Below are 52,592 nucleotides of genomic sequence, written 5' to 3' on the forward strand. Positions count from 1 at the left end.
ACTACCAGCCGACCGGCCGCCCACCCGGCCCACAACGACGATGACCCCGAACCCAATCGTGGGTTCGGGGTCATTCCGATGTCCTGCGACATCACATGGTGCCCCCGGCAGGATTCGAACCTGCGACACCCGCTTTAGGAGAGCGGTGCTCTATCCCCTGAGCTACGGAGGCGGGCCTTGCGTGAAACGTGGATGAATACTCTGAGTGATCATTCGTCCGGTCTCAGCAAGAGGGGCCGCCGCCAGCGGCGGCCCCAGACAGAGTAGCGGATGAGGCCAGGGTGTGGTTGGTGCCCCGGCTCAGTTCGTGATCGCGTGGGCTTTCGATGGGCGCTGATGGGGCCTGCCGTCTCGGTGTGGGCGTCGGAGTAGGTGGGGTCTGCTTGGTGGCGGGCCGCGCTGGTGGCGTTCTGGGTGAGGAGGAAGCCGAGGACGACGAGGCTTTGGGATCCGGTCGCGGCGCCGACGGGGGCGGGCGGCTCCCGGAACTGCTCAGTGGCGCAGGCGCCAGGTGTGGACGTGTTCCCAGGTGAGCGTCTGCCACCAGCGGCCCGTCCAGTCGTCGCTGCGGGTGCGGTAGAGGGTGATGGTGTCGCCCCGGAAGCTTTCCGAGAAGGGTACGGGCAGTCCGGTGACGTACTCCTCGACCTCGGCGGACAGGTCCGGGCGTACGTACATGTCGTGCGAGACCAGTGACAGGTGGGCCCGGAAGGCGTCGGCGTCGAAGGGATTTCCCGCCGGGTTGGGTGCCGGTGCCTCCAGGGGAGCGATGGCCGTGTCGATCCGGGCGGCGAGGTCCACGAACGCCGTGTTCGGGGTGGTGCCGTCGGCGAGGTGGTGGACGTCGTAGACCATCCCCACACCCTGACGGCGGATGCCCGCGTTGTGGACGGTGAAGGCTGGGACGTCGGCCACCGCCCGGGTCACGGCGTCGATGATGTCCTCGACCGGGCCCGGGAGGTGCCGGCTGCCGACCAGGGTCGCGTGCGGGGGGAAGGCGCCCGCCGAGACGAGGCCGTACTGTGCCCGCAGCTGGCTGGTCACGGCGGTGACCGCGGCGCAGGTGACGGGGTCGGGGCGCAGGTAGACGCCGTAACGGTACGGGTCTCCGGGGGCCTGCGCGAAGCGCTCGTTCGAGGCCGTGGTCGTGGTTGTCGTCGTGATGGTGTCGTCGGTCACTGCCCCGCCTGCTCCCGGTAGTCCTTGATCTTCGCCGTCGCCGCGCCCTGCGCCGCCCTCAGGGCGCTGTCCAGCGGCTTCTTGCCGCTGAACGCCTGCTGCATCTCCGGTACGACCGCGTCGCGCACGCCCTGCATGGCGCCGGTGAGGCAGCCGGAGGTGGCCGTCGTGGCCGGGGTGTCGGCGAACTGCTTGTCGAGCACGGCGTAGGGCTCGTTCCGGGCGAGGAATGCCTTCCAGGTGGGCGAGTTGTTGACGTCGGTGTTGATGGGGGCGTATCCCGATGCCTTGGCGAATCGTTCCTGTGCTTCGGGGGAGGCGAGGTGGCTGATCAGCTTCCAGGCCGCCACCTGCTCGGCCGCGCTGTGTCCGGGCCGGTTCACCCACATCGCGGCGCCACCGATCGCGGCGCCCGCAGTGGACGGCGGGCCCGACAGCGGGTAGGGGAGGGCACTGTAGCCCTTCATACCGGCCTCGGAGAGGCCGCCGATCGCGCCGCTGGAGTTGAACATCATGCCGGTCCTGCCCGCGGCGAACGCGGACAGGGCGGCGTTGCCGTCGTCGCCGGTGTCGAGGCCGACGCCGCCGGTGTAGAGCTTGGCCATGGTGCCGAACGCGGTGCGCTGCGGTCCGCTGGTCAGGGACAGCGCGGTGGCTCCGCCGGACGTGCGGCCGTTGTCCGGGGTGCAGTAGGGGACCCCGGCCGCAGCGGTGAGCTGCTCGAACCACCAGCCGTCGAGGGGCTGGTCGATGCCCTTCACGCCCGGCAGCGCGGCGTGGATCTTCCGCGCCGCCGCGGCCACGCCTGCGAGCGTGCCGAGCGTCGAACGGTCGACCTTGGCCCGGTCCAGCAGTTTGTCGTTGACGTACAGCAGGGGCATGGAGGTGTTCAGCGGGACGGCGAGGAGCTTGCCGTCGGCCGTGTAGTAGTTGCGCGCCGCCGGGCGCAGCTTGTCGAGGTCGAGGTCCTTCGGATTGGCGGCGGCCATGTCCTGGGCGGAGACCGTCTGCCCGGCGTCGCGCAGATAACCGCTGGTGATGTCGTTGGAGATCATGACGCTCGGTGTGCCGCCGCTGCGGATCGCGGAGGTGTACTTGGCGATGGCATCGGCATAGCTGCCCTGGAAGGATGCCTTCACCACGATCTTTCCGGTGTTGGCCTTGTTGAACCTGTCGATCTCGTTCTGCAGCGCCTGACCGGCCGGGTTGCCGAGACCGTGCCACAGCGTCACGGTCACCGGCTTCTTCGCATCGGCCAGCGCTGACGGTCCGGGTGCCGCGTCGGCGGCCTTCCCGCCGCCGTCGGGGCCTCCGCAGGCGGTGAGGGTCAGGAGGGCGAGGGCCGTCGTCAGGCAGCCGGCCGTGACGCGTGCTCGCTGTCTGGTTCCCGAGGTGAGGGGTGAAGGGATCGGGGACATGGCGGATCGTCCTTTCGCGGTGGTGTATGAGCGGGCTGTGGGGGCGTCTAGTGCCGCGTCAGTCAGGGTTTGCCCGGTAGCGAGGCGTCCTGGTGCGGTCAGATGCAAGGCGCCGGATCGGCCTCGTAGTGGGCCTACTCGGTCGATTCGGCAACGCCGCAGATGGCCTTGGCTGACGCGGCACTAGGTGGTGACCCGCGCCGCCAGGCCCCGGACCAGGAATCGCTGGCCGAACAGGACGAGCAGCAGGGTCGGCAGGAGGACCAGGAGGGTGCCGGCGTAGATCACGGCGGGTGAGGTCACCCGGTCCACGACGAGTTGGGCGAGACCGACCTGGATGGTCCGTCGCTGGGGGGAGTCGGTGATGAGCAGCGGCCAGAAGTAGCCGTTCCAGGCCGACAGGGCGCACCACATCGCCGCCGTGACCAGCTGAGGCCGCGCCATGGGCAGGACCACGTGGAACAGCGCACGCAGGTCGCCACAGCCGTCCATGCGGGCGGCCTCCCAGGTCTCGCGCGGCAGCGTGAGGAACGCCTGGCGGAGCAGGAAGACCGCGTAGCCGGAGGCCAGATAGGGGATGACGATCCCGAGCACGGTGTCGCGCAGTCCGAGCCCGCTGACGAACTCGAAGTTGGGGATGACCAGGCTCTCCCCGGGAAACGCGAGGGTGGCCAGCGCCAGGGCGAAGGCGGCGCCCCGCCCTCGCCAGCGGGGGAAGACGAGCGCGTAGGCGGCGAGCGCGGCCGTGGTCAGTTGGGCGGCGGACTGGAGGGCGGTGACGGCCACACTGACTAGGTACTGCTGAGCGAGCGGCGCGGAGCCCAGGGCGGAGCGCACATTGTCCAGGGTGAGCCGGTCCAGTATGGGGACGAGTCGGCCGGCGGCCACATCGGTCGGGGGCAGCAGGGCGGTGACGACGGTGACGTAGACGGGGAACGCGACGACCACGACCACCACTCCCAGCCACAGCCAGCGCAGCAGGGAGGCCGCCTGAGCGCGTTTCATGCCCACCTCCTCATCACCCCGAACTGGATCGCGGTGACCAGCAGGACGAGGAGCAGCAGGACCACCGCCAGGGCGGAGGCCGAGCCGACATGGGGGAGGGCCTCGCCGAACGCGCGCTGGTACAGCTCGAACACCAGCGTCGAGGTGGAGCCCGCCGGGCCGCCCCGGGTGAGGACCTGGACCTGGGTGAACACCTGCAGTCCGCTGATGGTCTGGGTGACCAGGAGGAATATCAGGCTCGGCCGGAGCATCGGGATGATCACCGACCGGGCCATCCGCAGCCCCGACGCGCCGTCCAGGGCCGCCGCCTCGATGACCTGTTGGTCGAGTTGGCTCAGCGCGGCCAGCAGGACGAGGAAGGCGAACCCGAACTCGTACCAGGCAGTGGCGAGGGACACGGCGAGGACGGCCCACCCCGGGGAGCGCAGCCACTCCGGTCCGGTGACGCCGACGTGCTGCAGCACCTCATTGAGAGTGCCGACCGCCGGGGCGAACAGGCCCGCGAACACGGCCGCCGAGGCCGCCGCCGAGTACGCGAACGGTAGGGACAGCAGCACCGACACCACCGCCCGCGGCCGACGCGCGGCGCGGCGCAGCGGGAGCACCGCGGTGAGCGCGCCACCCACGGAGAGCAGCACGCTGAGCCCGGCGATGGCCACGGTGGTGAGCAGCGCCCGGCGCGGGTCCGGATCGGTGAACAGTTCGACGTACTGGTCGAGGCCGACGAACCGGGTCGGCTCGCCCAGCAGATCATTGCCGTACAGGCTCAGTACGACACCGCGGACGACCGGCCAGTACGCGAAGGCGAGCAACAGGCCGACGCACGGCAGGACCATCAGCGGACCGGCGAGGCCGCGCGGGGGCCAGACCGGGCGGTGCACTGCGCTCCGGCGGAGTGGAACGTTCCCAATCATGTGTGGAACGTTCCCACTCCGAGACCGGCGAGCACAGTGGTCGTAGGGTGAACGATCTGTGAAGAGTCGGTCAGTGCGTCGGCGGGGCGGTCGTGCGGCCCACCACCAGCGTGCCGTGCAGCGCCTGGTGATGGTCGGGCGGCTGCTCGCCGTCGAGCAACCGCACCAGGGCGTCCACGGCCCGGCCGCCGATCAGGTCGATCGGTTGACGCCAGTGCGTCAGCCCGATCAGGGATGTCGCCAAGTCCCCGATGCCGTCGTAGCCGGTCACCGACAGCTCCCCGGGTACCGCCACATCGCGCAGGCGGAGCTGTTCCAGCAGGGCGAGCGCGTGCCGGTCGCTGGGGGTCATCACGGCGGTGATCCCGGGATGCCGCAGCACTTCGGTCGCCCACGCGCCGGCCGTCTCCCGGTGCGGCCCCGAGATCTCCAGCACGCGCGCTCCACGCTCCCGCAGATAGCGGGTCATGGCCGCGGTCCGCGGCCCCAGCGTCACGGAGCTGCTGGTCGGTACGGTGACCACCGCGATCTCGCGATGCCCCAGACCGAGCAGATGGTCCGCCAGCGCGGCGCCCCCCTCGTCCTCGTCGCAGTAGACGCTGGTGATGCTCGGATGGGTCTCGGGGCGCCCCGCCACGACGGTCGGCAGCCGGGCCGCGAACGGGAGGATCTGCTCGCTCGGCAGCAGCCCGCTGCACACGATCAGCGCCTCCACCCGCAGCATCGTGAGGGTCTCCAGCGCCCGGTACTCATCGCTCACCTCGAACCTGCCGGAGCCCGTCGCGGTGACGACCCGATAGCCGTGGAACGCCGCGCGCTCCTGCATCGCGGTGAGGAGGTGGCCGTAGAAGGGTGTCGCCGCGTCCCGGACGAACGCCCCGACGGTGTAGGTGCGGTGGGCGGCCATGGCCCGGGCCACGGCGTTGACGACGTAGCCCAGTTCCTGCGCGGCCAGCAGCACCCGCTGCCGGGTCTCTTCCCCCACGCTGCCGCGTCCCGAGACGACGCGGGACACCACCGACTTGGACACCCCGGCCCGCTGGGCCACATCGATGATCGTCGGATTGCGCGGCCGGTCAGCCATCGAGCACCCCCTCCTGCGCGAGCACCGCCACGGCCGTCTCGACGCCCGTCCACACGTGGGCGCGCCAGCCGTGGGCGCGGGCCGCCTCGACGTTCTCCAGCCGGTCGTCGAAGAACACGATGTCCGAGGACGCGCGGCCGAGCCGTTCGCCGGCGCCCCGGTAGACGAGTGGGTCGGGTTTCATCAGCCCGAGATCGGACGAGAAGACCAGCGTTTCGAAGAGGCCGCTCCATGGCGCCCGACGGACCGCCTTCGCCAGCGAGCCCGGCGCGTTGGACAGGATCCCCAGAGGTATCCCGTGGTTCGTCAACCGCGCGAGCAGTCCGGCGGCTTCGGATCCCAGGCCCGACCAGCACTCGGTGTCGATGCGGTCGAGCCGGTCGACCCATGCCTCGCTCAGTGGGCGCCCCAGATCCTTTGCGATCCGGTGCCAGTACTCACCGGGAGAAGAGCCCAGGTCGTAGGCGTTGCGGTGGGCCCAGTACGGGCCGGCGAGGTCGGACTCGGGTACGTCGAGGGCAGCGGCCAGCGCGCCCAGCGCACGGCCCGACGGAGCCAGGACGCCGCCGAGATCCCATACGACCATGATCGACGAATTGATTTGGGAACGTTCCACGTGCGGGATGATAGCGCTCCGTGCCTCCCGCGCTCGATCGCGTCCTCGCAGCCTGTTAGCGGCGTGTTAGTGGATCACCAGCGGTGACGAGCAGGCTTGTTCCAGGGACATGGCGGGCTTGAAGCCCATGTGGTTCCCCATGCGCTTGATCCCCGCAACGTCAGGAAGGCCCATGCCAACAAGCACCATTCTCCGTTCACGTCTGCGCGGCGGCCCATCGGTTCTCATCGCGTTCGTTGCCGGATTACTCGCGCTCTCCCTCACGTCGTGCAGCGGCGGCTCTCCGCAGGAGGGCGAGGACGGCGAGACCGGAAAGGGCGTGGCGAACAACGCGGCGCCCGGGGAGATGACGGCGGCCAAGCCGCTGGGTGAGGGCGGGGCGCTGTATCCGCGGGCGATCCGGTTGCAGCACAGCGGGGAGGCGAACGGGCGCGTGCTCGCCTCGTCCGTCGCGCACGAGGGCGGCAACGGGGTCGGGGAGATCCAGGAGAGCACCGACGGTGGCGGGAGCTTCCGCCAGGTGGGGACCGTCTCGGCGCCGCAGGCCGCGGACGGCAAGGGGCTGTGCTGCGCCACGCTCTACGAGCTGCCGCGGCAGGTCGGCGGCATGCCCGCCGGGACGCTGCTGTGGGCGGCGTCGTTCGGGCAGGACGAGAAGCCGGAGCCCCGGATGTCGATCCGGGTGTTCAAGAGCACCGATCACGGGCGGAACTGGAGCCCTCTGTCGACGGTCGCCACCGCGTCGAACGCCAGGGGGCTGTGGGAGCCGGAGTTCTCCATCGACGCTCAGGGGAACCTGGTCTGCCACTACTCCGACGAGACCGATCCGCGCCACAGCCAGAAGCTCGTCGCCGTACGGTCGAAGGACGGTGTCTCGTGGAGCGGGGCCCGTGACACCGTGACCAGCAAGCTGGAGTCCGACCGGCCCGGGATGGCGGTCGTGCGGAAGCTGCCGAACGGGACGTACGTCATGTCGTACGAGATCTGCGCGGCCGGGGGCAAGTACGCGTGCGTGGCGCATCTGCGGACGTCTCGCGACGGGTGGGACTGGGGCGATCCGGCCGACCTGGGCACGCGGGCGGAGACGGAGGACGGGAAGTACTTCCTGCACGCGCCGAATCTGGCCTGGGCGCCGGAGGAGGGGAATCCGCAGGGCAAGCTGCTGCTGGTCGGTCAGGCGATGTACACCAAGGACGGCGAGCGGGCCGAGGGCAGCGGGCGCACGATCTGGACCAACAGCAAGGGCGGGGAAGGGGCGTGGCGCGAGATCCCGGCGCCCGTCGCCGTGAAGTCCGACAAGCTGGACTCCTGCCCCAACTACAGCTCCAGCCTCCTGCCATCGGAGGACGGCAGCAAGGTGTTGGAGATCGCCACGGACTATGAGGGCGGGGTCTGCCGGGCTTACTTCGGCACCGGGGGGTCGTAAAGCGCATCGGGCACCGCCACACCACGTGGCGGTGCCCACAGCGCGCTCAGCCCTCCGGGCGGAACTTCGCGATCGGGTTCCGCAGGGTGCCGATCAGCTGAAGCGCCCCCGCCGGGTCCTGGAGGTCGACCATCTCGCGGTTGTTGCGCAGCTGGAGCCGGTTGAGGCAGGACAGCGCGAAGTCCTCGGCGAACATGTCGTACTGCTTGAACTTGTCCGCGAGATGCGGCATCGCGTCCTGGTAGCCCTGGACGGAGGCGGCGACCGTCTGCCAGAAGGTGTCCTCCTCGAGCAGCCCGTCCGACACCAGGATGCCGTTGAGGAAGCGCAGGAAGCAGTCGAAGACGTCGGTGAAGACGGACAGCAGCTTCTTGTCCTCGGGGACGTCCGCGCGGATGCGCTCGACGGCCGGGGGCAGGACCGCGTCGGGGTCCATGACCGCGATCTCCTCGGCGATGTCCTTGAAGATGACGCGCTGGACGGCGCCGTCCTCGATGACCAGGATGACGTTCTCGCCGTGCGGCATGAACACCAGGTCGTACGCGTAGAAGCTGTGCAGGACCGGGGTGAGGTAGGCGTCCAGGTAGCCGCGGAGCCAGGCCGCCGGGGTGAGGCCGGATTCCTCGATGAGGGCGCTGACGAACGAGCCGCCGCCCGAGTCGGTGTGGAGGAGGGAGGCCATGGTGGCGAGGCGCTGGCCGGGTTCCAGGGACGGTACGGGGCTCTCGCGCCACAGGGCGGCGAGCATCTTCCGGTACGGGGAGTACCGGTTGGTGGCGGCCTCGTACTGGCGGTGGTGGTAGCCGATGGCGGCCCGCTCGCGGATGATCGAGAAGCGGGCGGCCCGGAAGACGTCGTCGGCGGCGATGACGCCCGCCAGCCAGTCGTTGATGGCCGGGGTGGCCTCCATGTAGGCGGCCGAGAGGCCCCGCATGAAGCCCATGTTGAGGACCGACAGGGCGGTCTTCACATAGTGCTTGGACGGATCGCTGGTGTTGTAGAAGGTACGGATCGACTGCTGCGCGAGGTATTCGTCCTCGCCGGGGCCGAGCCAGACCAGCCGCTGCTGGGCGACCTCGGCGGCGAAGCTGACGGACAGCTTGTTCCACCACTGCCAGGGGTGCACCGGCAGCAGGTGGTAGTCGGCGATGTCGAGGCCCTGGCCGCTGAGGGTGTCCGCGAAGCGGGCCCGGGTCTCCTCGCTCAGCTCGGCGCGCACCAGCGCGTCGTAGTCGAGGTCGGTGGAGGCGGTGAAGGTGGAGTGGTCGCGGTGCGCGGCCAGCCAGACCAGCTGGACGGGGCTCGCGGTCTCCGGGGCGTACGAGAGGTACTCGTGGATGCCGAAGCCGAGCCGCCCGTTGTTGGCGACGAAGCAGGGGTGGCCCTCGGTCATCCCCGTCTCGATGTCCTGGAAGCCGGACTTGGCGAGCTGGGCCGCGCCGACCGGCTCGGCGGCCAGTTTGTAGGCCGTCCCGGAGAGGGTGGAGCTGATCTCCTCCAGGTAGACGGGGAGGATGTCGTCGCTGAGGCCGAGGGTGCCGCGCAGCTCGATGAAGAAGTCGAGGGCGTCCAGCGGGCGCTGCGCGCCGTCCGGGCCGTGGCGGGTGATGCTGTCCGCGTCGACCAGCCAGTGGTCCAGGGTGAGGACGCGGGCGGCGAAGCGGTAGGTCACCGCGCCGTCGTCGCTGGGGACGGCGTACCGGCCGTCGTCGGCGAGTTCGGGCTTCAGCAGGCGCTCGTGCGTGAACTCGGCGAGTGCCTTGCGTATGAGGAGGCGGCCCGCCCGCTCCCACAGGTCGGGGGTGAGGTGGGCGACGGCATCGCGGGGGCTCATCGGAATACTCCTTGGGCGGCGCGCGCGGCGGCGAAGCGCTCGCGCGTGCAGGTACTGAGGTAGGCGTCCTTCTCCGGTTTGACGATCTTCTCGACGACGTCGAAGCCGACAGCCGCGTTCAGCGCGTGCACCGCGTCGTTGCGGACGTCGGGCTCGACGACGACGCGCCGGACGGCGGGATCGCCGAAGCAGAACTCCATGACGGTGGTGATCACGGCGAGGGTGAAGCCGTGCACCGGGGTGTCGGTCGGCGCACACAGGAAGTGCATGCCGACGTCGCCCTTGCGGGGCTCGTACAGCCCCACCAGCTCGACCTCGGCCGGGTTGTAGCGCTCGGCGAGGAAGGCGGGTTCGCCCTCGTGCAGGCCGATGAAGGCTTCGTGGTGCGGGTGGTCGGCGATCCTGCGGTACTCGGCCTCGGTGTCGGCGAGGCTCGCGTCCTGCATCATCCAGTAGGACGCCTTGGGGTGGGTCACCCAGCGGTGCAGCAGCGCGGCGTCGGCGGCCGGGTCGAGGGTGCGCAGGGCGAAGCCGCCGAGGCGGTCGTCGTGGCGTTCGAAGACGGTTTCGGAGGCGGTCATGTCAGGGGTCCCTCCGGCGCGCCGAACTCCTGGAAGGCGATCGACTTCTCGACCGGGTAGTGCTCGCGGCCCAGCAGCTCGCGGATGATCCAGGAGTTGCGGTACGGGCCCATGCCCAGGTCGGGGGAGGTGAGGCTGTGCGCCTGGGTGGCACCGTTCTGGAGGAAGATGGAGCGGCCTGTGGTGTCGATGCTGTAGTTGCGGGCGACGTCGAACCGGCCGTGGTCGTCCCAGCGGATGCGGTCGCGCACCGGCTCCAGGAAGGCGGGCACCCGGTAGCGGTAGCCGGTGGCGAGCACGAGGCCCTGGGTGGTGAGGGAGAAGTCGCGCTCCTGCTCCTCGTGGCGCAGCCCGAGGGTGTACGTACCGGTGGACTCGTCGTACGAGGCGTCGGTGAGCGCGGTGTTGGTGAGCAGCCGGGTCGGGACCGGGCCGTCCAGGCTCTGCTGGTACAGCAGGTCGTAGATGGAGTTGATCAGATCCGCGTCGATGCCCTTGAACAGGCCCTTCTGCTCGGACTCCAGCCGGTAGCGGGTGTCCTCGGGGAGGGCGTGGAAGTAGTCCACGTACTCCGGCGAGGTCATCTCCAGCGTGAGCTTGGTGTATTCGAGCGGGAAGAAGCGCGGGGAGCGGGTCACCCAGTTGAGGCGGTAGCCGTGGCTGCCGATGTCGGCCAGCAGGTCCTGGTAGATCTCGGCCGCGCTCTGCCCGCTGCCGACGATCGTGATGGACTCCTTGGCCTGGAGCGCCTCCTTGTGCTCCAGGTAGCGGCCGTTGTGCAGCAGGTCGCCGCCGAGGCCCTGGCAGGTCTCCGGGATGAAGGGCGGGGTGCCGGTGCCGAGTACCAGGTGGCGGGCGCGGTGCTCGGTGGTCTCGCCGGTGGGGCGCCGGGAGCGCACGGTGTAGAGGCCGTCGGCCTCGTCGTACGTGACGCTCGTGACCTCGTGGCCGAAGCGGACGCTGTCGAGCTTCCCGGCCGCCCAGCGGCAGTACTTGTTGTACTCGGCGCGCAGCGGATAGAAGATCTCGCGGATGTAGAACGAGTACAGCCGGCCGGATTCCTTCAGGTAGTTGAGGAAGGAGTACGGGGAGGTGGGGTCGGCCAGGGTGACGAGGTCGGCCATGAAGGGGGTCTGGAGGGTGACGCCGTCCAGCAGCATGCCCGGATGCCAGTCGAAGTCGGGCTTGCTCTCCAGGAACAGGCCGTCGAGGTCCTCGATCGGCTCGGTGAGGCAGGCGAGGCCCAGGTTATAGGGGCCGAGCCCGACGGCGACGAAGTCGTATATGTGCGGGGATGACACGGTGGTTCTCCGAGGGGACGTGCGGTCAGCGGCTCAGTCGGGCCAGCGGCTCAGCTGGCGCGGGAGTGGCTGAGTTCGGGCTCGATGTGCAGGGCCAGGTACTGACCGGCGTGCTCGGCGAGGAGGTCGAGGACGAACGCGATGTCGCGCAGCGACGTCTCCGGGTTGAGCAGCGTGAACTTCAGGTAGTGACGGCCGTCCACGACGGTCCCGGCCACCACCGCCTCGCCCGAGGCGGCCAGCGCCTCGCGGGCGTGCAGATTGGCGCGGTCGACGAGGTCCGCGTCGGAGTCGTCGCCGGGCACGTAGCGGAAGACGAGCGTGGACAGCTGCGGCTCGGTGACGACCTCGAACCGCGGGTCGGTGTCCAGCAGGTTCCAGCCCTCGGCGGCCCGGTCCACGACCTCGTCGAAGAGCGCCCCGACCGCGTCCGCGCCCATGATGCGCAGGGTCAGCCACAGTTTGAGCGCGTCGAAGCGGCGGGTGGTCTGGAGGGACTTGTCGACCTGGTTGGGGATGAGCTTCTCGACGCTGCGCTCGGGGTTGAGGTAGTCCGCATGGTACGTGGCGTGGCTGAGCGTGACGCGGTCGCGGACCAGGACGGCGCTGGAGCTGACCGGCTGGAAGAACGACTTGTGGTAGTCCACGGTGACCGAGTCGGCGCGCTCGATGCCGTCCAGCAGATGGCGCCGGGTGGGGGAGGCCAGCAGCCCGCAGCCGTACGCGGCGTCCACGTGCATCCAGGAGCCGTGCCGCGAGCACAGCTCGGCGATCTCGGGCAGCGGGTCGATGGAGCCGAAGTCGGTGGTCCCGGCGGTCGCGACGACGGCCATGACCACCTGGTTCTCACTGAGGCAGCGGTCGAGTTCGCGGGCCAGGGCGACGGTGCGCATGCGCCGGTCGTGGTCGCAGGGGATCGCGATGACGGCCTCGTAGCCGAGCCCCAGGATGGCGGCGGACTTCTTCACGGAGAAGTGGCTGGCCTGGGAGGTGAGGATGCGCAGCCGCGGCAGGATCTCGGATTTCGGGGGGACGGGCTCCCCGGCCGCGGCGGCCTCCTTCTCCACCAGCTTGCAGGCCTCGTCGCGGGCCAGCAGCAGCGCGTGGAGGTTGGACTGGCTGCCGCCGCTGGTGAAGATGCCGTCGGCGGCCTCGCCGAGGCCGATGCGCTCGGCGGTCCAGTCGATCAGCCGCCGCTCGATCAGGGTGCCGCCCGCGCTCTGGTCCCAGGTGTCGAGGGAGGAGTTGACGGCCGACAGGACCGCCTCGCCGAGCAGCGCCGGGATGAGCACGGGGCAGTTGAGGTGGGCGAGGTAGCGCGGGTGGTGGAAGTAGACGGCGTCCTTGAGGTAGACGCGCTCCAGTTCCTTCAGCGCGGCGCGTGGGTCGCCCAGCGGCCGGTCCAGGTCGATGCCGGAGATCTCGGGGGCCAGTTCACCGGGGGTGACGCCGGTGAACGGGCGGTCGGTGCGGGCGACGGTGGAGGCCACCAGGCCGACGCCGTCGGTCACGGAGCGCCGGTAGCTCTCCGCCGTACGGTCGTTGAAGAGGTGGGCCCTGCCATCCGCCGCCCCGCGTATCGACTCCGGCGACGGGTCCTCAGCGGTCTGCGCGAGGAAACTCACGGTCTGTCCTTCCTGGAGCATGCGGACGCGCGGGTGTGGGCGCGCCTGCGGGCGTGCTGTGGGGGTGTAAGGGGCGCTGTGGGGTGAGAGCGGGCATGCCGGGGCGCCGACCGGGGGAGCCGGGCGCGCGGTGGCGCGCCCCGGCGTTCGTCGATCCCGTCGGCCAGATGAGGGAGTGGGCAGGGGGAGGGGAGCGGTCAGGGAGAGGGGGCGCGGGTCAGTCGTCGGACTTCGGGCCGGTGCCGCTCACGGCCTCCTCGACGAGCTGTTCCTCGCAGGTGCCGAGCCGCCAGTAGCCGGTGAAGGTCACCGCTTTGCGCTCGAAGCCGCGTTCGCGTACCAGATGGCGGCGCATCTCCTTGACGGTTCCGGCCTCGCCCGCGATCCAGGCGTACGGGGTGCCGGAGGGCAGCTGGGTGGCGCGTACGTCGTCCAGCAGCAGGGCGGAGCGCGGGGAGCCGGGGGTGGCGCCGTCCCGGACCAGCCAGGTGATGTCGGCGTCGGCCTCGGTGCGCAGCTCCTGCATGTCCTCGGCGTGCTGCACCTCGATCCAGACCTTCGCCGGGGTGCCGGCGGGCAGCCAGTCGAGGATGCCGGCGACGGCGGGCAGCGCGGTCTCGTCGCCGGAGATCAGCACCCAGTCGGTGCCGGACGGCGGCCGGAAGTCGACACCGCCGTTGTCCTCGACGACCGGGCCCAGCAGGGTGACGCGGTCGCCGCGCTCGGCGCGCGCGGCCCAGCGGGCGGCCGGGCCGCCGTCGTGGTGCAGCGCGAAGTCGACGTCGATCTCGTCGGGTTCGCGGCGCTGCTCGCGCACGGTGTACGAGCGCATGATGCCGCGGACGGCCGGGTCCATCTTCCGCCAGCTGGCGAACCAGCCGTCGCCGTCCTCGACCGGCACGACCGGCGCGGGCTGCCCCGGGTGCGGCAGGAACAGTTTGAAGCGCTGGTCGCGGCCGCCGGCGGTGAAGTCCCCGAGGCCGGCGCCGCTGAAGGTGATCCGGGACATGGACGGCCCGAGCGCCCGGGTCCGTACGACGTGCGCGTCGAAGAAGCGGAACGGTACGGCGGTGGAGGGGCGGGTGGTGGTGGCTGCGGTGGTCATGGGAGCGACGTCTTCCCTTCGCTTGCCGTGGTCAGCTTGCCGTGGTCAGCGTGCCGTGGTCAGCGCCGGTGGCCGGTCGGCCGCGTCAGCTGACCTTCTTCGCGTCCTGAATGGCCTTGGTGAGGGACTCGATGAGCGGGGCCGCACCGGCGTAGGAGAAGCGCGGCTCACTGCTCCAGGGCGTGATCTGGTCCGCCTTGACGGCGGGCAGTTTCGACCACGTCGGCTTGGACTTCAGTGCGCCCGGCTGGAGGGTCGCGGTGCGGTTGTCCAGGAACAGCACATCCGCGTCGTACTTGTCGGCGTTCTCCCAGCTCAGGCTCTCGAAGTAGCCGCCCTTGTCGGGCTTCCGAGGCTGTACGAGGTCGACGCCCAGCTCCTTGAAATACATCAGGTCGGCGTTGATCTCCGGGTTGGAGACGTAGAAGAGATCGGCGCTGGCGGAGCAGGCCATGACCCGGATCTTGTGCGATTTGGCGGCCTTGCGCAGTTCCTCGGACGCCTTCTCGAAGCGCGCCTTGGCGTCGGTGACCTTCTTGGCCTTGAGGTCGGCGCCCAGCGCCTCGGCCAGCGCGGCGTAGCGCTTGATGGGCTCCAGCATGGAGACCCGGCCGGTGGTGATGGCGCAGCTGGGGGCCAGTTCGAGGATCTTCTTCTTGCTGTCGTCCGGGATGTAGAAGAGCGCGCCCGGGTCGAACATGTTGGTGATCAGCAGATCGGGGCTGAGCGAGGCGTACTTCTCGACGTTGAACTGGCCCCAGGTCTGGCCGAGGCTGGTCAGCCGGTCGACGTCGATGTCCCCGGCCTGCGGGTCCGGCTTGCCGCTCTTGAGCTTGGTCGGGCCGAAGACGCCGGTGATCTGCTTGTCGATGCCGAAGTCGTAGAGCGCGGCGGCCGAGGCGACGTACGCGACGATGTGCTGGGGAGGGCCATCGTTGGTGATCTTCTTCTTGCGGTCGTCGGTGAACGACCAGGAACCGCCGCCCTTTTCGCCGCCGGATCCCGAACCGCCCTTGCCGCCGCAGGCGGTGACGAGGGCTCCGAGTCCGGTGGCGCCGCCCGCGGCGAGCAGACCGCGGCGGGAGAGGGGGAGTTCTCTGGCGTGGCGCGTGGACCGCATGGTGGTGCCTTTTCTCACGACGTACGGGGACCGTGCCCAGGGGGCGTCACCCCGAAGGCGTACTTAGGTTAGCCTAACCAACCCGTTTGTCCAGTGGGCGGGGGTGCCCGGTCCCATTATTTGAGAGGCGTAAGCGGTCGCTCAGCGCTGTTTCACAGGGGGTCACAGGTCCAGCACCAGTTTCGGGCCCCGGCAGCGAGAGACGCAGATCATCATCGTCTCGCCCGACGAGCGCTCCTCGTCGGTGAGTACGGAGTCGCGGTGGTCCACCTCTCCCTCGATGACATCCGTCTCGCACGTACCACACGTGCCCTCTTCGCAGGAGTACAAAACCGGCACCCCCGCCGCCTCCAGCGTACGCAGCACGCTCTGTCCGGGTTCGACGGTGAGGGAGCGTCCGGATCGGTCGAGGACCACTTCAAAACTGCCGGAATCCGCCTGCTCCGCCTCGCCGTTGGCGCCGATCCCGTCGCTCTCCTCCGCCGGACGGGGCTGGAACCGCTCGGTGCGCAGCGCGCCCGCGGGCCAGGCGCGGCACCGCTCCTCGGCGACCCGCAGCAGCGGTTCCGGGCCGCAGCAGTAGACCAGGGTGCCGGGGTCGGGCTCGGCGAGATACGCGGCGAGGTCGAGCAGCCCCGCCTCGTCCTGCGGCACCAGCCGCACCTTCCCGCCGTAGGCGTCGGCCAGTTGGTCCGCGAAGGCCATGGAGGCGCGGGTGCGCCCGCCGTACAGCAGCGTCCAGTCGGCGCCCGCGGCCTCGGCGGCGGCCGTCATCGGGAGGATCGGAGTGATGCCGATGCCGCCCGCGATGAACAGATAACGGGCGGCCGGGCGCAGCGCGAAGTGGTTGCGGGGCCCGCGCACCCGTACCCGCGCGCCCTCGGTGAGCGTGTCGTGGACCCGGGCGGAACCGCCGCGTCCGTCGGGTGCGCGCAGCACCGCGATCCGCCAGGACGTACGGTCCGCCGGGTCCCCGCACAGCGAGTACTGGCGGACCAGCCCGTCGTCGAGGACGAGGTCGACATGGGCGCCGGGCTCCCAGCCGGGCAGCTCGTGCCCCGCCGGATGGCGGAGCGTGAGCGTCACCACGTCCGGCGTCGCGTCGGCCCTGGCGGCCACCAGCAGGGCGTCGTCGTACGGGTGGCCTTCGGTGGCGCTGCTCACTCGATGGTGCCTTTCTGCAGGGGAGCGGGGCTGTGCCCGTCGGGGTGCGCGAGCATCCACTGCCACAGCTCGACCGGGTCCTCGGCGGTGCGCTCCGCGCCGCAGTGGCAGACGCCGTGCAGCACGTCGGTGCCGGGCAGCCAGTCGATCCGGTAGACCTCGGCGGTGTTCACGGGGCGGCCACCGCCGTGGGCGGTGCGGCGGTGCCCTTCTCGCCGGTGCCCTTCTCGCCGGTGCGCTGCTCGCCCTCGGCGGCGAGGCGGGCGAGGATGCGGCGCGCGGCCAGGCCGCCGGTGTCGATGTTGATGCTCAGCTCCTGGTAGCCCTCACGCTCGGTGTCCAGCGCCTTCTGGAGCACGTTCAGCGCGTCCACGTCCTGCCGCACCACGGTGCGGTTCAAGTCGCGGAGGACGGTGGTGACTTCGTCGTCGTCCTGGGCGAAGTCCCGCGAGACGGCCCAGAAGTCGTAGACGGTCCGGTCGGTTGAGGGCGTGATGGCGTACGTGATCTCCACGTGGAAGGCGTTCGGATCCGAGCCGTCGGCCTCCGGCAGCACTCCGACCGGGGCGATGCGGCTGTGCAGCAGATACAGACAGGGCGCGTGGTACTCGATGTCCTGCCAGCGGGTGATGCGGCCCTCGATGCCGGTGGAGCGGGCGTAGAAGGGGGGACAGGCGGCGTCGTCCATGTGGCGGCTGACCCGCACGATGCCCGCGCCCTCGTCCACCTCGGTGGTGATGGGGGTTTCGGCGACCTCGGGGGTGCCGATGTAGCCGCCGTGCAGATACGTCTCGTGGGAGAGGTCCATCAGGTTGTCCACGAGCAGCCCGTAGCCCGCGTCGATCGGCTCCATGTCGCCGACCGTCGTCCAGCCCGGATCGGCGAGCCAGGGGGCGCGGGGGATCGTGGCCGGATCGGCGAGCGCCGGATCGCCGATCCACACCCAGACCAGCGAGTCCTGCTCGACGACGGGGTACGAGGCGACCCGGGCGGTGCGCGGGACGCGCTTCTGGCCGGGCACGAACACGCAGGTGCCGGTGGTGTCGTAGGTGAAGCCGTGGTAGCCGCAGACGACCTTGTCGCCGTCGAGGCGGCTGGCCGAGAGCGGATAGCGGCGGTGCACACAGCGGTCGGCGAGGGCGACGACGGTGCCGTTCGACTCGCCGTCCGGCTCGGTGCGGTAGAAGGCGATGGGCTCGTTGAGGATGGTGCGCGCCAGCAGCTCGCGGCCGACTTCCCGGCCGTAGGCGGCGACGTACCACTGGTTCCGTGCGAATGCGGTCATGCACAGCAGCGTGGTGACGCGGGTCACGCACGGGCAACGGCCCTTCCACTCAGTGGAAGGGCCGTCGGGGACTCCCCGATCAGCTGCCGAACTGCCAGAAGACCGAGTGGTCCAGCGTCATCAGGACGACCAGCAGGATCACGTCCGCGATGCCGAGCGCGATGCCGAGCAGCGCGCGGCCGCGGCGCTTGGTCTCCCGGGCGATCGCCAGCGTTCCGAGGACGATGGCGCAGGGCCCGAAGACCGCGTTGAAGAGGAGGGTGCCGATCAGGCCGAGCACGAAGGAGGCGACGGCCATGCCGTCGGCGTCCTGGCGCGCGCGGACCGGCGAGGTGCGGGTGGGTGCGGTGAGTGCCATGGGTCAGCTCCCCTTGTGTCCGGTGCGTTCACGGATGAAGAAGATGAGCAGCCATGCGCCGATGACGCCGGAAGCGGCGAGGAAGACCGGGAGCGGGGTATGTGCCGCCGCGCCCAGCAGAACCCCCATCAGGGCGAGAGCCGCGACGATGAAGAGCATGTGAGCCTCTCTCATGGTGGTGGATCCGGAGCGGGATGCTCATTAAGTGAACAATTGGATTCACAACTGTTCACTGATATCTAGGCTACCCCCGCGTACGGCTGGCCAAGGTCGGCGAACACCTGTTTACTGGAATGATATGAGTCACACATGCGGGATCCGCGAGGCCCGTAAGCGCAAATCGCGCCGCGCGCTGCTCGACGCGGCGCTGGGGCTGCTGGAGGACCAGAGCCTCAGCAGCCTGGGTCTGCGGGAACTGACCCGGGTGGTGGGCATGGCCCCCGCCGCCTTCTACCGGCACTTCCGGGACATGGCCGACCTGGGCGTCGCCCTGGTCGAGGAGTCCCTGGGCAGTCTTCAGGGCATGATCCGCGCGATCCTCGCCGATCGGGACGGGGACGAGGAACGGATCGACGCCGTGATGGAGGCGGTCGCCGAGCATGTGCGCCACCACCCCACCCACATCCGCTTCATCGCGCGCGAACGGCACGGCGGGGTGCGGTCGGTGCGGGAGGCGATCGGCGCCGAACTGGGCCTGCTGGTCGACGAGGTCGCCGCGGCCTTCGCGCCCCGGCTCACCCCGGCGGGCTGGCCGCCGGAGGACGTACGGATGCTGGCCGAGCTGTACGTCGACCGCATGGTGACGACGGCCACCGCGTTCATGGAGGCCCAGGAGGACGAGCGGGAGCATGCGCGGATCGCCGAAACCGCCCGTAAGCAGCTGCTGCTGATCAGCCTCGGGCGCCGGCACTGGCGCGACGCGTGACCTCGACGCGGTAGGCGCCGTCCGCGTCCCGGCCGGTGACGCGGACGCGTACGCGCACGCCGTCCGCCTCCCCCTGGTACGTCTCGCCGGGTCCGAAGGCCGCGTCGCTGAGCCCGGGGTGGACGTTGCGCTCCTGGGTGCAGCCGTGGCCGCCGGGGGAGCTGTCCAGGACGGTGACCGGGCCGCCGCCCGAGTCGACCCGGGTGTCCAGCCAGGTCACCAGGACGCCGGGCTTGCACACCGCCTCGTCGTTGCCGCCTTCGGTACGCGCCTCCAAGGCGTATCCGGTGGAATCCGAGACCGGGACGAAGACCAGCTTGGTGCCCTCCGGCCGGTGCAGCGGGGACAGCGCGTGCACCGTGGTGCCGGGGCGGGCGGCGCAGTGGACCTGGCGGGTGCCGAGCCAGCCGAGCTTCCACTTGTGCCAGGCCAGCAGGTCGTTGCCGGCGCCCCAGTCCTCGGACATCACGTCCCAGTGGCCGACGTTGTCGCCGCCGCCGCGGGTGTAGAGGTCGGGCAGGCCGAAGACGTGGCCGTTCTCGTGCGGAAGGACTCGGAAGCCGGTCTTCCGCAGCGAACCGGAACCGTCGTCCTGACGGCTGTAGACAAAGGAGACATTGGCCAGCGGAACCCCGTCCGCGGTCGGGGCGCGCTGGTTGTCGGCGTACGTCACGGAGAGCACCGCATGCGCGGCGGGCGGCCCGGCGTTGGGCGTGACCAGGACGTTCACCAGGTCGTAGCGGCGGAAGTCCACCTGGCCGTCGGCCGTCCTCGCTATGTCCGCGACCAGCTTGCGGTAGCCGGGCTCGAAGGGGCTGCCGCGCTTTATGCCGTACGAGCGGAACGAGTGCGGCATCCGCAGCCAGTGATCGATCGGCATCGCGGGCCGGTAGTCGAGCCGCCCGTACGAACTGCGGGCGAACCACTGCGAGGTCTGCGGGAAGAACTCCTCGAAGCGCTCGCGGGCCGTGCCCTTGCCGCGCACATCCGGGAAGTCGATCATCAGATTGAGGGCGTTGACCGTCCCCGTACTGCGGCTGTAGCCGCGGCTGGTGGGGATGCCCTCGGACATCTGGAGCCCGGGCCCGGGGGTGAGGGAGCAGGGTTCCAGCGATCCGGCCGCCGCCGTGGTCACCGGCGCGGGGGCCCGCTTGGCGGCCGCCGGTCTGCCCGGACGCGGCATTGCCGCCGGGGCGACCACCGCGACCGTGAGCACGGCTGCGATGACGAACGCGCTGCCTCGGCGGATCCTGCGTATTCGAGGGCGGAGGGCCTCGCGGGTCTGCTTCATTGCCGCCCACGGTGTGCCGGTGCGCTCCGGGGCGCCCGTGGGGTGCGTCCGGGCGGGCGAATTGGCTGGGCCGGGCGGGCGAAACGTCCGCGATTCAGGTGTGACGCAGGTCACCCACGGACTGTGAAATTCCGGGGAGTGGTTCCCCGTTTAACCCGGTGATCGCACAAACGGGGACTGACTCCCCGGAAATGTTGAACCTCGAATCGTTCGATACCAGGACGATCGGACACGGAAGGGGGAGCTGCCATGACCGGAGCCACCGCCGCACGCGCCGCGGATCGCGCACGACAGGCGCCACCCCGGCTGCGCGCCGACGCCCTGCGTAATCGGGAACGGATCATCGGTGCCGCACGCGAAGTGCTCGTCGAGTACGGGGCCGAGGTCCCGCTCGATGAAATCGCTCGACGGGCGGGAGTCGGCAATGCCACCATCTACCGGCACTTCGCGGACCGCCGTGAACTGATCCGCCACGTGACCCTGTCGGTGATGTCCCGCGTCGCCGAACAAGCCGAATCGGCCCTGGCCGAGGAGCCCGACGCCTTCGTGGCGCTGGGGCGCTTCGTCCACGCGGCAGCGGATGAGCGGATCGGCGCGCTGTGCCCCCTGCTCTCCGACGGCATCGACAAGGAGCACCCTGACCACATCGCCGCCCGCGACCGCCTGGACGCCGGTATCGACGCCCTGATGAGGGCCGCCCGAGCCGCCGGCCGACTCCGCGCCGACATCGACGTCGGCGATCTGATGGTCGCCCTCACCCAGCTCACCCGGCCGCTGCCCGGCAGCGGTTGCGTGAACTTCGACGCCTTCGTGCACCGGCATCTACAGCTGTTCCTGGACGGTCTGTCGGCTCCGGCGCGCTCCGAACTCCCCGGCTCCGCCGTCACCTTGGAGGATCTTCAGTACCGGCCGTGACGTAGCTCGCACCCGGCCGTTCACCGAACACCGCTTATTTCTCGCGCGTCCACCGGTCTTCCTCTGCGTGCGGCGCCGCGCGTCGCCGGCTTTCGCTTCTCCTGCTTCTTCTCCTTCCCCTCCCTCCTCTCCTTCGGTCTTCTTCTCCTTCGTCCACTGCTTTCACTGAACGGCTCCGCCCGGTCCGAACCGGGTGTCAAACGTCCCATTTCTCACTCTCCGCACCGCTAGGTAGGCCCACCCATGCCTGAAACGGCCCTGAACAAGGCTCCTTACGTCGATCCCCGGCGCTGGAAAGCGCTGATATTCATCGCCCTCGCCCAGCTGATGGTCGTCCTCGACGCGACCATCGTGAACATCGCCCTGCCCTCGGCCCAGGCCGACCTGAACATCTCCGACGGCAACAAGCAGTGGGTCATCACCGCCTACGCCCTCGCCTTCGGCGGCCTGCTGCTGTTCGGCGGCCGGATCGCGGACCTGTGGGGCCGTAAGCAGACCTTCATCGTCGGGCTGGTCGGCTTCGCCGCGGCCTCGGCGCTCGGCGGCGCCGCCGTGGGCAGCGGCATGCTGCTCGGCGCCCGAGCCCTCCAGGGCATCTTCGGTGCGCTGCTCGCGCCGTCCGCGCTCTCGCTGCTCGCCGTGATGTTCACCGACCCCAAGGAGCGGGCCAAGGCGTTCGGCGTCTTCGGCGCGATCGCGGGCGGTGGCGGTGCCGTGGGTCTGATCCTCGGCGGCGTGCTCACCGAATACCTGGACTGGCGCTGGACGTTCTTCGTGAACATCCCGTTCGCCGTCGTCGCCGCGGTCGGCGCGGTCGCCGTGATCCGCGAGCCCACCGAGAGCCGTAACGCTTCCAAGCTGGACGTCCCCGGTGTGCTGCTGGCCACCTCGGGCCTGGTCGCGCTGGTCTACGCCTTCACCCGCGCCGAGTCCGACGGCTGGACCGCGGGCCCGACGGTCGCGCTGTACGTCGCGGCCGCCGTGCTGCTGATCGCCTTCGTGATCGTCGAGTCCCGGGTGAAGGCGCCGCTGCTGCCGCTGCGCGTCGTCACCGACCGCAACCGCGGCGGGGTCTACGCCTCGCTGGGTCTCGCCGTCATCGGCATGTTCGGTCTGTTCCTGTTCCTCACCTACTACATGCAGATCGTCAAGGGATACAGTCCGGTCGAAACCGGTCTGGCCTTCCTGCCGATGGTCGCGGGCATGATCACCGGCTCCACGCAGATCGGCGCCCGGCTGATGACCAGGGTCCCGCCGCGGCTGCTGATGGGCCCGGGCTTCCTGGTCGCCGCGTCCGGCATGCTGCTGCTGACCCAGATCGATCTCGACACCTCGTACCCGGCGCTGATCCTGCCCGCGATCGTGCTGCTCGGTCTCGGCATGGGTACGGCGTTCATGCCCGCGATGAGCCTGGCCACCCATGGTGTCGAGCCGCGTGACGCGGGCGTCGCCTCCGCGATGGTCAACACCTCGCAGCAGGTGGGCGGCGCGATCGGCACCGCGCTGCTCAACACCATCGCCGCCAGCGCCACCACGGCGTACGCCAAGGGCCATGTCGCCACGGCCTCTTCGCCCAAGCTGCTCCAGCTCCAGTCGATGGTGCACGGCTACACCGCGGCCATCGCCTGGGCGGTCGGCATCCTGCTGCTGGCCGCGGCGATCGCCACCACGCTGATCAGCGCCGGTCGGCAGGACGGCGGCGGCGCGGTCGCCGGTTCGGGCGACGGGGCGGTGGAGGACGCCGTTCCGGCCATGGCGCACTGACGCCGCGTACGTACGGCGCAGGCCCCGCTCCCCGGCGTTCGCCCGGTGGAGCGGGTCCTGCGTGCGTCTGGACTTCGTGATTCCCGGCTGTCGCGGCTTCGTGCGTCCCGGCTCAGCGCAGCCAGGGGAGATCGGCGCCCTCGGGCTGGAGTCCGTCGGCGATGATCCGGCAGACGTCGCCGAACTGGGCGATCTGCTCCGGGGACAGCCGGTCGAAGAGCGCCGAGCGGACGGCCTCGACATGGCCGGGGGCGGTCTGCTTGAGGACGCCGAACCCCTTCTCGGTGAGGACCGCGTTCTGCCCGCGCTTGTCGTCGGCGCAGTCCTCGCGCCGCACCCAGCCGTCCTTCTCCATGCGGGTGATGGCGTGGGAGAGCCGGGAGCGGGTGATCTTGGCGGCCTCGGCCAGTTCGGTCATCCGCATCCGGTGGCGGGGCGCCCAGGAGAGCTTCACCAGCAGGCCGTAGTAGACGTGCGGCATGCCCGCGTCGCGCTGAAGCTGACGGTCGAGATGGTCTTCCAGCAACATGCTGGCCTGGATGTACGCCAGCCAGGTGCGCTGCTCGTCATCGTCCAGCCAGCGGGGCTCGTCGGCGGCCGGGTCCGAGCCTGCGTCTGCGGCTGTTTCTGCGTCTGCGTCTGCGGGGGAGTTCATGGCGTCCACATCGTTCATTGTAAGTCTACTTCTTGAAAATTAAACAAGTGTGCGATACCGTCATCTGAGCCACTGCTTGATATTTCAAGTTTTCTCGTGTTCGTTTGGTCGAGGAGCCGCCGCCGTGTCGCGCATGCCCGCCCTCTATCTCAGTCATGGTGCTCCGCCGCTCGCCGATGACCCGGTCTGGCCCGGACAGCTCGCCGCCTGGTCGGCCGACCTGCCCCGGCCCACCGCCATTCTGATGATCTCCGCGCACTGGGAGGAAGCTCCGCTCGCGATCGGGGCCACCGCAACGGTCCCGCTGGTCTACGACTTCTGGGGCTTCCCCGAGCACTACTACCGGGTCCGCTACGCCGCGCCCGGCGCCCCCGAACTGGCCGAGCGCATCCGCAAGACGCTGCGCACCGCGGGCACGCCCGTCCAGGACATCCCCGACCGCGGGCTCGACCACGGTGCCTACGTACCGCTCGTCGAGATGTACCCGGACGCCGACGTTCCCGTCCTCCAGGTCTCGATGCCGACCCTGGACCCGCGGAAGCTGATGGACATCGGCCGCAAGCTCGCCCCGCTGCGCGACGAGGGAGTGCTGATCGTCGGCAGCGGCTTCTTCACCCACAACCTGGCCGCGCTGCGTCATACCGGCCCGACGCCGCCCGGCTGGTCGACCGAGTTCGACGACTGGGGTCGGCGCGCGCTCGCCGGGCAGGACATCGACGCGCTGATCGACTTCGAGCACGCCTCACCGAGCGGCTCCCTGGCCCACCCGCGCACCGAGCACTTCGCCCCGCTGTTCGTCACGATGGGCGCGGCGGAGTCGGAACTGGGCAGCCAGCGCAGCGTGATCGACGGCTTCTGGATGGGGCTGGCGAAGCGGTCGGTGCAGTTCGGCTGAGGCGGTGCGGGGGATCGGTGTCCGGGCTCAGTCCGACCGGGCGTGGATGATGTAGAACGACACCGCCGCCATCGACAGCGCCACCCCCAGGCCGACGCCGGTCGCCCGCCCAACGGCCGCCCCGCTCAGGCAGTACAGGAAGCCGATCACGCAGCCGAGCAGCACCCCGTACAGCCCCGCCCGGACCTCCGGCAGCAGCCGTCCCTGGACCCGCCCGAGCAGATAGCAGACCGCGCCGACGACGACCGCCGCCACCACGCCGAGGAGTGCGGCGAAGGGCAGCGTCGACCCCTGGTTGTGGGCGATGAACATCGCGTAGCCGCCGGTGAGGACGCCCAGCACGACGGGTATCACCCAGGAGGCGGCGGGGTGGAGCGGCACGGCGGGGAGACGCGACCGGTGGCGCCTGCGCGCCGGAGCCGAAACGGAACCGTTCATGGCGGGACCTCCTCCCCTCCAGCGCACACCCGCTCCCGGCCTCCGGCAAGCCCGGCCTCCGGCAAGCCCGGTACGGGCAACCAGAAGGCCATGGGATCCGTCTTGTGGAGAGGGAGGCGAGGTGGAAAGCGGGGGAAGGTGGTCGTTCCGGCGTAACGGACGCCCCTGACCTGCACTTTCCCGGCGCTGCTGCGCTGCGCTGAACCCCCTGTGGCGGCACAGGGTACTGCATGATCGTAAAAAGGTGGGCGCGGCTTGGGAATTCTGTCCGGATTCCAGTCGTTGTTTCCATCGGACGGGGCACCCGCCCAGGGAAGGTCCGTTCATAGTCCGCGCCCGATCCATCTGTAAGGGAGCACGCATGGCAACCCGTGCCGTCGCCCGCAATCAGGCCACCACCGGTGGTGCTGATGGGGCCAACAGTGTTCGCGCCACAGGCGGGGAGATCGCCGATCGCGACCTGGTCGGCATGTATCTCGACGAGATCGCTCGCACCCCGTTGCTGGACGCGGCCAAGGAGGTGGAGCTGTCCCAGGCTGTCGAGGCGGGTGTATATGCCCAGCAGATCCTGGACGGGGAGGTTGAGGACACCGGAGCCGCGGGTGCGAGCCGAGAGGAGCTCGAGGCCATAGCGGCCGAGGGTGCCCGCGCGAAGGATGTCTTCATCCGCTCCAACCTGCGCCTGGTCGTGGCCGTGGCGCGCCGTTATCCGCGCAGTGGCCTGCCCCTGCTCGACCTGATCCAGGAGGGCAACGCGGGCCTGGTGCGCGCCGTGGAGAAGTTCGATTACACCAAGGGCTTCAAGTTTTCGACGTATGCCACGTGGTGGATCCGTCAGGCCATCACGCGCTCGATCGCGGACCAGTCCCGGACGATCCGGCTGCCCGTCCACCTGGTCGAGGAGCTGGGCCGGATCCGCCGGGTGCAGCGGGAGTTCAACCGTGAGCACGGCCGCGAGCCGGAGCACACGGAGATCGCCGAGGAGCTGGGCTCCACCCCGGAGCGGGTCTCGGACGTGCTCGACTGGGCGCGCGATCCGGTGAGCCTCAACATGTCGGTGGACGACGAGGGCGAGACCCAGTTCGGTGACCTGCTGGAGGACACCTCGGCCGTCTCGCCCGAGCAGTCGGTGATGACGCTGCTGCGCAGCGAGGAGCTGGAGGACCTCATCGGCCGCCTCGACGACCGGACCGCCTCCATCATCAAGGCGCGGTACGGCATCGATGACGGGCGGGAGCGTACGCTCACCGAGGTCGGCAAGCAGCATGGGCTCACGCGTGAGCGCATCCGTCAGATCGAGAAGCACGCGCTGCTGGAACTGAAGAAGATGGCCCGCCAGACCGGCTTCGACGCCGCGGCCTGAGCCGCAGCGTCCGCATGGACCGATCGCACGCCACAGACCCCATGGACCGAGCCCCGGCGCACTCCCCCGAGCGCCGGGGCTCTTCCTTTCCCGGGTTGCCCGGTGGGGCGGCTCCCGGTGGGCGTTTTCCGATGGGGCGTTTTCCGATGGGGCGTTTTCCGCTCAGGCCGCGAAGCCGCCGTCGACGGCGATCGACGCCCCGCTGATGTAGCGCCCGCTCTCGCCCGCGAGATGGGCGACGGTCGCGGCCACTTCCGACGGCAGTCCGTAGCGGCCGAGCGCGGTGAGGCCGCGCTGCATGGCGGCGCTCTCGCCGTCGGCGGGGTTCATGTCGGTGTCGATCGGGCCGGGGTGGATCAGGTTGACGGTGATCCCGCGCGGGCCCAGCTCACGGGCGAGCGCCTTGGTCAGGCCGGTCAGCGCGGTCTTGCTGGTCGCGTAGAGGCTGCCGCCGGGGAAGGCGACGCGCTCGGCCATGCAGCTGCCGATGTTGATGATCCGCCCGCCGTCGGACAGCCGCTCGACCGCCGCTTGGGCGGTCAGCAACGGCGCCCGGACGTTGATGTCGAGGGCGCGGTCGATGTCCTCCAGCGACAGCTCGGTCACCGGGCCGAGGACTCCCACGCCCGCGCTGTTGACCAGGATGTCCAGACGCCCGAACTCGGCGGCGGCCCCGGCCACGGCCGCCCGCGGCGCCTCCGGGTCCGCGCTGTCGGCCCGCACCGCCAGGGCCCGGCGGCCCAGCGCCTTGATCCGTTCGACGATGTCGGCCGCCCGGTCGGCCCGGTCGCGGTAGGTCAGGGCGACATCGGCACCGTCCTCGGCGAGCCGGATGGCGATGGCCTCGCCGATGCCACGGCTGCCACCGGTGATCAGGGCCGCCTTGCCGTCGAGTGTCATGTCCGCTCCCGGATGCGAAGAATGCGATGAAGAGCCTTGAAGGTACTGCTCTGTCGCGTGAGCGGGGGGTGAACCGGGCCCGAGCTTTCGAAGCTGGCCCGAGTCTGCCCGGTCGAGTTTGTTTCGTGCCCGAGTCTGTTTACTTTCCGGAAGTGGCAACGTAATCTGGCCGCGAAATCACAGGTTCGGGCATGGAAGGGACGTAAACCCACATGTACGCACCGGAGCGTCAGCAGGAGATCCTCCGGCTCGCCCGCGACAGCGGACGGGTGGATGTCCTGTCCCTCGCCGAGGAGTTCCAGGTCACCGCCGAGACCGTACGGCGCGACCTGCGGGCCCTCGACCGGGCCGGTCTGGTGCGCCGCGTGCACGGGGGAGCGATCCCGGCCGGGCGTCTCGACTTCGAGCCCGACCTCGCCGAGCGCGAGAGCACCGCCGCCGACGAGAAGGACCGCATCGCGCGCGCCGCCCTCGCCGAACTTCCCGCCGACGGCAGCGTGATCATCGACGCGGGGTCGACGGCGGCCCGGTTCGCCGCCGCCATCCCCCTGGAAGCCGGGCTCACCGTGGTCACCCACGCGCTGCCGATCGCCGCCCGCCTCGCCGACCACCCCGGCATCGCCCTGCACCTGGTCGGCGGCCGGGTTCGCCACCGCACCCGGGCCGCCGTCGACGCCTGGGCGCTGCGCGGCTACGGCGAGGTCAAGGCCGACGTCGTCTTCCTCGCCACCAACGGCTTCTCACCGGACAGCGGGCTCACCACCCCCGACCTCGCGGAGGCCGCCGTCAAGCGCGTCATGATCAGCGCCGCCCGCCGGGTCGTGCTGCTCGCCGACTCCGGCAAGTTCGGCGAGGAGCACTTCGCCCGCTTCGGCGGCCTCGACGACGTCGACCTGCTCATCACGGACACCGGGCTCAGCCCACAGGACGCCCTCGCCATCGAAAAGCAGGGCACGGAAGTAGCACGCGCATGATCCTCACCGTCACCCCCAATCCCAGCCTGGACCGCACGTACGAGATCCCGGCGCTGGAGCGCGGCGCCGTGCTGCGGGCCACCACCGACCGGGTCGACCCCGGCGGCAAGGGCGTCAACGTCTCGCGCGCCGTGGCCGCCGCCGGGCACCGCACCGTGGCGGCGCTGCCGCTCGGCGGACCCGAGGGCGCGCTGCTGGCGCGGCTGCTCGAAGAGCTGGGCATCGAGGCGGCGGGCGTGCCGGTGCGCGGCTCGACCCGGGTCAACATCTCCGTCGCCGAGCCGGACGGCACCCTCACCAAGCTCAACGCGAGCGGACCCGAGCTGGACGACGCCGAGGCCGAGGCCCTGCTGGAGGCGGTGCGGAGCCGGGTCGCCGACGCCGACTGGATCGCCTGCTGCGGCAGCCTCCCGCGCGGGCTCGCCCCCGAGTGGTACGCCGAGCTGGTCGCCCGGGCCCACCGCGCGGGGGCCAGGATCGCCCTGGACACCTCCGGCCCCTCCCTGACCGCGGCCCTGCGCGAGCGCCCCGATGTGGTGAAGCCCAACGCCGAGGAACTCGCCCAGGCCGTCGGCCGCCCGATCGCCACCGTCGGCGAGGCGGTCAAGGCCGCCGAGGAGCTGCGCGAGCTGGGTGCCCGCGCCGTCCTGGCCAGCCTCGGTGCCGACGGTCAGCTGCTGGTCGACGGGACCGGTACGTACTTCGGCACGGCGACGGTCACGGCCGTCCGCAGTAACGTCGGTGCGGGCGATGCCTCGCTCGCCGGATTCCTCGCCGCGGGCGGCACCGGAGCCGCCGCGCTCGCCTCGGCCGTGGCCCATGGCGCGGCCGCCGTACAACTGCCGGGCAGCGTGATGCCGACCCCGGCCGACCTGGACCCGTCCGCCGTCATCACGACCTCGGACGTACCGCTGGATCGCGCGCTCAAGGAGCCCGCGTGACCGGCCCGACCCACTCCCACCCCCCAGTCCCCACCCCCTCCGCCCGCCTGTCCCAGGGCGGTATCGCACCCAAGGGAGCCGCGAGATGAGTGAGCTGATCACCGCGGATCTGGTCGACCTTGACCTGTCCGCCGACACCAAGGAAGCTGCCGCCCGGTCGCTCGCCGAGCGCATGGTCGCGGCGGGCCGGGTCACCGACCTCGACGGCTTCCTCGCCGACGTGGCGGCCCGCGAGGAGCAGATGCCGACCGGCCTGGACGGCGGCATCGGCATACCCCACTGCCGCAGCGAGCATGTCACCGAGCCGACGCTGGCCTTCGGGCGCAGCACGACCCGGATCGACTTCGGCGCGCCGGACGGACCGGCCGACCTGATCTTCCTGATCGCGGCCCCCGCGGGTGCCGACAGCGATCACCTGACGATCCTGTCCAGCCTCGCCCGGTCTCTGATGAACGCCGAGTTCACCGGCGCCCTGCGGGCCGCCGACGACCCGGCCCGGGTGGCCGCCCTGATCCGCGGTGACGAGGAATCGTCGGCCGCTTCGGACAGCGCCTCGGACAGCGCCGCGGCGGAGCCCGCGGCCGAGGAGCCGCAGGACACGGCGGGCGGCCCGGCGGAACCGGCCGGGACGTCCGCGCCCGCCGGGACGTCCGCCGGAGCCTCCGAGCCCGCCGGGACGTCCGCGCCCGCACCGGCGGCCGCGGCGGCGCCTTTCCGGATCGTCGCCGTCACCTCGTGTCCCACCGGTATCGCGCACACCTACATGGCCGCCGAGTCGCTGGAGAACGCGGCCCGTGAGGCCGGTGTCGAGCTGGTGGTGGAGACCCAGGGCTCGGCCGGGTTCGAGAAGCTGCCCGCCGCCACCATCGCCGCCGCCGACGCGGTGATCTTCGCGCATGACGTGGAGGTCCGGGACAAGGAGCGGTTCGCCGGGAAGCCGACGGTGGACGTCGGGGTCAAGGCGGGCATCAACCGCCCGGCCGAGCTGGTGGCCGAGGCGCGCGACAAGGCGGCGCGCGGCGAGACCAGCGCACCGGCGGGCGCGGCCGATGATGCCTCGGACGGCTCCGCCCCGATGGACGCGGGCGGCGACGGATTCGGCACCAGGCTGCGCAAGTGGCTGATGACGGGCGTCAGCTACATGGTCCCGTTCGTCGCCGCGGGCGGTCTGCTCATCGCGCTCGCCTTCGCGATCGGCGGCTACGAGATCGCCAACGCCAAGTCCGTCGCGGACCACTTCGTGTGGACCGAGACCGCCAGCTGGGCGGCGCTGCTCTTCCAGATCGGCAGCGCGGCGTTCACCTTCCTGGTGCCGGTCCTGGCCGGGTACATCGCCTACGGCATGGCCGACCGGCCAGGGCTCGTGCCCGGCTTCGTCGGTGGTTTCATCGCGACCACCATCAAGGCCGGATTCCTCGGCGGTCTGGTCGCCGGCCTGATCGCGGGCGCGGTCGTCATGGCCATCCAGCGGTTCAAGGTCCCGGCGGCGCTGCGCGGCATCATGCCGGTCGTGGTGATCCCGCTGATCTCCTCGGCGATCGTCGGCTTCCTGATGTTCGTGGTGATCGGCAAGCCCATCGCCTCCGCCCAGTCGGCGATGACCGACTGGCTCAACGGGCTCTCCGGCGCCAACGCCATCGGCCTCGGCGTGATCCTCGGCCTGATGATGTGCTTCGACCTCGGCGGCCCGGTCAACAAGGTCGCGTACGCCTTCGCGACCGGCGGCATCGCGGTGTCCGACCCGAGCGACGGCAGCCTCAAGATCATGGCCGCGGTGATGGCCGCCGGTATGGTCCCGCCGCTGGCGATGGCCCTGGCCACCACCGTGCGCGGGAAGCTGTTCACCAAGACCGAGCGGGAGAACGGCAAGGCCGCCTGGGTGCTGGGTGCCTCCTTCATCAGCGAGGGCGCCATTCCGTTCGCGGCGGCGGACCCGCTGCGGGTGATCCCCTCCTCGATGGTGGGCGGCGCGATCACCGGTGCGCTGTCGATGGCCTTCGGCTGCACGCTGCGTGCCCCGCACGGCGGCATCTTCGTGGTCCCGCTGATCGGCCAGCCGTTCCTCTACCTGCTTGCCATCCTGGCGGGCACGGTGGTGTCGACCGGACTGGTGATCTTCCTCAAGGGGCTGCGGAAGAAGGCGGAGGCCGACGCCACGGCCCCGGCCGGTGGTGACTCCTCCGCGAAGGGCGCCACCGGGGACGAGGAGAAGGTGGCGGTCGCGGTCTGACCCCATCTCAGTCACCCCCCATCCCCTCCGTGGCGAGGCCGCGCGCAGCGTAGTAGGCGCTGAGCGCGGCCTCGCTGCCTGAGCCCATCGCGGTCGCGATCCGCTGGAAGCGGGCGGAGCGCAGATCACCGGCGGTGCGGATCCTCGGATGCTGGCGCACCGGCGGGCAGTAGCCGGATCCGGCGGTGACGACGGACCCGCCGGGCGGCGCCGGGGCGCTGCCCAGATTCAGGAACGCCAGGTCGGCCGTGAGGCCATACCGCTCACCCGCCGCCGTCAGCGCCTCCGCCCGCAGCGGCGCCGACGGCGGCCCCAACTCCAGCCGCCGCACGGCCACCAGCTCCACCCGGGCGTCCTGCCCGACCTCCTCGGCCTTGTAGGCGTCCTCGGGCGGATGGGCGACCAGGAACCGGGCCCGCAGCTCCGGATGGGCGCGGAGGAGAGTGCCCAGCGGACGGTCCGCGCCGAGCACGAGCACCGTGCGGCCGGTGAGCGCCGCGGTATCCGCCTCCCACAGCTGACGCAACTCCCGGCCCTCCGCCCCAGCGAGCCACCCGGTGGCCGCGGGCGCCAGCGGCCCGACCCCGGTGGCGACGACGGCATACGGAGCGGACAGCCGCGCACCGGCGGCCCTCGCCCCCTCGACCGTCACCTCCACCCGGTCCTCGAACGCGTCGATCCGCGTGGCACGCCGCCCGAGTGCGACCCGGCAGAGGGCACACCGTGCCACGTCGGCCTCGATCGCCGCCGCCAGCCCGGGGCCGGTGGTGAAGCCCAGGACGTTGCTCACCACCGGGATGCGCCGCAGCGCACCGCACAGCGCATCGCCCGACTCGACGAGGACGGACCGCATCCCGACGCTCGACGCCATCACGGCGGCCGCACAGCCCGCCGGACCGCCTCCGACGATCAGCAGATCGGCGTCCATGATGATCCCCTCCCTCTCAGTCCTCGGTCCCTCTCGGTCCCCTGTGACCCTCTCGGGGCCGTCCGCTCAGAACGGTCCGTCGTACAGATCCCGATACGCGGGGAAGACCCCGCCCGGGCCGTCCACCCCCTCCGCCGCCAGCACCGCCTTGACCACGGCCCGGGTCAGCGCGTCCGCCCCCGCCGCCAGCACCTCGTTCAGCGCCCCGGCCTCCCGGTGCACCCCGAACGCCGGATCCCCCGCATCGCCCCCGCTCTCCTCCGGCACCAGCGGCCGATCACCGGTGGCCAGGGCGAAGACCGTGTCACCGTCGGACAGCAGATGCACCGGCCGGATCGCCCGGGCCAGACCGTCGTGCGCCGTGCCCGCGAGCTTGTGCGCCTGGGCCCGGGTGAGCGCGGCGTCGGTGGCGACCACGGCCAGGGTGGTGTTCAGCGGAGGCCGCACCGACGCGGCCTGGCGCCGCTCCGACTCGGCCCGCGCGGTGGCCAGGCGGCGCACCGCTGCCGCGTGCTCCTCTTCGCCGGGGCGGTAGGGCCCGCCGTCCCCGGACGGCTCGTACCCCTGCCCGTACAGCACGCCGGTCCGCGGATCGACCACCGATCCGGCCGCGTTGACCGCCACCAGCGCGGCCACCGTGATGCCGGACGGCAGCACCAGCGACGCCGATCCCATGCCGCCCTTGAGCCCACCGGCCACCGCGCCCGTGCCCGCGCCCAGATTGCCCTGCCCGACCGGCGCGCCCGGCTCCGCACCGGCCGCCGCCTCGGCGGCCTCCCGGCCCAGGGCCGCGCCCGGCCGGGCCCGCCAGTCACCGCCCCGGCCGAGGTCGAAGAGGGCTGCCGTCGGGACGACCGGGACGACCTGCGCCGGATCGGGACCGACCCGGAAGCCGCGGCCGTGCTCCTCCAGCCAGGCGGCCACCCCTGAGGCGCTGTCCAGGCCGAACGCGCTGCCGCCGGTCAGCACGACGGCCTCCACGCGCTGGACGAGATTGCGCGGATCGAGGGCATCGGTCTCCCGGGTGCCCGGCCCGCCGCCGCGCACATCGACGGCGGCGATCGCGCCGCCCTCAGGGGCCAGGACGACGGTCGTTCCGGTCAGCCATCCGCCTCCGGTGCGCTGTGCATGGCCGACGCGCAGCCCGGGTACGTCAGTCAGCGCGTCGGCCCGGCCGGTGTTCGGGGAGTCATGGGTGGTTCGCTCAGCATCCATGAACACTATGCGTAGCACGCGGACTCGTGTCATGGTCGTACAACGAGGCGTGCCCGGCCCCGGAGCAAGGGCCCTTGCGAGCACCTCCGGACGGCGCGCGCCGGACCATCGCCGCCTCATATAGCGGGCGTTCATCAGACGTTGATGACCTGACAGCAGGCTGTGCGGTATGCCGTTCGTCCCCGCCTCAAGGAAGACCGCCGTGCCCCATACCTCCCGGACGGAGGAGCTCCCGACACTGGCCGCCGCCACGCGGCAGACCTCCCGGGTGGCCCTCCGGTGGATCAGCGAGCCCGACTGCACCGAGGAGCTGACCCACGCCGAGCTGCTCGACCAGGCCGCCAGGGCGGCCGCCGCCCTCACCCGGCTCGGAGTCCGGGCCGGCGACCGGGTGGCAGTCCACCTGCCGCTGGTGCCCGAGTCAGTGATCGCCACGCTCGCCTGTGGCCGCCTCGACGTCGTACGCGGCAGCCTGCCGGTGGGGCTGCGCCCGCATGAACTGCGCGACCGCATCAGGGAGATGGACGCCAAGATCGTCATCACCGCGGACGGGGAACAGCGCTGTGGGGAGCAGCAGCCCCTCAAGCAGCTTGTCGACCGGGCGCTCACCGGCTGCCCCGGCGTCCGGAACGTGCTGGTCGTGCACCGCCTCTCCCGCCCGGTGTCCTGGAAGCCCGGCCGGGACCTGTGGTGGCACGACGAGCTCGGCCGGTACACCGAACCGCTGCCGCGGTCGTACTCTTGAGCCATGAGCACCGCCCCCGCCCCTGGACCGCGCGATCCCGCCGCTGCGCTGATCTTCGACGATCCTCTGGCGCAGCCGTCCGCGGACGATACGGACCGCGGGTGGGGTGAGCGGGCTCCCGGCGGGCACGGCGCCGACAGCGCCGCGGATCTGGCCCGGTTCCTGGACGAGAAGCCGCCCCACCACCTCTGACGGCGAGAGGCCTCATGCCGGAAGCCCTGACGGCGCACGATGCCGATCAGGCGCTCGGCTAGGTGCTGGGGCCGCCTTCGCGCCGGGCCACCAGCTCGTCCCGGATCTCGCGGAGCAGCGTGATCTCCTCGGCCTCCGTCTCCGCCTGCTCCTCCTCGGCCTGCTGTTCCCTGGCGGCCTTGCGCGCCAGATAGCGCGACATCGGCAGCACCATCAGGAAGTACACGACCGCCGCGGTGATGAGGAAGGTCAGCACGGCCGAGAGCATGCTGCCCCACATGATCGGGATGCCCTTCACCACCTCGCCCGCCGCGTTCGTCTCGCAGGGCGCCTTGAAGCAGGAGCGGTACTTCTCCAGGTCCTTCGTTCCGAAGGCGCCCACTATGGGATTGATCAGGCCCTTCACCACCGAGTTCACGACGGAAGTGAAGGCGGCTCCGATGACGACCGCGACCGCGAGGTCGATCACATTGCCGCGCATCAGGAAGGCTTTGAAGCCCTCCCAGACGCTCTCCTTCTCCTGCGTCTCGGTGCTCTTCTCTGCGCTCAACCCACTGCCTTTCTCTCGCCGCGACGGTGCTGGAGCGGACGGTTCCGCAACCTACACCGGCGCCGAGCAGGCTCAAGAGGTGAGGCACGGGTGTCAGGAGCGGCACAGTGCCACCGCCAGACGTGAGGTGGCCTCGGCCCCGGCCAGGGCGGCGGCGGCCATGCGCGGCACCGTGAGCACCACCAGCGCCCCGCCGTCCGCCGGACCGCCGTCCCGGAGACCGGGCACGGAGGCCACCCGGACCCCGCGGGCGACCACCCGCGCCGGGGCATCGGACCCGCGCTGCCGGACGGTGTCGGGCGCGGGCGTGGCCAGCACGTCCACCCGGTCGCCGGGGTGCAGCAGCCGCACCGCCGCCGCGTCGGCGATCCGGACCGGCGCGGACACCACGGCGGGGCGCGGCGGCTCGTACCGGCCGCCGGCCGCGGTGGCGGGGGAGGGGTCCGGGCGCGAGGATCCCTGACCGGACGGTGCCGCGGCCGCGAGCGCGGCGGCCGTCAGCGCCAGCCCGGCCGCCATCGAGCGCCGCCGTCGCCGCACGGACCGCCGCAGCCGGTAGCGGCCGTCGCGCGCCACCCGCACCGGACCGAAGCGCGGCACCGCGCGGGCCGGGGGAGTGGCGCGGGTCGTCGGAGCAGACGCGGGGGACGGGGACGCGGGGAACGGGGACGCGGGGGACGGGGACGCGGGAAAGGGACGGGACATGGCACAACACCGCCTGCCGTGAGGAGCCGGGAGCTTTCTGGCCCCTTCACCATGCCCGGCCTCGCCCGATCCCGCCGGGGCCTGTGGACGGCCGCCGCCTTGTGGACAACTCGGTCCCCCACACGCGTGCGCAGGCGTCCCAGCGCGCCCCCATCAACCCCCACCAGCCCGCCCGCTACGGCAGCTCGATCCCCAGCTCCCAGCCGTCGTGCCCGTGCGCACACAGACAGTCCCGGTCGGCGTTGCCCGGAAGGCCGCTCACCGCGTCGAAGAGCACCTCGCGCAGCCGCCCGACGTTCTCGCCGAACACCTTCAGCACCTCGGCGTGCGAGACGCCCTCACCCGTCTCCACCCCCGCGTCCAGGTCGGTGACCAGCGTCAACGACGTGTAGCACAGCTCCAGTTCACGGGCGAGCACCGCTTCCGGATGCCCGGTCATCCCGACCACCGACCAGCCCTGCGCGGCATGCCAGCGCGATTCCGCCCGGGTGGAGAAGCGGGGCCCTTCGACCACGCACATCGTCCCGCCGTCCACCGGCTCCCAGCCGCGTCCGCGTGCCGCCGTCACCGCGGCCTGCCGCCCCACCGGGCAGTACGGGTCGGCGAAGGTCGTGTGCACCACGTTCGGCACCCGCCCGTCCGGGAGCGGCTCACCGTCGAAATAGGTCTGCGTACGTCCCTTGGTGCGGTCCACCAGCTGGTCCGGCACCAGCAGCGTCCCCGGGCCGTACTCCGGCCGCAGTCCGCCCACCGCGCACGGTCCGAACACCTGCCGCACCCCGACCGAGCGCAGGGCCCACAGGTTGGCGCGGTAGTTGATCCGGTGCGGCGGCAGATGGTGCTTGCGGCCGTGCCGGGGCAGGAAGGCGACCCGCCGTCCCGCGATGTCGCCGAGGAAGACCGAATCGCTCGGCGCGCCATAGGGAGTCTCCACGGTGATCTCGGTCACATCGTCGAGGAAGGCGTAGAACCCCGACCCTCCGATGACCCCTATGTCTGCTGGTGTGCTGCTCGTCTCAGCCATGTGATCACCCTAGCCAGCCGAGCCCGGCAGTGCCCGGACGCACGGCACCCCCGCGGCTTCCCGGGAGGGGGTGGCGGGGGTGCGCGGTGCGTGCGAGGTCAGGCGGCCGAGCTGGTGCTGCTCGACGAGGTGCTCGACGAAGAAGACGTCGTCGAGGGGGACGACGAGGACGTCGAAGACGAGGGCGACCCCGAGGAGGTGTCCGAGGAGGAGGACGAAGACGACGAGCCCTTGTCCGACGACGAGCCGGTGTCGCTCTTCGACGCGGACTTCGCTGAGCCGCCGCTCGAGCTGCTGGACGAGGAGCGGCTGTCGTTCCGGTAGAAGCCGGAGCCCTTGAAGACGATGCCGACCGCGGAGAACACCTTCTTCAGGCGTCCCTGGCACTGGGGGCATTCGGTGAGCGCGTCGTCGGTGAACTTTTGCACCGCCTCGAGGCCCTCGCCGCACTCGGTGCACTGGTACTGGTAGGTCGGCACGTGCTTCCTCCTGGCACTCTCACTCGTTGAGTGCTAACGACGCTCCATAGTGCAGTATTCCGGCCCGCCAGTCCACTGCGGTACGGCACACGGTGACCTATGCCACGCCATCAGCCGCCGCCGGTGCCCAGCCAGCCCGCCAGCTTGCCGCCCCGGCCGACCGCCCGCAGCCGCTGTTCGGCCGCGTCCCGCACCGGGTCGGTGGCCACCACCAGGAGTTCGTCGCCGCGCCGCAGCACGGTCGAGGGCAGGGGCACGAAGCTGGAACCGTCGCGGACGACGAGGGTGACCGCGGCCCCCGGCGGCAGCCGCAGCTCGGCGACCTCCACCCCGTGCATCCGGGAGTCCTTGGGGATCGACACCGACAGCAGATGGCCGCGCAGCCGCTCCAGCGGCGCCGACTCGATGCCCAGGTCCGCGGTGCCCTCCGTCTCCTCCAGGCGCAGCCGGGTGGCGAACCAGGGCAGCGTCGGCCCCTGGATCAGGGTGTAGACGATCACCAGGACGAAGACGATGTTGAAGATCCGGCGGCTGTCGGGCACCTCGCCGACCATGGGGATGGTCGCGAGCACAATGGGCACCGCGCCGCGCAGCCCGGCCCAGGACAGCAAGGCCTTCTCCCGCCATGCCACCCGGAACGGCATCGTGCTCACCAGCACCGACACGGGCCGGGCGACGACGGTCAGCACCAAGCCGACCACGACGGCGGGCCAGATGTCGTCGGTCAGCTCGTGCGGCGTCACCAGCAGGCCGAGCAGGACGAACATGCCGATCTGGGCGAGCCAGCCGAGCCCCTCGGCGAAGCCGCGGGTGGCCGGCCAGTGCGGCAGCTTCGCGTTGCCCATGACGAGCGAGGCGAGGTAGACGGCGAGGAAGCCGGAGCCGTGTGCCAGCGCGCCGCCCGCGTAGGCGACGACCGCGATGGCCATCACCGCGATCGGGTACAGGCCTGAGGCGGGCAGGGCTACCCGGCGCAGCCCGTACGAGCCGAGCCAGCCGATCGCGAGACCGATGGCGGCGCCGATCGCCAGCTCCAGCACGATCTCGCCGATCATGAGGTACCAGGCGTCGATGGGGCCCTGGCTGGAGAAGGCGACCACCAGGATCACCACCGGGGCGTCGTTGAAGCCCGATTCGGCCTCCAGGATGCCGGTGAGCCGCTTGGGCAGCGGCACCTTGCGCAGCACGGAGAAGACCGCAGCCGCGTCCGTGGACGACACCACCGCGCCGATGATCAGCGCCTGCCGCCAGTCCAGCCCCACCCCATAGTGCGCCGCCGCCGCGGTGACCCCCACGCTCACCGCGACGCCCGCGGTCGACAGCGCGGCGGCCGTCGGCAGCGCGGGTTTTATTTCTCGCCACTTGGTGCCCAGACCGCCCTCGGCCAGGATCACCACCAGCGCGGCGTAGCCGATGACCTGCGTCAGTTCGGCGTTGTCGAAGGTGACGCCGAGCCCGTCCGTGCCCAGGGCGACGCCCATCCCGAGGTAGAGGAGCAGGGTGGGCAGCCCGCTGCGGGACGAGAGCCTTACGGCCGCCACCGCGACGAGCAGGACGAGAGAGCAGACCAGCAGCAGTTCATTGAGGTGGTGGACAGTCAGGGGCCGAACCTTTCTCACGTGAGCGGCGGGACCTTCGGGGACGATGTGAACGGTTCCCGGCCGACCGGAACTTCATTGCCTTACCTAACATTTTACGGGTTCTTGACGCGGGCCTTCCACGCGGGCCGCCCGCGGAGGCGCGGCAGACCGGTCCGGTGGCCGGTGGACGGCGTCAGTCATGACTCCGCGTAGGGGCGGCGACAGCGCTGCGCCTATGGTTGCTCCAGCACTCCAGGATCACCCTGCCCCTCGAAGGACAGCGATGCCCGCCAACAAAACCGGCTCTTCTCCCAAGAAGAAGAGCCGACGTCTCCGCCTGATCGTGATCGCAGTCGTGCTGCTGCTCTTGGGGGGTACCGGCTTCGGCACGTACTGGAGTATCAGTACCGTGCGGGCCTCTTTCCCGGAGACCACGGGGTCGCTGCAGCTCAAGGGACTTTCCGATCCCGTCCAGGTCAAGCGCGACGGTCATGGCATACCCCAGATCTACGGCGACTCACCCGAGGACCTGTTCCGCGCCCAGGGCTTCGTCCAGGCTCAGGACCGCTTCTGGGAGATGGACGTCCGCCGTCATATGACGGCCGGTCGGCTCTCGGAGATGTTCGGTTCCGGCCAGGTGGAGACCGATGCGTTCCTGCGCACCATGGGCTGGCGCCGGGTGGCGCAGAAGGAATACGACACCAAGCTGTCGCCGGAGACCAAGAAGTACCTGCGAGCCTATTCGGACGGGGTCAACGCCTACCTCAAGGACCATGAGGGCAAGGCGCTGTCGGTCGAATACGCGGCGCTGGGCTTCGAGAACGACGGCTACAAGCCCGAGAAGTGGACCCCGGTCGACTCGGTCGCCTGGCTCAAGGCCATGGCCTGGGACCTGCGTGGCAACATGCAGGAAGAGGTGGACCGCGCCCTGGCATCGAGTCGGCTGAGCGCCAAGCAGATAGAAGAGCTGTACCCGTCGTATCCGTACAGCCGGAACAAGCCGATCGTCCAGGGCGGTGCGCTCGACGAGACCACCGACGAGTTCGATCCCAAGGCGACGTCGACGGGCGGCACGGGCAGCGCGGGTGCGGCCGGCACCGTGAACGGGGCCAACGGGGCCGCCCAGGGCCTCCAGAGCCAGCTCACCTCCATGTCGAAGACCCTGGAGAAGGTTCCGGCGCTGCTGGGCCCCAACGGAAGCGGTATCGGCTCCAACTCGTGGGTCGTCTCCGGTCGGCACACGACCACCGGCAAGCCGCTGCTCGCCAACGACCCGCATCTGGCGCCCCAGCTGCCGTCCGTCTGGTACCAGATGGGCCTGCACTGCAACCAGGTCACCAGCAAGTGCCCGTTCGACACGGCGGGCTACACCTTCTCCGGGATGCCCGGCGTGGTCATAGGCCACAACCAGGACATCAGCTGGGGAATGACCAATCTGGGCGCCGACGTCAGCGATCTGTACCTGGAGAAGGTCACCGCGTCGCACTACCTCTACGACGGCAAACAGGTCCCGTTCCGCAGCCGTGAGGAGACCATCAAGGTCGCGGGCGGCAAGAGCCGCACGATCACGGTGCGCAGCACCAACAACGGGCCGATCGTCTCGGACCGGGACGAGGAGCTGACGAACGTCGGCAAGAGCGCACCGGTCGGCAGCGGGGCCGACGATGTGGCGCCCGACCGCGGCGACGGCTACGCGGTCGCCCTGAAGTGGACCGCGCTGTCCCCGTCCAACAGCATGGACGCGGTCTTCGGGCTGAACCGCGCCCGGAACTTCGACGACTTCCGCAAGGCGGCCCGCGACTTCGCGGTTCCCGCCCAGAACCTCATCTACGCCGACACCAAGGGCAACATCGGCTACCAGGCGCCGGGCCGGATCCCGGTGCGCAACGAGGGTGACGGCCGCTACCCGGCGCCCGGCTGGGACTCGCGCTACCGGTGGTCGAAGTTCATTCCGCAGTCGGCGCTGCCCTGGGAGTACAACCCCGACCGCGGCTACATCGTCACCGCCAACCAGGCCGTCATAGACGAGAAGAAGTACCCGTACCTGCTGACCGACGACTGGGGATACGGCGCGCGCAGCCAGCGCATCACCGACCTGATCGAATCCAAGATCAAGGACGGCGGGAAGATCTCCACGGACGACATGCAGTCGCTCCAGACGGACAACAGCAGTGAGATCGCCAAGGTGTTGACGCCGTACTTGCTGAAGATCAACGTCAAGGACCCGTTCGTCCGCGATGCCCAGAAGCTCCTGGAGGGCTGGGACTACACCCAGGACGCCGACTCGGCGGCCGCCGCGTACTTCAACGCCGTCTGGCGCAACACCCTGATGCTCGCCTTCGGCGAGAAGATGCCCAAGGAGCTGCGGGTCAAGGGGCAGTGCCTGCGGGTGCGGCCGGCCGAGGACTCCGGTCCGCTCGAGGACCTGGACGGCAACACCCGGCTGGTGCGCGAATGCGGGACGCGCGATGCCGACCAGGCCCAGCCGGACGGCGGCGACCGCTGGTACGAGGTCGTACGGAAGATCATCAAGGAACCGGGCAACGACTGGTGGAAGACCGCCGGGACCCGCAACCAGCCGGGCGCGGCCAACCGTGACGAGCTGCTCGCCGAGGCCATGAAGGACGCGCGCTCCGAGCTGACCGCCAAGCTGGGCAAGAACATCAACACCTGGAGCTGGGGGCGGCTGCACCGGCTGACGCTGAAGAACCAGACGCTGGGCACCGAGGGCCCGGGTGTCGTCCAGTGGATGCTGAACCGCGGCCCGTGGGACCTCGCGGGCGGCGAGGCGGCGGTCAACGCGACCGGCTGGAACGCGGCGGGCGGCTACGACGTCACCTGGGTGCCGTCGATGCGGATGGTCGTCAACCTCGACAACTTCGACAAGTCGCGGTGGATCAACCTCACCGGCGCCTCCGGCCACGCCTACAACGCGCACTACACGGACCAGACCGAGAAGTGGGCGAAGGGTGAGCTGCTGCCCTGGGCGTTCAGCAAGACCGCGGTGGACAAGTCCACCGACGATCAGCTGGCCCTCACCCCCTGAGGCCCCCGCTGAGCCACCACCCGCGGTCTCGGACGGCCCTCTGCGGGCCCTTCCCGCCCCCGGCCCGGGGGCGGGAGCCCGCGCACCTTCCGGCCCCGCCAAAGGCGCCTTCGGGCGCCTCCGGCGGGGCCGCCGCGTTATCGGGCGGGCGTCAGACGAAGCGGTGCGCCCCCGAGGGCGTCACCGCCGCGTGCACGGGCCGGTCGTGGGGTTCCGCCGGGACCGCGTCCAGCAGCTCGCCGTCGTACAGCAGCACCACCAGCGCGGGATCGGCCCCGGCCCGCGCCAGCCGGGCCAGCACCCGGTCGTACGAACCGCCGCCGCGCCCCAGGCGCATACCGCGCCGGTCCACCGCGAGCCCCGGCAGCAGGACCGCGTCCGCCCGGGTGACCGCGTCCGGGCCCAGCCGCGGCCCGCCGGGCTCCAGCAGTCCCCGACCGGCGCGCACCAGCCCGTCCGGGCCCTCGTCCGCGCCCCAGTCGAGATCGTTGTCCGGCAGCAGAACGGGGAGCAGCACCCGTACACCCCGCGCGCGCAGCGCGTCCCGCAGCGCGCGTGTGCCGGGTTCGCGCCCCACCGAGACATAGGCCGCCACGGTGTCCGCCCGGGCCAGCTCCGGCAGCTCCAGTGCGCGACACGCCAGTGAAGCTCCGGCTTCCTCGATGTCATCCGCCGTCAACCCGGACCTCACCGCCAGGAGACGTCTCCGCAACGCGGGCTTACTAGCGTCGGTGATGCTCACTGAGTGCACATACTTCCTGTCTCATGTCATATTCACCGTATCCTCATCAATCGCCTGAAAGGCACCGGATAAGGTTCGGGACATGACTCAATCGCGTACTCGGATCAGCAAGGCTGTCATCCCTGCTGCGGGCCTCGGAACCCGCTTCCTCCCGGCCACCAAGGCCACCCCGAAGGAGATGCTGCCGGTCGTCGACAAGCCGGCGATCCAGTACGTCGTCGAGGAAGCCGTCACCGCCGGCCTGTCCGACGTCCTTATGATCACCGGTCGCAACAAGCGGCCCCTGGAAGACCACTTCGACCGCAACTACGAGCTCGAAGAGGCTCTGACCCGCAAGGGCGACGAGACCCGCCTCGCCCGCGTCCAGGAGTCCAGCGACCTGGCGACCATGCACTACGTCCGGCAGGGCGATCCCCGGGGCCTCGGCCACGCCGTGCTGTGCGCCGCCCCGCACGTAGGTGACCAGCCCTTTGCCGTCCTCCTCGGCGACGACCTCATCGATGCCCGTGACCCGCTTCTGGCCCGGATGGTCGAGGTGCAGGAGCAGCACGGCGGCAGTGTCATCGCCCTGATGGAGGTGGATCCCGCACAGATCCACCTCTATGGCTGCGCCGCCGTGAAGCCCACCCTGGACGAGGGCGTCGTCCAGGTCACCGGACTGGTCGAGAAGCCCGACCGGGCCGACGCGCCCAGCTCCTACGCGGTCATCGGCCGCTATGTGCTGGATCCGGCCGTCTTCGACGTGCTGCGCCGCACCGAGCCCGGCCGCGGCGGGGAGATCCAGCTGACCGACGCGCTCCAGGCGCTCGCCGCGGATCCGGACCTCGGAGGCCCGGTGCACGGCGTCGTCTTCAAGGGACGACGGTACGACACAGGCGACCGCGGCGACTATCTGCGTGCCATTGTCAGACTCGCGTGCGAACGTGAAGACCTGGGCCCGGAGTTCCGGGAATGGCTTCGCAGTTACGTCACCGAGGAGATGTAGCACTTTGAGCAGCACCGCGGCACGGGCCGCCGATCAGGGCACGGGCGAGGGCCGGGAGCGTCACCGGGTCTGGTCGGTGGCCGAGCACCTCGACGACATCCTCGGGCACATCCACCCGCTGGATCCCATCGAGTTGCAGCTGCTGGACGCCCAGGGCTGCGTCCTGGTCGAGGACGTCACCGTGCCCGCCGCCCTCCCGCCCTTCGACAACAGCGCGATGGACGGCTATGCCGTCCGCACGGCCGATGTCGGGGCGGCGACGGGGGAGCATCCCGCGGTGCTGACGGTCGTCGGGGACATCGCGGCGGGCAGCGGCGAGCTGCCCGCCGTCGGCCCCGGCGAGGCCGCCCGGATCATGACCGGCGCCCCGCTGCCGCCCGGCGGCCAGGCCGTCGTCCCGGTCGAGTGGACCGACGGCGGTTTGGACAACGGGCCGGTCAGCGGCATGCCCGCCCGCAGTTCGGATCCGCACGGCGGCAGCGGCCTGGTGCGGGTCTTCCGGCCGGTCCGGGACGGGCAGCATGTGCGCACCCGGGGCAGCGACGCGGGGGCGGGGGAGCTGGCGCTGAGCGCCGGCACGGTCCTCGGGGCGGCGCAGATCGGGCTGCTGGCCGCCATCGGCCGGTCCACGGTCAGGGTCCGGCCGCGGCCCCGCGTCGTGGTGTTGTCCACCGGCAGCGAGCTGGTCCAGCCCGGTGAGGAGACCGGGCCCGGCCGCATCTACGACTCCAACAGCTACCAGCTCACCGCCGCTGCCCAGGAGGCCGGGGCGATCGCCTACCGGGTGGGCTCGGTCGCCGACGACGCCGAGACGCTGCGCGCCACCGTCGAGGACCAGCTGAGCCGCGCCGACATCGTCGTCACCAGCGGCGGAGTCAGCGTCGGCGCGTACGACGTGGTCAAGGAGGCGATGCACGAGGTCGAGTTCCGGACGCTGGCCATGCAGCCCGGCAAGCCCCAGGGCTTCGGGCGGGTCGGCTCCGACCGGACCCCGCTGCTCGCCCTCCCCGGCAATCCGGTCAGTTCGTATGTCTCTTTCGAGCTGTTCGTCCGGCCGGTGATCCGCACCATGCTGGGCGCGGGCCTGGTCCACCGCACCACCGTGCGGGCGGTCTGTCCGGACGGGATCGCGTCCTCACCGGAGGGCCGTCGCCAGTTCCTGCGAGGCTGGTACGAGTCGGCGGCGCCGGGCGAGCCGGGCACGGTCGCCCCGGTGGGCGGCGCCGGATCGCATCTGATCAAGGCCCTCGCCCGGGCCAACGCGCTGATCGTGATCCCCGAGGACGTGGCCGAGGTCGCCCCCGGGGCCGAGGTGGACGTCGTCCTTCTCGCCTAGCCGGGGCCTACGGCGGGTACGGTGTCGTCGCACAGAGCCACCTGGCCCGGACCGGGAGAACGATGAGCAGCGCCCAGGACCACCTCACCCATCTCGACTCGGCGGGCGCGGCGCGCATGGTCGACGTCTCGGCCAAGGACGTCACCGCGCGCACCGCCCGCGCGAGCGCCCGTGTGCTGGTCGCGCCACGCGTCGTCGAACTGCTCCGGGGCGAGGGCGTCCCCAAGGGCGACGCCCTCGCGACCGCCCGGATCGCGGGCATCATGGGCGCCAAGCGCACCCCGGACCTGATCCCGCTGTGCCATCCGCTCGCCGTGTCGGGCGTGAAGGTCGACCTGTCGGTCGCCGACGACGCGGTCGAGATCACCGCCACGGTGAAGACCACCGACCGTACGGGCGTCGAGATGGAGGCCCTGACGGCGGTCTCGGTCGCCGCCCTGACGGTGATCGACATGGTCAAGGCCGTCGACAAGGGCGCGGTCATCACCGACGTGCGGGTGGAGGAGAAGACCGGCGGGAAGTCCGGCGACTGGAGTCGGGAATGACCGCCCCCGCCGCCCCTACCGGCCCTGACGCCCCCGAGGACGCGCCGCGGTACCGCGCCCTGGTCGTCACGGCCTCCAACCGCGCCGCCGCCGGGGTCTACCCGGACAAGGGCGGCCCGCTGATCGCCGAGGGGCTGACCGCGCTCGGCTTCGCCGTCGACGGCCCGCGCGTGGTCCGCGACGGCGACCCGGTGGAGTCCGCGCTGCGGGAGGCGGTGGCCGCCTCGTACGACGTCGTCGTGTCCACCGGCGGCACCGGCCTCACCCCGATGGACCGCACCCCCGAGGCCACCCGCCGGGTCCTGGACTACGAGATCCCCGGCATCGCGGAGGCCATCCGCGCCGAAGGGCTCGCGAAGGTGCCCACCGCGGCTCTTTCCCGGGGCCTGGCCGGGGTCGCCGGGACGACCCTGATCGTCAACCTGCCCGGCTCGACCGGAGGCGTCCGTGACGGCCTCGCGGTGCTCGGGCGGCTCCTGACGCACGCGGTCGACCAGATCCACGGCGGCGACCACCCCCGACCCACCGGCCCCGCCGATGCGGCCGGTGCAGCCGACGCCGCCGGTCCCGCCGGGAGCGCGAGCTGAACGCGCCCTGGCCGGTCGTGCTGGCGGACGGAGCCACGGTCCTGCGTCCCATAAAGCTGCGCGACCAGCGCGCCTGGCGCGAGGTCAACCAGCGCAACCGGGAGTGGCTGCGGCCCTGGGAGGCGACCATTCCGCCGCCCGCGCCCGGCGGCCCGGTCACCCAGCGGCCCACCTACCGGCAGATGGTGCGCCATCTGCGCGCCGAGGCGCACGGCGGGCGGATGCTGCCGTTCGTCATCGAGTACCAGGGGCGGCTGGCCGGGCAGTTGACGGTCGCCGGGATCACCTGGGGATCGATGTGTTCGGGCCATATCGGCTACTGGGTCGATCAGGCGGTGGCCGGCCGCGGCGTCATGCCGACCGCGGTCGCGCTCGCCGCCGACCACTGCTTCCGCACCGTCGGGCTGCACCGCATCGAGGTGTGCATCCGTCCGGAGAACCTGCCGAGCCGCCGGGTGGTGGAGAAACTCGGATTCCGCGAAGAGGGGCTGCGGCCGCGCTATCTGCACATCGACGGCGCATGGCGCGACCATCTGGTCTTCGCGCTCACCGTGGAGGAGCTGTCGGAGGGGCTGCTCTCCCGGTGGCACCGGACCCGACCAGGGGCATCACAGAAATAAAAACTCTGTTCGATTACATTCGACGCATTCCCATCCTGGTCATCCCAACAATCACAAAAAACTTTCGAGATATCAGCCAGATCGTGCGACACACCGCGCCAATTGGCAGATGGCCTCATGCGGACCCCTCTACCGTGTGAGCGTGAGCAGCAGTGGCCTCATCTACGCAGTCATCGTCGGGGCCTGGGCCGCCTATTTGGTGCCGATGTGGCTCCGTAGGCAGGACGAGCTCAATGAGGCCCGTCCGACGGAACGCTTCAGCACCGCCATCCGGCTGCTGTCCGGACGGGCGGGCATGGAGCGCCGTTACGCCAAGGGGCTTGAGGACCGAGAGCGCCCGGGGACCCCGGATGGCCAGGCGGTACCCACCGCCCAGGACGCGGACGCCCCCGACGCCGGGGGCCGCTCCGGCGACCCGGAGCGCTTCTCCGCCGACCCGGAAGCCGTCACCGACGCGGTCGACGTCCGGGCCTTCGCCGAGCCCGTGACCTTGCTCGCGCCCGCCCCCGGTGATCCGGACGGGCCGCCGGCGGGCGACGGGGCCGCGGCCCCGGCCGCTCCGGCCGCCTCGACCGGTCTCAGCGCGCTGGAGCGCGGGCGCCGCGCGCGGGTGCTTGCGCGCCGTCGCCGCACCACCGTGATCCTCTTCGTCACCTTCACCCTCGGTGCGATCGTCGCGGCGGTCGGCGGTCTCGCCTTCCTATGGGCCCCGGCCCTTCCGGCCATACTGCTCAGCGCGTACATCGCGTATCTGCGCGCCCAGGAGCGCCGCCGCTTCGCCTTCACCATGGACCAGCGCCGCGCCGAGCAGGCCGCGCAGCGGCTGCGGGAGCGCCGCCCGCGCAGCCATCCGCCCGCCGACGGCCCCGCGGCTGCCGACGGCCCCGCCGACCCGTCCGCCCCCGCCGAGGCCGAGTCCGCCGCCCCGTCCGCCTCCCCGCACGCGGCCGGGCGCCGCGCCCTGGTCGAACAGACCGACCACGCGGAGTGGGTGGACCAGGAGCGCGAGCGCGAGCGCGGCCCGGCCGCCGGGGACGGCTGGGAGCCGGTGCCGGTCCCGCTGCCGACGTACGTCACGGCGCCCGTCGCCCCCCGCGCGACCGGCAACGTCGACCTGGCCGCCCCCGACGCCTGGAGCTCCGCCCGCTCCAGCACCGTCGACCCCGCCCCGGCCCACGACCCGGCGCCGCCCGCCGAGCCCGACGCCGGACAGGGCCCCACGGCCCCGTCCCGCGCCCCCCGGGAGCGCGGCCGCACCCCCCTCTTCGACCAGTACGCGGACGAGGACCGGCCCCGCGCCGCCAACGAGTGACGCGCACTCCATTGACCAGCGGGGAACGGATTTCCAAGCACCCCGCAGGGGATGCTAGAGTTTCACTCGTTGCAAGGGCCTGTGGCGCAGACTGGTAGCGCACCTCGTTCGCATCGAGGGGGTCAGGGGTTCAAATCCCCTCAGGTCCACCGCAGCTCAAAGCCCCCGCCAGGGAAACCCGGCGGGGGTTTCGCTTGTGCTGGATTAGCCTGCGGGCATGCTCACCTCAGCTCTTGCCTTCGCGGGCGTTGCCGCGCTCATCAATGTCACTCCGGGGCTGGACACCCTGCTCGTGCTGCGCACGTCGGTGTCCCATGGGCGGAACGCCGGGCTGGCCGCCTCGCTCGGGATACTCACCGGCTGTCTGGTGTGGGGGTTCGCGACGGCGGTCGGGCTCACCGCGCTGCTCACGGCTTCGCGTGTGGCGTACGACACGCTGCGGGTCGCGGGGGCGGCGTATCTGGTGTGGCTGGGGGCGTCGGCGCTGTGGCGGTCGCGGCGGGCGGCGGAGGCTGAGGCGGCCGGTCCGGGACCGGTGGGCGGCTCGGCGCCGCGCGGGCGGTGGGCGGCGTTCCGTGCGGGGGTGGGCACCAATCTGCTCAACCCCAAGGCGGGGGTCTTCTACATGAGCCTGATTCCCCAGTTCACCCCGGACGGCGCCTCGGTGTTCACCGCGACCCTGGTGTTCACCGCGATCGACATCGTCGAGCTGGCGCTCTGGTACTGGGTGGTCTCCGGTGCCGCGTCCGCGCTGAGCGAGCGGATCCGGCGGCCGGCGTTCCGGCGTCGGATGGAGCAGGTGAGCGGGGTGGCCTTCTTCGGCTTCGCGGCGAATCTCCTCGCGGAGGACGGGCGCAAGACGGCGTGACGCGGCGTCCGTGGCGTTGCCCTGACGGAGCGTCCGATGTCAGGGAATCGTGCTGACACCGTTCTTGTTGTGTGCGGGCCGTGAGACCGGTGGTGGCCCCGGCGAGGGGCACGGGCATAGTGGGTGCGTCCTGCATGGGACATGGCGCGAAAGCGCCGCCGCATGCATTCCACACCGCACAACAACAGCACCACAGGGGGATAAGGCGCCATGCCACTCATACGCCGTTCCACCGCGGCGGCCGCCGCGGTGACCGCGCTGCTCGTGGTCACCGCCTCGGCCTGCGGGTCGAGTGAGGACAAGGCCAGTTCCGAGTCGACGTCGCCGACCGCGGCCGGCCAGCAGGGCGACAACGGGCTCAAGCTGCCGGAGGGCGTTCCGACGAGTCTGGACGACCTGAAGAAGTGGAAGGAGGGCGGGTGGAAGAACTGGGACAAATGGGCACGCGATGCGTCCGATTTCGCCAATCCCGTCATCAAGAACTTCTGGCAGCCGTCCCGGATGTCCAAGGCGAAGGACTCGCCCAACACGCTCTCCACGCAGAGCGCGGGCGAGAGCCAGGCCGCGACCGACCCGGAGCCGCCCGCCGTACCGGCCAAGCAGGTCTCGCGGCCGTACCACCAGAACATGGCGCCGGTCGGGAAGGTGTTCTTCGACAGCCCCGAGGGGCCGATGGTCTGCTCGGGCACCGTCGTCGAGGACCCGGCGCATCCGGGGAAGTCGAACCTGGTGTGGACCGCCGGCCACTGTGTGCACTCCGGCAAGAAGGGCGGCTGGATGCGCAACATCGTGTTCGTGCCGTCGTACAACGACGACGGGCTGCCCGCCGCCGAGGCGGAGACCGCGGCCCAGCGTGAGGTCACCCCGTACGGCGTGTGGTGGGCGGACTGGTCGCAGACCTCGTCCCAGTGGATCGACACGGGCGGCAAGACCGGCAACGTGGGCTCCGCGTACGACTTCGCGGTGCTGCACGTGAAGCCGGAGAACAGCGGCGGCAAGTCGCTTCAGGAGACGGTCGGGGCCGCCGTGCCGGTGTGGTTCGGGGCGCCGTCGGCGAACAAGGTCAGCTCGATCGGGGCGTACGGCTACCCGGCCGCACCGCCGTACGACGGCGCGAAGATGTTCAACTGCACCAGCAGGCCGGGCAGGTTGTCGTTCGCGCCGACCACGCCGACCATGTACCGCATCGGCTGCTCGATGACCGGCGGCACCTCCGGCGGCGGCTGGTTCGTCAACCGCGGGGGCAAGACGGTTCTGGTGTCCAACAGCTCGATCAGTTCGAACGAGCACACCTGGCTCGCCGGTCCGCATCTGGGGGCCGACGCGAAGGGCGTGTTCGACGCGATGAGCAAGAAGTTCGCAGCCAAGGGATGAAGCGGCCGACACAGGAGGGAACCCGCTCCGGAAACGGGGCGGGTTCCGCCGTACGGGCCGCCGTACAGCCGCATCACATCGCCGCGTTCGGCCTGACGCTGAGCGGCGCGGCCTTCTGCGAGCGGCTGCTCGGCGGGCGCGCCTACGCCCTGTGCGACGAGCCGCCCCACCTCGGCGACCTCACCACCGCGGCCCTGTGTCTGGTGCTGGCGGCCGCGGTGACGGCCGTGGTGGGTGCCTGGGTGACGCAGGAGAAGGCGCCGGGCCACCGCGCGGTCCCCTGGGCCTTCCTCGCCGTGATCGCCGCCCTGATCGTGACGGCGGACGGGATCGACGCCCACGGGGAGCGCGAAGCGGCCGCGATCGCCGCCCAGGAGGGCCCGGACGGCGACGGGGGGTGTGAGGAGGCGGCGACGATCTACGTCGCGACGCCCGGCTGGTTCTTCTGGTGAACGGCGGCGTCGTCCGGGAGCGCCAGCGGCTTGCCGAAGCAGCGGCTCAGCTCGTCGAAGCGGTACAGCCCGAACTTCTTCACCGGCGCATAGCCCGACGAGGTGTACAGCGCGATCGCCTCGGGCTGCTTGACGCCGGTCTCCAGCACCATACGGGTTCGCCCCGCCGCCCGGGCGCTGTCCTCCAGCGCCGCGAGGATCAGGCGGGCCAGGCCGCGTCCGCGCGCCTCCCGTATGACGAACATCCGCTTCAGCTCGGCGTCCCCGTCCTCGTACCCCTCGTCGTTCCGGTCCTGGCTGCGCCAGCCGCCGGTCGCCACCGGGCGGCCGTCCGGGTCGTACGCGATGAGGTAGAGGCCGTGGGGCGGGTCGAACTGGGTCGCGTCCAGGGGGGTCATGTCCCCCTCTTCGTCGTATCGCTCGGCGTACTCCGCCTGCACCTCGTCGTTGAGCCGCACCGCGTCGGGGTGGTCAAAGCGAACTGCTCGGATATTCATGCGCAGGATCGTACTTCTATGCGACGGGGGCGGCATCGGAATTTCCATGTCGTATCGTGCCGTAGTGCTCTCCGTGACGACCGTAAATGTGAACGGGCTGCGTGCCGCCGCCAAGAAGGGCTTCGTGCCCTGGCTGGACGGTACCGCGGCCGATGTGGTGTGCCTCCAGGAGGTGCGCGCCGAGCCGCGCGAACTGCCCGAGGCCGTGCGCGAGCCGGACGGCTGGCACGTGGTGCACGCCCCGGCGGCGGCCAAGGGCCGGGCGGGGGTGTCGGTGTACGCGCGGCGCGAGCTGGAGGCCGTACGAGTCGGCTTCGGCTCCTCCGAATTCGACGACAGCGGCCGCTATGTGGAGGTCGATCTGCCGGGCGTGACGGTCGGCAGCCTGTATCTGCCCTCCGGTGAGGTCGGCACCGAGCGGCAGGACGAGAAGGAGCGCTTCATGGCGGAATTCCTTCCGTATCTCAAGGAGCTGCGCGAGCGGGCGGCGGCCGACGGGCGCGAGGCGCTGGTGTGCGGCGACTGGAACATCGCCCACCAGGAGGCCGACCTGAAGAACTGGAAGGCCAACCGGAAGAAGTCCGGATTTTTGCCGGAGGAGCGCGCGTGGCTGTCGCGTGTCTTCGAGGAGGCGGGTTACGTGGACGTGGTGCGCGCGCTGCACCCCGAGGTCGACGGCCCGTACTCGTGGTGGTCGTACCGGGGAAGGGCGTTCGACAACGACGCGGGCTGGCGGATCGACCTAGTTTGCACAACGCCGGGTCTCGCTGCCCGTGCCGTGAAGGCGTACGTGGAGCGGCCCGCTACATACGAAGAACGCTGGTCGGATCATGCTCCGGTGACGGTCGTCTTCAACCGCTAGACGCACCTGTGTGACTTGGGGCACATATAGGGCCCCTGGTTGAAGCCAGGGGCGCAGTCCTTGTTGTTCACCAGCGGATAGGTTCCGCATCCCGCCGACGCATACCGGGCAGGGGCGTTTCGCCGGACTGGCCGCTCGATGCTGACGGACCAGGAGAACGCCGACGACGGGTCGGCCCCTTCAGCAGTGAGCCTCAGCCTGGGCCAGGGCGTCCCGGTGCTCCTTCGTCCATGGTGCCCTCTGTTGGTCGGCGGGCGCAGGCAAGGGAAGGCCCCGCCCTGCGCTACGGGAGTGCGCGTGGGCGGGGCCGTCCGCTCCGGCTAGGCCGTGCGGTGGCTCAGTTGGCTTCGATGCAGGGCATGCACGTCACCACGTCTGCCCAGGGGAACACCCCCTTACGGCCGTCCTTGACGGGAACGGCCTTGCCGCATCGAGGCTCCATCGGATCTTTGTTGATCATGTGAACGGTCCGCAGGTCCCCGCTGACCTTCCCAGGGAACCAGCTCGGTTGAGGGGGACTTCACTCTTCCCCACCTAGAAGGCTGCTGAAGATCCGCGTCGGATCTGCCGAGTGACGCAGACGGCGCCGGAAGTACGTCAGCAGCGACGCATCGAACGCGGTGTCGTACAGCCCGAGCCCGC

General features: G+C 71.0%; 52 protein-coding genes and 2 tRNA genes. 23 read left to right on the forward strand and 31 right to left on the reverse strand.

The genetic code is table 11. The annotated features are described in order from the left end of the window. Positions 1–96: 96 nt before the first annotated feature. The 7 genes from LCH29_RS37775 to LCH29_RS37805 all read right to left on the reverse strand — a co-directional run bounded on the left by LCH29_RS37775 (position 97) and on the right by LCH29_RS37805 (position 6,216). Positions 97–172 (reverse strand) — tRNA-Arg (locus LCH29_RS37775). 320 nt (positions 173–492) lie between these two features. Beyond that, entirely contained in the window at positions 493–1,179 is a 687-nt protein-coding gene (locus tag LCH29_RS37780; protein WP_446466202.1) for a 2'-5' RNA ligase family protein, read from the reverse strand. Then, positions 1,176–2,597, reverse strand: a complete 1,422-nt coding sequence (locus tag LCH29_RS37785) for an extracellular solute-binding protein (RefSeq protein ID WP_446466203.1) — start codon at positions 2,595–2,597, stop codon at positions 1,176–1,178. Before LCH29_RS37785 ends, LCH29_RS37780 begins: the two co-directional genes overlap by 4 nt. 183 nt (positions 2,598–2,780) lie before the next feature. Beyond that, entirely contained in the window at positions 2,781–3,602 is an 822-nt protein-coding gene (locus LCH29_RS37790) for a carbohydrate ABC transporter permease (protein ID WP_446466204.1), read from the reverse strand. Then, the gene (locus LCH29_RS37795) at positions 3,599–4,483 is read right to left on the reverse strand and encodes a carbohydrate ABC transporter permease (protein ID WP_446466205.1); all 885 of its coding nucleotides are present in this window, start codon (positions 4,481–4,483) and stop codon (positions 3,599–3,601) included. Before LCH29_RS37795 ends, LCH29_RS37790 begins: the two co-directional genes overlap by 4 nt. A 103-nt stretch (positions 4,484–4,586) precedes the next feature. Next, complete coding sequence (locus tag LCH29_RS37800; RefSeq protein ID WP_446466206.1) at positions 4,587–5,600, reverse strand: LacI family DNA-binding transcriptional regulator; 1,014 nt, start codon at positions 5,598–5,600, stop codon at positions 4,587–4,589. Continuing rightward, positions 5,593–6,216, reverse strand: coding sequence for an HAD-IA family hydrolase (locus LCH29_RS37805; protein WP_446466207.1), 624 nt, complete (start codon positions 6,214–6,216; stop codon positions 5,593–5,595). Before LCH29_RS37805 ends, LCH29_RS37800 begins: the two co-directional genes overlap by 8 nt. Before the next feature lie 172 nt (positions 6,217–6,388). On the opposite strand from LCH29_RS37805, the gene LCH29_RS37810 reads away from it, so the two are divergent. Next, on the forward strand, positions 6,389–7,642 hold the full coding sequence (locus LCH29_RS37810) for an exo-alpha-sialidase (RefSeq protein WP_446466208.1): 1,254 nt from the start codon (positions 6,389–6,391) through the stop codon (positions 7,640–7,642). Positions 7,643–7,688: 46 nt separating this feature from the next. Here LCH29_RS37810 and LCH29_RS37815 read toward each other — a convergent pair whose 3' ends face one another. The 11 genes from LCH29_RS37815 to LCH29_RS37865 form a co-directional block, all read right to left on the reverse strand. Continuing rightward, complete coding sequence (locus LCH29_RS37815) at positions 7,689–9,476, reverse strand: IucA/IucC family protein (RefSeq protein ID WP_446466209.1); 1,788 nt, start codon at positions 9,474–9,476, stop codon at positions 7,689–7,691. Next, complete coding sequence (locus LCH29_RS37820; RefSeq protein ID WP_446466210.1) at positions 9,473–10,057, reverse strand: GNAT family N-acetyltransferase; 585 nt, start codon at positions 10,055–10,057, stop codon at positions 9,473–9,475. The genes LCH29_RS37815 and LCH29_RS37820 overlap by 4 nt, the downstream gene beginning before the upstream one ends. Continuing rightward, entirely contained in the window at positions 10,054–11,358 is a 1,305-nt protein-coding gene (locus LCH29_RS37825) for a lysine N(6)-hydroxylase/L-ornithine N(5)-oxygenase family protein (RefSeq protein WP_446466211.1), read from the reverse strand. The genes LCH29_RS37820 and LCH29_RS37825 overlap by 4 nt, the downstream gene beginning before the upstream one ends. Positions 11,359–11,408: 50 nt before the next feature. Then, positions 11,409–12,983, reverse strand: a complete 1,575-nt coding sequence (locus tag LCH29_RS37830) for a pyridoxal phosphate-dependent decarboxylase family protein (RefSeq protein ID WP_446466212.1) — start codon at positions 12,981–12,983, stop codon at positions 11,409–11,411. A gap of 217 nt (positions 12,984–13,200) precedes the next feature. Then, entirely contained in the window at positions 13,201–14,088 is an 888-nt protein-coding gene (locus LCH29_RS37835; RefSeq protein WP_446466213.1) for a siderophore-interacting protein, read from the reverse strand. Positions 14,089–14,173: 85 nt separating this feature from the next. Continuing rightward, positions 14,174–15,208, reverse strand: coding sequence for an ABC transporter substrate-binding protein (locus LCH29_RS37840; RefSeq protein WP_446466214.1), 1,035 nt, complete (start codon positions 15,206–15,208; stop codon positions 14,174–14,176). Positions 15,209–15,370: 162 nt separating this feature from the next. Further along, positions 15,371–16,372, reverse strand: a complete 1,002-nt coding sequence (locus LCH29_RS37845) for a PDR/VanB family oxidoreductase (protein ID WP_446466215.1) — start codon at positions 16,370–16,372, stop codon at positions 15,371–15,373. Then, positions 16,369–16,545 (reverse strand): hypothetical protein, encoded by a 177-nt coding sequence (locus LCH29_RS37850; protein WP_446466216.1) that lies wholly within the window; start codon positions 16,543–16,545, stop codon positions 16,369–16,371. Before LCH29_RS37850 ends, LCH29_RS37845 begins: the two co-directional genes overlap by 4 nt. After that, the gene (locus LCH29_RS37855; protein WP_446466217.1) at positions 16,542–17,657 is read right to left on the reverse strand and encodes an aromatic ring-hydroxylating dioxygenase subunit alpha; all 1,116 of its coding nucleotides are present in this window, start codon (positions 17,655–17,657) and stop codon (positions 16,542–16,544) included. Before LCH29_RS37855 ends, LCH29_RS37850 begins: the two co-directional genes overlap by 4 nt. 79 nt (positions 17,658–17,736) lie before the next feature. Next, positions 17,737–18,015: a DUF4190 domain-containing protein gene (locus LCH29_RS37860; RefSeq protein WP_179936361.1), complete on the reverse strand. Its 279-nt coding sequence runs from the start codon at positions 18,013–18,015 to the stop codon at positions 17,737–17,739. Positions 18,016–18,018: 3 nt separating this feature from the next. Further along, positions 18,019–18,189 (reverse strand): hypothetical protein, encoded by a 171-nt coding sequence (locus LCH29_RS37865; RefSeq protein WP_179931904.1) that lies wholly within the window; start codon positions 18,187–18,189, stop codon positions 18,019–18,021. A 124-nt stretch (positions 18,190–18,313) separates the two neighbouring features. Between LCH29_RS37865 and LCH29_RS37870 the strand changes: the two genes are divergently transcribed. Further along, on the forward strand, positions 18,314–18,940 hold the full coding sequence (locus tag LCH29_RS37870) for a TetR family transcriptional regulator (RefSeq protein ID WP_446466218.1): 627 nt from the start codon (positions 18,314–18,316) through the stop codon (positions 18,938–18,940). Here LCH29_RS37870 and LCH29_RS37875 read toward each other — a convergent pair. Continuing rightward, entirely contained in the window at positions 18,906–20,231 is a 1,326-nt protein-coding gene (locus tag LCH29_RS37875; protein WP_446466219.1) for a M6 family metalloprotease domain-containing protein, read from the reverse strand. The genes LCH29_RS37870 and LCH29_RS37875 overlap by 35 nt on opposite strands. Before the next feature lie 249 nt (positions 20,232–20,480). Here LCH29_RS37875 and LCH29_RS37880 point away from each other — a divergent pair, with 249 nt between their 5' ends. Next, positions 20,481–21,146 (forward strand): TetR/AcrR family transcriptional regulator, encoded by a 666-nt coding sequence (locus LCH29_RS37880; RefSeq protein ID WP_446466220.1) that lies wholly within the window; start codon positions 20,481–20,483, stop codon positions 21,144–21,146. Between the two features lie 243 nt (positions 21,147–21,389). Then, entirely contained in the window at positions 21,390–22,910 is a 1,521-nt protein-coding gene (locus LCH29_RS37885) for an MFS transporter (RefSeq protein ID WP_446466221.1), read from the forward strand. A 112-nt stretch (positions 22,911–23,022) separates the two neighbouring features. On the opposite strand, the gene LCH29_RS37890 is transcribed toward LCH29_RS37885, so the two are convergent. After that, complete coding sequence (locus LCH29_RS37890) at positions 23,023–23,565, reverse strand: MarR family winged helix-turn-helix transcriptional regulator (RefSeq protein WP_446466246.1); 543 nt, start codon at positions 23,563–23,565, stop codon at positions 23,023–23,025. Positions 23,566–23,698: 133 nt separating this feature from the next. Here LCH29_RS37890 and LCH29_RS37895 point away from each other — a divergent pair, with 133 nt between their 5' ends. Next, positions 23,699–24,460 (forward strand): dioxygenase family protein, encoded by a 762-nt coding sequence (locus LCH29_RS37895; protein ID WP_446466247.1) that lies wholly within the window; start codon positions 23,699–23,701, stop codon positions 24,458–24,460. 27 nt (positions 24,461–24,487) lie between these two features. Here the strand turns inward: LCH29_RS37895 and LCH29_RS37900 are convergent, their stop codons facing one another. Beyond that, positions 24,488–24,898: a hypothetical protein gene (locus tag LCH29_RS37900; RefSeq protein ID WP_446466222.1), complete on the reverse strand. Its 411-nt coding sequence runs from the start codon at positions 24,896–24,898 to the stop codon at positions 24,488–24,490. 361 nt (positions 24,899–25,259) lie between these two features. Between LCH29_RS37900 and LCH29_RS37905 the strand changes: the two genes are divergently transcribed. Continuing rightward, complete coding sequence (locus tag LCH29_RS37905; protein ID WP_179936366.1) at positions 25,260–26,261, forward strand: sigma-70 family RNA polymerase sigma factor; 1,002 nt, start codon at positions 25,260–25,262, stop codon at positions 26,259–26,261. Between the two features lie 162 nt (positions 26,262–26,423). On the opposite strand, the gene LCH29_RS37910 is transcribed toward LCH29_RS37905, so the two are convergent. Next, positions 26,424–27,161 (reverse strand): SDR family NAD(P)-dependent oxidoreductase, encoded by a 738-nt coding sequence (locus LCH29_RS37910; RefSeq protein WP_446466223.1) that lies wholly within the window; start codon positions 27,159–27,161, stop codon positions 26,424–26,426. Positions 27,162–27,373: 212 nt separating this feature from the next. On the opposite strand from LCH29_RS37910, the gene LCH29_RS37915 reads away from it, so the two are divergent. The 3 genes from LCH29_RS37915 to LCH29_RS37925 all read left to right on the forward strand — a co-directional run bounded on the left by LCH29_RS37915 (position 27,374) and on the right by LCH29_RS37925 (position 31,306). Then, positions 27,374–28,135: a DeoR/GlpR family DNA-binding transcription regulator gene (locus LCH29_RS37915; protein ID WP_446466224.1), complete on the forward strand. Its 762-nt coding sequence runs from the start codon at positions 27,374–27,376 to the stop codon at positions 28,133–28,135. Beyond that, positions 28,132–29,076, forward strand: coding sequence for a 1-phosphofructokinase (pfkB, locus tag LCH29_RS37920; RefSeq protein ID WP_446466225.1), 945 nt, complete (start codon positions 28,132–28,134; stop codon positions 29,074–29,076). The genes LCH29_RS37915 and pfkB overlap by 4 nt, the downstream gene beginning before the upstream one ends. 85 nt (positions 29,077–29,161) lie before the next feature. Beyond that, positions 29,162–31,306, forward strand: a complete 2,145-nt coding sequence (locus LCH29_RS37925; RefSeq protein ID WP_446466226.1) for a PTS fructose transporter subunit IIABC — start codon at positions 29,162–29,164, stop codon at positions 31,304–31,306. Positions 31,307–31,313: 7 nt separating this feature from the next. On the opposite strand, the gene LCH29_RS37930 is transcribed toward LCH29_RS37925, so the two are convergent. Beyond that, positions 31,314–32,234: an FAD-dependent oxidoreductase gene (locus tag LCH29_RS37930; protein WP_446466227.1), complete on the reverse strand. Its 921-nt coding sequence runs from the start codon at positions 32,232–32,234 to the stop codon at positions 31,314–31,316. Between the two features lie 66 nt (positions 32,235–32,300). Then, positions 32,301–33,449 carry a P1 family peptidase gene (locus LCH29_RS37935; RefSeq protein ID WP_446466228.1) on the reverse strand — a complete coding sequence of 383 codons (1,149 nt, stop codon included), beginning with the start codon at positions 33,447–33,449 and terminating at the stop codon, positions 32,301–32,303. A gap of 202 nt (positions 33,450–33,651) precedes the next feature. Between LCH29_RS37935 and LCH29_RS37940 the strand changes: the two genes are divergently transcribed. Together LCH29_RS37940 and LCH29_RS37945 are read left to right on the forward strand one after the other, a co-directional pair. After that, on the forward strand, positions 33,652–34,194 hold the full coding sequence (locus tag LCH29_RS37940; RefSeq protein WP_245606316.1) for an AMP-binding protein: 543 nt from the start codon (positions 33,652–33,654) through the stop codon (positions 34,192–34,194). A 3-nt stretch (positions 34,195–34,197) separates the two neighbouring features. Next, positions 34,198–34,386 carry a hypothetical protein gene (locus LCH29_RS37945; protein ID WP_446466229.1) on the forward strand — a complete coding sequence of 63 codons (189 nt, stop codon included), beginning with the start codon at positions 34,198–34,200 and terminating at the stop codon, positions 34,384–34,386. A 58-nt stretch (positions 34,387–34,444) separates the two neighbouring features. Here LCH29_RS37945 and mscL read toward each other — a convergent pair whose 3' ends face one another. From mscL to LCH29_RS37970, 5 genes are all read right to left on the reverse strand, one after another. Then, positions 34,445–34,936: a large conductance mechanosensitive channel protein MscL gene (gene mscL, locus LCH29_RS37950; RefSeq protein ID WP_446466230.1), complete on the reverse strand. Its 492-nt coding sequence runs from the start codon at positions 34,934–34,936 to the stop codon at positions 34,445–34,447. Positions 34,937–35,029: 93 nt separating this feature from the next. Continuing rightward, the gene (locus tag LCH29_RS37955; RefSeq protein ID WP_446466231.1) at positions 35,030–35,641 is read right to left on the reverse strand and encodes an RcpC/CpaB family pilus assembly protein; all 612 of its coding nucleotides are present in this window, start codon (positions 35,639–35,641) and stop codon (positions 35,030–35,032) included. Positions 35,642–35,816: 175 nt separating this feature from the next. Then, a complete protein-coding gene (locus LCH29_RS37960; protein ID WP_446466232.1) occupies positions 35,817–36,665 on the reverse strand; it encodes an S-methyl-5'-thioadenosine phosphorylase in 849 nt (282 codons plus the stop codon). A gap of 98 nt (positions 36,666–36,763) precedes the next feature. After that, positions 36,764–37,144 carry an FmdB family zinc ribbon protein gene (locus LCH29_RS37965; protein WP_446466233.1) on the reverse strand — a complete coding sequence of 127 codons (381 nt, stop codon included), beginning with the start codon at positions 37,142–37,144 and terminating at the stop codon, positions 36,764–36,766. 110 nt (positions 37,145–37,254) lie between these two features. Continuing rightward, on the reverse strand, positions 37,255–38,763 hold the full coding sequence (locus LCH29_RS37970) for a potassium/proton antiporter (RefSeq protein WP_446466234.1): 1,509 nt from the start codon (positions 38,761–38,763) through the stop codon (positions 37,255–37,257). A 244-nt stretch (positions 38,764–39,007) separates the two neighbouring features. Between LCH29_RS37970 and LCH29_RS37975 the strand changes: the two genes are divergently transcribed. After that, the gene (locus tag LCH29_RS37975) at positions 39,008–41,770 is read left to right on the forward strand and encodes a penicillin acylase family protein (RefSeq protein ID WP_446466235.1); all 2,763 of its coding nucleotides are present in this window, start codon (positions 39,008–39,010) and stop codon (positions 41,768–41,770) included. Positions 41,771–41,921: 151 nt separating this feature from the next. On the opposite strand, the gene LCH29_RS37980 is transcribed toward LCH29_RS37975, so the two are convergent. Then, entirely contained in the window at positions 41,922–42,521 is a 600-nt protein-coding gene (locus LCH29_RS37980) for a 5-formyltetrahydrofolate cyclo-ligase (protein WP_446466236.1), read from the reverse strand. Positions 42,522–42,594: 73 nt separating this feature from the next. On the opposite strand from LCH29_RS37980, the gene galU reads away from it, so the two are divergent. The 10 genes from galU to LCH29_RS38030 all read left to right on the forward strand — a co-directional run bounded on the left by galU (position 42,595) and on the right by LCH29_RS38030 (position 50,591). Next, positions 42,595–43,497: a UTP--glucose-1-phosphate uridylyltransferase GalU gene (gene galU, locus LCH29_RS37985; RefSeq protein ID WP_009715568.1), complete on the forward strand. Its 903-nt coding sequence runs from the start codon at positions 42,595–42,597 to the stop codon at positions 43,495–43,497. 4 nt (positions 43,498–43,501) lie between these two features. Beyond that, positions 43,502–44,833 carry a molybdotransferase-like divisome protein Glp gene (gene glp, locus LCH29_RS37990; protein ID WP_446466237.1) on the forward strand — a complete coding sequence of 444 codons (1,332 nt, stop codon included), beginning with the start codon at positions 43,502–43,504 and terminating at the stop codon, positions 44,831–44,833. A 62-nt stretch (positions 44,834–44,895) separates the two neighbouring features. Beyond that, a complete protein-coding gene (moaC, locus tag LCH29_RS37995; RefSeq protein ID WP_446466238.1) occupies positions 44,896–45,378 on the forward strand; it encodes a cyclic pyranopterin monophosphate synthase MoaC in 483 nt (160 codons plus the stop codon). Continuing rightward, the gene (locus tag LCH29_RS38000) at positions 45,375–45,965 is read left to right on the forward strand and encodes a MogA/MoaB family molybdenum cofactor biosynthesis protein (protein ID WP_446466239.1); all 591 of its coding nucleotides are present in this window, start codon (positions 45,375–45,377) and stop codon (positions 45,963–45,965) included. The genes moaC and LCH29_RS38000 overlap by 4 nt, the downstream gene beginning before the upstream one ends. Next, positions 45,962–46,585 carry a GNAT family N-acetyltransferase gene (locus LCH29_RS38005; protein ID WP_446466248.1) on the forward strand — a complete coding sequence of 208 codons (624 nt, stop codon included), beginning with the start codon at positions 45,962–45,964 and terminating at the stop codon, positions 46,583–46,585. Before LCH29_RS38000 ends, LCH29_RS38005 begins: the two co-directional genes overlap by 4 nt. Before the next feature lie 142 nt (positions 46,586–46,727). After that, positions 46,728–47,897, forward strand: coding sequence for a divisome protein SepX/GlpR (gene sepX / locus LCH29_RS38010; RefSeq protein WP_446466240.1), 1,170 nt, complete (start codon positions 46,728–46,730; stop codon positions 47,895–47,897). Positions 47,898–47,972: 75 nt separating this feature from the next. Further along, positions 47,973–48,046, forward strand: a tRNA-Ala gene (locus LCH29_RS38015). Between the two features lie 68 nt (positions 48,047–48,114). After that, the gene (locus LCH29_RS38020) at positions 48,115–48,765 is read left to right on the forward strand and encodes a LysE family translocator (protein ID WP_446466241.1); all 651 of its coding nucleotides are present in this window, start codon (positions 48,115–48,117) and stop codon (positions 48,763–48,765) included. A 210-nt stretch (positions 48,766–48,975) separates the two neighbouring features. Then, positions 48,976–50,139 (forward strand): trypsin-like serine peptidase, encoded by a 1,164-nt coding sequence (locus tag LCH29_RS38025; RefSeq protein ID WP_446466242.1) that lies wholly within the window; start codon positions 48,976–48,978, stop codon positions 50,137–50,139. After that, complete coding sequence (locus LCH29_RS38030) at positions 50,136–50,591, forward strand: hypothetical protein (RefSeq protein WP_446466243.1); 456 nt, start codon at positions 50,136–50,138, stop codon at positions 50,589–50,591. The genes LCH29_RS38025 and LCH29_RS38030 overlap by 4 nt, the downstream gene beginning before the upstream one ends. On the opposite strand, the gene LCH29_RS38035 is transcribed toward LCH29_RS38030, so the two are convergent. Beyond that, positions 50,558–51,088 (reverse strand): GNAT family N-acetyltransferase, encoded by a 531-nt coding sequence (locus tag LCH29_RS38035; RefSeq protein ID WP_446466244.1) that lies wholly within the window; start codon positions 51,086–51,088, stop codon positions 50,558–50,560. The genes LCH29_RS38030 and LCH29_RS38035 overlap by 34 nt on opposite strands. A gap of 64 nt (positions 51,089–51,152) precedes the next feature. Between LCH29_RS38035 and LCH29_RS38040 the strand changes: the two genes are divergently transcribed. Next, a complete protein-coding gene (locus LCH29_RS38040; protein WP_446466245.1) occupies positions 51,153–51,950 on the forward strand; it encodes an exodeoxyribonuclease III in 798 nt (265 codons plus the stop codon). Positions 51,951–52,592 lie beyond the last annotated feature (642 nt).

This window comes from Streptomyces sp. BRA346, from assembly GCF_052851135.1.

Bases quoted from the DNA above. Each gene is read 5' to 3' on its own strand.
- LCH29_RS37785 (WP_446466203.1), bottom strand. From the start codon at position 2,597: ATGTCCCCGATCCCTTCACCCCTCACCTCGGGAACCAGACAGCGAGCA.
- LCH29_RS37790 (WP_446466204.1), bottom strand. From the start codon at position 3,602: ATGAAACGCGCTCAGGCGGCCTCCCTGCTGCGCTGGCTGTGGCTGGGA.
- LCH29_RS37800 (WP_446466206.1), bottom strand. From the start codon at position 5,600: ATGGCTGACCGGCCGCGCAATCCGACGATCATCGATGTGGCCCAGCGG.
- LCH29_RS37810 (WP_446466208.1), top strand. From the start codon at position 6,389: ATGCCAACAAGCACCATTCTCCGTTCACGTCTGCGCGGCGGCCCATCG.
- LCH29_RS37815 (WP_446466209.1), bottom strand. From the start codon at position 9,476: ATGAGCCCCCGCGATGCCGTCGCCCACCTCACCCCCGACCTGTGGGAG.
- LCH29_RS37820 (WP_446466210.1), bottom strand. From the start codon at position 10,057: ATGACCGCCTCCGAAACCGTCTTCGAACGCCACGACGACCGCCTCGGC.
- LCH29_RS37835 (WP_446466213.1), bottom strand. From the start codon at position 14,088: ATGACCACCGCAGCCACCACCACCCGCCCCTCCACCGCCGTACCGTTC.
- LCH29_RS37840 (WP_446466214.1), bottom strand. From the start codon at position 15,208: ATGCGGTCCACGCGCCACGCCAGAGAACTCCCCCTCTCCCGCCGCGGT.
- LCH29_RS37855 (WP_446466217.1), bottom strand. From the start codon at position 17,657: ATGACCGCATTCGCACGGAACCAGTGGTACGTCGCCGCCTACGGCCGG.
- LCH29_RS37860 (WP_179936361.1), bottom strand. From the start codon at position 18,015: ATGGCACTCACCGCACCCACCCGCACCTCGCCGGTCCGCGCGCGCCAG.
- LCH29_RS37865 (WP_179931904.1), bottom strand. From the start codon at position 18,189: ATGAGAGAGGCTCACATGCTCTTCATCGTCGCGGCTCTCGCCCTGATG.
- LCH29_RS37870 (WP_446466218.1), top strand. From the start codon at position 18,314: ATGAGTCACACATGCGGGATCCGCGAGGCCCGTAAGCGCAAATCGCGC.
- LCH29_RS37875 (WP_446466219.1), bottom strand. From the start codon at position 20,231: ATGAAGCAGACCCGCGAGGCCCTCCGCCCTCGAATACGCAGGATCCGC.
- LCH29_RS37880 (WP_446466220.1), top strand. From the start codon at position 20,481: ATGACCGGAGCCACCGCCGCACGCGCCGCGGATCGCGCACGACAGGCG.
- LCH29_RS37885 (WP_446466221.1), top strand. From the start codon at position 21,390: ATGCCTGAAACGGCCCTGAACAAGGCTCCTTACGTCGATCCCCGGCGC.
- LCH29_RS37890 (WP_446466246.1), bottom strand. From the start codon at position 23,565: ATGAACTCCCCCGCAGACGCAGACGCAGAAACAGCCGCAGACGCAGGC.
- LCH29_RS37895 (WP_446466247.1), top strand. From the start codon at position 23,699: ATGCCCGCCCTCTATCTCAGTCATGGTGCTCCGCCGCTCGCCGATGAC.
- LCH29_RS37900 (WP_446466222.1), bottom strand. From the start codon at position 24,898: ATGAACGGTTCCGTTTCGGCTCCGGCGCGCAGGCGCCACCGGTCGCGT.
- LCH29_RS37905 (WP_179936366.1), top strand. From the start codon at position 25,260: ATGGCAACCCGTGCCGTCGCCCGCAATCAGGCCACCACCGGTGGTGCT.
- LCH29_RS37910 (WP_446466223.1), bottom strand. From the start codon at position 27,161: ATGACACTCGACGGCAAGGCGGCCCTGATCACCGGTGGCAGCCGTGGC.
- LCH29_RS37915 (WP_446466224.1), top strand. From the start codon at position 27,374: ATGTACGCACCGGAGCGTCAGCAGGAGATCCTCCGGCTCGCCCGCGAC.
- pfkB (WP_446466225.1), top strand. From the start codon at position 28,132: ATGATCCTCACCGTCACCCCCAATCCCAGCCTGGACCGCACGTACGAG.
- LCH29_RS37925 (WP_446466226.1), top strand. From the start codon at position 29,162: ATGAGTGAGCTGATCACCGCGGATCTGGTCGACCTTGACCTGTCCGCC.
- LCH29_RS37930 (WP_446466227.1), bottom strand. From the start codon at position 32,234: ATGGACGCCGATCTGCTGATCGTCGGAGGCGGTCCGGCGGGCTGTGCG.
- LCH29_RS37935 (WP_446466228.1), bottom strand. From the start codon at position 33,449: ATGGATGCTGAGCGAACCACCCATGACTCCCCGAACACCGGCCGGGCC.
- LCH29_RS37945 (WP_446466229.1), top strand. From the start codon at position 34,198: ATGAGCACCGCCCCCGCCCCTGGACCGCGCGATCCCGCCGCTGCGCTG.
- LCH29_RS37955 (WP_446466231.1), bottom strand. From the start codon at position 35,641: ATGTCCCGTCCCTTTCCCGCGTCCCCGTCCCCCGCGTCCCCGTTCCCC.
- LCH29_RS37960 (WP_446466232.1), bottom strand. From the start codon at position 36,665: ATGGCTGAGACGAGCAGCACACCAGCAGACATAGGGGTCATCGGAGGG.
- LCH29_RS37975 (WP_446466235.1), top strand. From the start codon at position 39,008: ATGCCCGCCAACAAAACCGGCTCTTCTCCCAAGAAGAAGAGCCGACGT.
- galU (WP_009715568.1), top strand. From the start codon at position 42,595: ATGACTCAATCGCGTACTCGGATCAGCAAGGCTGTCATCCCTGCTGCG.
- moaC (WP_446466238.1), top strand. From the start codon at position 44,896: ATGAGCAGCGCCCAGGACCACCTCACCCATCTCGACTCGGCGGGCGCG.
- LCH29_RS38000 (WP_446466239.1), top strand. From the start codon at position 45,375: ATGACCGCCCCCGCCGCCCCTACCGGCCCTGACGCCCCCGAGGACGCG.
- LCH29_RS38020 (WP_446466241.1), top strand. From the start codon at position 48,115: ATGCTCACCTCAGCTCTTGCCTTCGCGGGCGTTGCCGCGCTCATCAAT.
- LCH29_RS38025 (WP_446466242.1), top strand. From the start codon at position 48,976: ATGCCACTCATACGCCGTTCCACCGCGGCGGCCGCCGCGGTGACCGCG.
- LCH29_RS38030 (WP_446466243.1), top strand. From the start codon at position 50,136: ATGAAGCGGCCGACACAGGAGGGAACCCGCTCCGGAAACGGGGCGGGT.
- LCH29_RS38035 (WP_446466244.1), bottom strand. From the start codon at position 51,088: ATGAATATCCGAGCAGTTCGCTTTGACCACCCCGACGCGGTGCGGCTC.